Source organism: Streptomyces sp. NPDC038200 (assembly GCF_055600785.1).
This window is the reverse complement of the sequence record NZ_JBVJYH010000016.1, coordinates 172,278-228,308: the sequence shown is the minus strand read 5'-3', so window position 1 is coordinate 228,308 and position 56,031 is coordinate 172,278. Positions and strand designations below refer to the sequence as shown.

General features: G+C 73.7%; 50 protein-coding genes (2 of these 50 running past the window's edge). 31 read left to right on the top strand and 19 right to left on the bottom strand.

Features of this window, described 5'->3' with window-relative positions; genetic code table 11:
- The 3 genes from ACZ7KF_RS29125 to ACZ7KF_RS29115 form a co-directional block, all read left to right on the top strand.
- Positions 1-796 carry the 3' portion of an NAD(P)/FAD-dependent oxidoreductase gene (locus ACZ7KF_RS29125; RefSeq protein WP_471081261.1) on the top strand. The gene continues 578 nt to the left of window position 1, outside the view, so 796 of the gene's 1,374 nt are visible here — the last part of the coding sequence; its start codon lies beyond the left edge, outside the window; it ends in the stop codon at positions 794-796.
- 31 nt (positions 797-827) lie between these two features.
- Positions 828-2,027: a cytochrome P450 gene (locus ACZ7KF_RS29120; protein WP_471081259.1), complete on the top strand. Its 1,200-nt coding sequence runs from the start codon at positions 828-830 to the stop codon at positions 2,025-2,027.
- A 93-nt stretch (positions 2,028-2,120) separates the two neighbouring features.
- Positions 2,121-3,110, top strand: a complete 990-nt coding sequence (locus ACZ7KF_RS29115) for an NAD-dependent epimerase/dehydratase family protein (protein WP_471081256.1) — start codon at positions 2,121-2,123, stop codon at positions 3,108-3,110.
- A gap of 20 nt (positions 3,111-3,130) precedes the next feature.
- On the opposite strand, the gene ACZ7KF_RS29110 is transcribed toward ACZ7KF_RS29115, so the two are convergent.
- Both ACZ7KF_RS29110 and ACZ7KF_RS29105 read right to left on the bottom strand, forming a co-directional pair.
- Positions 3,131-4,240 (bottom strand): sensor histidine kinase, encoded by a 1,110-nt coding sequence (locus ACZ7KF_RS29110; protein WP_471081253.1) that lies wholly within the window; start codon positions 4,238-4,240, stop codon positions 3,131-3,133.
- 1 nt (position 4,241) lies between these two features.
- The gene (locus ACZ7KF_RS29105) at positions 4,242-5,024 is read right to left on the bottom strand and encodes a response regulator transcription factor (RefSeq protein ID WP_471081249.1); all 783 of its coding nucleotides are present in this window, start codon (positions 5,022-5,024) and stop codon (positions 4,242-4,244) included.
- Positions 5,025-5,139: 115 nt separating this feature from the next.
- On the opposite strand from ACZ7KF_RS29105, the gene ACZ7KF_RS29100 reads away from it, so the two are divergent.
- The 3 genes from ACZ7KF_RS29100 to ACZ7KF_RS29090 are packed head-to-tail and all read left to right on the top strand — an operon-like array spanning position 5,140 to position 7,291.
- Positions 5,140-5,853: a glycosyltransferase family 2 protein gene (locus tag ACZ7KF_RS29100; protein ID WP_471081246.1), complete on the top strand. Its 714-nt coding sequence runs from the start codon at positions 5,140-5,142 to the stop codon at positions 5,851-5,853.
- Positions 5,850-6,473 carry a TIGR04282 family arsenosugar biosynthesis glycosyltransferase gene (locus tag ACZ7KF_RS29095; protein WP_471081243.1) on the top strand — a complete coding sequence of 208 codons (624 nt, stop codon included), beginning with the start codon at positions 5,850-5,852 and terminating at the stop codon, positions 6,471-6,473. Before ACZ7KF_RS29100 ends, ACZ7KF_RS29095 begins: the two co-directional genes overlap by 4 nt.
- Positions 6,470-7,291 (top strand): class I SAM-dependent methyltransferase, encoded by an 822-nt coding sequence (locus ACZ7KF_RS29090; RefSeq protein WP_471081240.1) that lies wholly within the window; start codon positions 6,470-6,472, stop codon positions 7,289-7,291. Before ACZ7KF_RS29095 ends, ACZ7KF_RS29090 begins: the two co-directional genes overlap by 4 nt.
- A gap of 313 nt (positions 7,292-7,604) precedes the next feature.
- Here ACZ7KF_RS29090 and ACZ7KF_RS29085 read toward each other — a convergent pair whose 3' ends face one another.
- Positions 7,605-8,840, bottom strand: a complete 1,236-nt coding sequence (locus ACZ7KF_RS29085) for a molybdopterin-dependent oxidoreductase (protein WP_471081238.1) — start codon at positions 8,838-8,840, stop codon at positions 7,605-7,607.
- Positions 8,841-8,953: 113 nt separating this feature from the next.
- Between ACZ7KF_RS29085 and ACZ7KF_RS29080 the strand changes: the two genes are divergently transcribed.
- Positions 8,954-10,288 carry a hypothetical protein gene (locus ACZ7KF_RS29080; RefSeq protein ID WP_471081235.1) on the top strand — a complete coding sequence of 445 codons (1,335 nt, stop codon included), beginning with the start codon at positions 8,954-8,956 and terminating at the stop codon, positions 10,286-10,288.
- A gap of 109 nt (positions 10,289-10,397) precedes the next feature.
- Here the strand turns inward: ACZ7KF_RS29080 and ACZ7KF_RS29075 are convergent, their stop codons facing one another.
- Entirely contained in the window at positions 10,398-11,075 is a 678-nt protein-coding gene (locus ACZ7KF_RS29075; protein ID WP_471081231.1) for a chaplin, read from the bottom strand.
- Positions 11,076-11,565: 490 nt separating this feature from the next.
- Here ACZ7KF_RS29075 and ACZ7KF_RS29070 point away from each other — a divergent pair, with 490 nt between their 5' ends.
- Complete coding sequence (locus ACZ7KF_RS29070; RefSeq protein WP_471081314.1) at positions 11,566-11,913, top strand: tetratricopeptide repeat protein; 348 nt, start codon at positions 11,566-11,568, stop codon at positions 11,911-11,913.
- A 126-nt stretch (positions 11,914-12,039) separates the two neighbouring features.
- Here ACZ7KF_RS29070 and ACZ7KF_RS29065 read toward each other — a convergent pair whose 3' ends face one another.
- From ACZ7KF_RS29065 to ACZ7KF_RS29055, 3 genes are all read right to left on the bottom strand, one after another.
- On the bottom strand, positions 12,040-12,975 hold the full coding sequence (locus tag ACZ7KF_RS29065; RefSeq protein ID WP_471081228.1) for a M56 family metallopeptidase: 936 nt from the start codon (positions 12,973-12,975) through the stop codon (positions 12,040-12,042).
- A gap of 6 nt (positions 12,976-12,981) precedes the next feature.
- Complete coding sequence (locus tag ACZ7KF_RS29060) at positions 12,982-13,380, bottom strand: BlaI/MecI/CopY family transcriptional regulator (RefSeq protein WP_471081225.1); 399 nt, start codon at positions 13,378-13,380, stop codon at positions 12,982-12,984.
- Between the two features lie 132 nt (positions 13,381-13,512).
- Entirely contained in the window at positions 13,513-14,913 is a 1,401-nt protein-coding gene (locus ACZ7KF_RS29055; protein ID WP_471081221.1) for a PepSY-associated TM helix domain-containing protein, read from the bottom strand.
- A 160-nt stretch (positions 14,914-15,073) separates the two neighbouring features.
- Between ACZ7KF_RS29055 and ACZ7KF_RS29050 the strand changes: the two genes are divergently transcribed.
- Positions 15,074-15,718, top strand: a complete 645-nt coding sequence (locus ACZ7KF_RS29050) for a peptide deformylase (protein WP_471081218.1) — start codon at positions 15,074-15,076, stop codon at positions 15,716-15,718.
- Positions 15,719-15,896: 178 nt separating this feature from the next.
- On the opposite strand, the gene ACZ7KF_RS29045 is transcribed toward ACZ7KF_RS29050, so the two are convergent.
- Complete coding sequence (locus tag ACZ7KF_RS29045; RefSeq protein WP_471081215.1) at positions 15,897-17,327, bottom strand: dihydrolipoyl dehydrogenase family protein; 1,431 nt, start codon at positions 17,325-17,327, stop codon at positions 15,897-15,899.
- 151 nt (positions 17,328-17,478) lie between these two features.
- Here ACZ7KF_RS29045 and trxA point away from each other — a divergent pair, with 151 nt between their 5' ends.
- Positions 17,479-17,871 carry a thioredoxin gene (gene trxA, locus ACZ7KF_RS29040; protein ID WP_471081212.1) on the top strand — a complete coding sequence of 131 codons (393 nt, stop codon included), beginning with the start codon at positions 17,479-17,481 and terminating at the stop codon, positions 17,869-17,871.
- A 20-nt stretch (positions 17,872-17,891) separates the two neighbouring features.
- On the opposite strand, the gene ACZ7KF_RS29035 is transcribed toward trxA, so the two are convergent.
- Positions 17,892-18,893, bottom strand: coding sequence for a LacI family DNA-binding transcriptional regulator (locus ACZ7KF_RS29035; RefSeq protein WP_471081208.1), 1,002 nt, complete (start codon positions 18,891-18,893; stop codon positions 17,892-17,894).
- A 328-nt stretch (positions 18,894-19,221) separates the two neighbouring features.
- Between ACZ7KF_RS29035 and ACZ7KF_RS29030 the strand changes: the two genes are divergently transcribed.
- On the top strand, positions 19,222-19,902 hold the full coding sequence (locus tag ACZ7KF_RS29030) for a TetR/AcrR family transcriptional regulator (RefSeq protein ID WP_471081206.1): 681 nt from the start codon (positions 19,222-19,224) through the stop codon (positions 19,900-19,902).
- Entirely contained in the window at positions 19,899-21,047 is a 1,149-nt protein-coding gene (locus tag ACZ7KF_RS29025; protein ID WP_471081203.1) for an FAD-dependent oxidoreductase, read from the top strand. Before ACZ7KF_RS29030 ends, ACZ7KF_RS29025 begins: the two co-directional genes overlap by 4 nt.
- Before the next feature lie 44 nt (positions 21,048-21,091).
- Here ACZ7KF_RS29025 and ACZ7KF_RS29020 read toward each other — a convergent pair whose 3' ends face one another.
- Positions 21,092-21,772, bottom strand: a complete 681-nt coding sequence (locus ACZ7KF_RS29020) for a TetR/AcrR family transcriptional regulator (protein ID WP_471081200.1) — start codon at positions 21,770-21,772, stop codon at positions 21,092-21,094.
- A 99-nt stretch (positions 21,773-21,871) separates the two neighbouring features.
- Here ACZ7KF_RS29020 and ACZ7KF_RS29015 point away from each other — a divergent pair, with 99 nt between their 5' ends.
- The 3 genes from ACZ7KF_RS29015 to ACZ7KF_RS29005 all read left to right on the top strand — a co-directional run bounded on the left by ACZ7KF_RS29015 (position 21,872) and on the right by ACZ7KF_RS29005 (position 25,329).
- Positions 21,872-22,429: an NADPH-dependent FMN reductase gene (locus ACZ7KF_RS29015; RefSeq protein WP_471081197.1), complete on the top strand. Its 558-nt coding sequence runs from the start codon at positions 21,872-21,874 to the stop codon at positions 22,427-22,429.
- A 391-nt stretch (positions 22,430-22,820) separates the two neighbouring features.
- Positions 22,821-23,786, top strand: coding sequence for an alpha/beta hydrolase (locus tag ACZ7KF_RS29010; protein WP_471081195.1), 966 nt, complete (start codon positions 22,821-22,823; stop codon positions 23,784-23,786).
- A gap of 118 nt (positions 23,787-23,904) precedes the next feature.
- Positions 23,905-25,329: an amidase gene (locus ACZ7KF_RS29005; RefSeq protein ID WP_471081192.1), complete on the top strand. Its 1,425-nt coding sequence runs from the start codon at positions 23,905-23,907 to the stop codon at positions 25,327-25,329.
- 42 nt (positions 25,330-25,371) lie between these two features.
- Here the strand turns inward: ACZ7KF_RS29005 and ACZ7KF_RS29000 are convergent, their stop codons facing one another.
- The 4 genes from ACZ7KF_RS29000 to ACZ7KF_RS28985 all read right to left on the bottom strand — a co-directional run bounded on the left by ACZ7KF_RS29000 (position 25,372) and on the right by ACZ7KF_RS28985 (position 30,369).
- Positions 25,372-26,967: a glycoside hydrolase family 13 protein gene (locus ACZ7KF_RS29000; protein WP_471081189.1), complete on the bottom strand. Its 1,596-nt coding sequence runs from the start codon at positions 26,965-26,967 to the stop codon at positions 25,372-25,374.
- A 181-nt stretch (positions 26,968-27,148) separates the two neighbouring features.
- Positions 27,149-28,045, bottom strand: a complete 897-nt coding sequence (locus ACZ7KF_RS28995; RefSeq protein WP_471081186.1) for a carbohydrate ABC transporter permease — start codon at positions 28,043-28,045, stop codon at positions 27,149-27,151.
- A gap of 17 nt (positions 28,046-28,062) precedes the next feature.
- Positions 28,063-29,013: a carbohydrate ABC transporter permease gene (locus ACZ7KF_RS28990; RefSeq protein ID WP_471081183.1), complete on the bottom strand. Its 951-nt coding sequence runs from the start codon at positions 29,011-29,013 to the stop codon at positions 28,063-28,065.
- A 6-nt stretch (positions 29,014-29,019) separates the two neighbouring features.
- The gene (locus tag ACZ7KF_RS28985; protein ID WP_471081179.1) at positions 29,020-30,369 is read right to left on the bottom strand and encodes an ABC transporter substrate-binding protein; all 1,350 of its coding nucleotides are present in this window, start codon (positions 30,367-30,369) and stop codon (positions 29,020-29,022) included.
- Between the two features lie 666 nt (positions 30,370-31,035).
- Between ACZ7KF_RS28985 and ACZ7KF_RS28980 the strand changes: the two genes are divergently transcribed.
- The 3 genes from ACZ7KF_RS28980 to ACZ7KF_RS28970 all read left to right on the top strand — a co-directional run bounded on the left by ACZ7KF_RS28980 (position 31,036) and on the right by ACZ7KF_RS28970 (position 37,179).
- Positions 31,036-35,238 carry a discoidin domain-containing protein gene (locus ACZ7KF_RS28980; protein ID WP_471081177.1) on the top strand — a complete coding sequence of 1,401 codons (4,203 nt, stop codon included), beginning with the start codon at positions 31,036-31,038 and terminating at the stop codon, positions 35,236-35,238.
- Between the two features lie 101 nt (positions 35,239-35,339).
- Positions 35,340-35,558: a hypothetical protein gene (locus tag ACZ7KF_RS28975; protein WP_471081174.1), complete on the top strand. Its 219-nt coding sequence runs from the start codon at positions 35,340-35,342 to the stop codon at positions 35,556-35,558.
- Between the two features lie 133 nt (positions 35,559-35,691).
- Complete coding sequence (locus tag ACZ7KF_RS28970; protein ID WP_471081171.1) at positions 35,692-37,179, top strand: SPFH domain-containing protein; 1,488 nt, start codon at positions 35,692-35,694, stop codon at positions 37,177-37,179.
- A 30-nt stretch (positions 37,180-37,209) separates the two neighbouring features.
- Here ACZ7KF_RS28970 and ACZ7KF_RS28965 read toward each other — a convergent pair whose 3' ends face one another.
- The 3 genes from ACZ7KF_RS28965 to ACZ7KF_RS28955 all read right to left on the bottom strand — a co-directional run bounded on the left by ACZ7KF_RS28965 (position 37,210) and on the right by ACZ7KF_RS28955 (position 40,201).
- A complete protein-coding gene (locus tag ACZ7KF_RS28965; RefSeq protein ID WP_471081167.1) occupies positions 37,210-38,790 on the bottom strand; it encodes a hypothetical protein in 1,581 nt (526 codons plus the stop codon).
- 163 nt (positions 38,791-38,953) lie between these two features.
- The gene (locus ACZ7KF_RS28960) at positions 38,954-39,382 is read right to left on the bottom strand and encodes a hypothetical protein (protein ID WP_471081164.1); all 429 of its coding nucleotides are present in this window, start codon (positions 39,380-39,382) and stop codon (positions 38,954-38,956) included.
- 147 nt (positions 39,383-39,529) lie between these two features.
- Entirely contained in the window at positions 39,530-40,201 is a 672-nt protein-coding gene (locus tag ACZ7KF_RS28955) for a helix-turn-helix transcriptional regulator (protein ID WP_471081161.1), read from the bottom strand.
- 111 nt (positions 40,202-40,312) lie between these two features.
- On the opposite strand from ACZ7KF_RS28955, the gene ACZ7KF_RS28950 reads away from it, so the two are divergent.
- Positions 40,313-40,759: a cupin domain-containing protein gene (locus tag ACZ7KF_RS28950; RefSeq protein ID WP_471081158.1), complete on the top strand. Its 447-nt coding sequence runs from the start codon at positions 40,313-40,315 to the stop codon at positions 40,757-40,759.
- Positions 40,760-40,805: 46 nt separating this feature from the next.
- On the top strand, positions 40,806-41,252 hold the full coding sequence (locus ACZ7KF_RS28945; protein ID WP_471081155.1) for a type II toxin-antitoxin system PemK/MazF family toxin: 447 nt from the start codon (positions 40,806-40,808) through the stop codon (positions 41,250-41,252).
- A gap of 100 nt (positions 41,253-41,352) precedes the next feature.
- Here ACZ7KF_RS28945 and ACZ7KF_RS28940 read toward each other — a convergent pair whose 3' ends face one another.
- The gene (locus ACZ7KF_RS28940; RefSeq protein WP_471081152.1) at positions 41,353-42,234 is read right to left on the bottom strand and encodes a TIGR02452 family protein; all 882 of its coding nucleotides are present in this window, start codon (positions 42,232-42,234) and stop codon (positions 41,353-41,355) included.
- Between the two features lie 271 nt (positions 42,235-42,505).
- Here ACZ7KF_RS28940 and egtA point away from each other — a divergent pair, with 271 nt between their 5' ends.
- Genes egtA through egtD form a run of 4 tightly spaced genes read left to right on the top strand, consistent with a single transcriptional unit; the run spans position 42,506 to position 46,960 of the window.
- A complete protein-coding gene (gene egtA / locus ACZ7KF_RS28935; RefSeq protein WP_471081149.1) occupies positions 42,506-43,855 on the top strand; it encodes an ergothioneine biosynthesis glutamate--cysteine ligase EgtA in 1,350 nt (449 codons plus the stop codon).
- A complete protein-coding gene (gene egtB / locus ACZ7KF_RS28930) occupies positions 43,852-45,186 on the top strand; it encodes an ergothioneine biosynthesis protein EgtB (RefSeq protein ID WP_471081146.1) in 1,335 nt (444 codons plus the stop codon). The genes egtA and egtB overlap by 4 nt, the downstream gene beginning before the upstream one ends.
- Positions 45,186-46,001 (top strand): ergothioneine biosynthesis protein EgtC, encoded by an 816-nt coding sequence (egtC, locus tag ACZ7KF_RS28925; protein WP_471081143.1) that lies wholly within the window; start codon positions 45,186-45,188, stop codon positions 45,999-46,001. Before egtB ends, egtC begins: the two co-directional genes overlap by 1 nt.
- Positions 45,998-46,960: an L-histidine N(alpha)-methyltransferase gene (gene egtD / locus ACZ7KF_RS28920; RefSeq protein WP_471081140.1), complete on the top strand. Its 963-nt coding sequence runs from the start codon at positions 45,998-46,000 to the stop codon at positions 46,958-46,960. Before egtC ends, egtD begins: the two co-directional genes overlap by 4 nt.
- Before the next feature lie 15 nt (positions 46,961-46,975).
- On the opposite strand, the gene ACZ7KF_RS28915 is transcribed toward egtD, so the two are convergent.
- The gene (locus ACZ7KF_RS28915) at positions 46,976-48,232 is read right to left on the bottom strand and encodes an extracellular solute-binding protein (RefSeq protein WP_471081137.1); all 1,257 of its coding nucleotides are present in this window, start codon (positions 48,230-48,232) and stop codon (positions 46,976-46,978) included.
- A 210-nt stretch (positions 48,233-48,442) separates the two neighbouring features.
- Here ACZ7KF_RS28915 and ACZ7KF_RS28910 point away from each other — a divergent pair, with 210 nt between their 5' ends.
- The 7 genes from ACZ7KF_RS28910 to ACZ7KF_RS28880 all read left to right on the top strand — a co-directional run.
- Positions 48,443-48,658 (top strand): dodecin, encoded by a 216-nt coding sequence (locus ACZ7KF_RS28910; protein ID WP_471081134.1) that lies wholly within the window; start codon positions 48,443-48,445, stop codon positions 48,656-48,658.
- Between the two features lie 186 nt (positions 48,659-48,844).
- Positions 48,845-49,852 (top strand): LLM class flavin-dependent oxidoreductase, encoded by a 1,008-nt coding sequence (locus tag ACZ7KF_RS28905; protein ID WP_471081131.1) that lies wholly within the window; start codon positions 48,845-48,847, stop codon positions 49,850-49,852.
- Positions 49,853-49,926: 74 nt separating this feature from the next.
- Complete coding sequence (locus ACZ7KF_RS28900; protein ID WP_471081129.1) at positions 49,927-50,124, top strand: antitoxin; 198 nt, start codon at positions 49,927-49,929, stop codon at positions 50,122-50,124.
- Between the two features lie 29 nt (positions 50,125-50,153).
- Positions 50,154-52,487 carry an ATP-binding cassette domain-containing protein gene (locus ACZ7KF_RS28895; protein ID WP_471081126.1) on the top strand — a complete coding sequence of 778 codons (2,334 nt, stop codon included), beginning with the start codon at positions 50,154-50,156 and terminating at the stop codon, positions 52,485-52,487.
- A gap of 95 nt (positions 52,488-52,582) precedes the next feature.
- Complete coding sequence (locus ACZ7KF_RS28890; protein ID WP_471081123.1) at positions 52,583-52,978, top strand: CU044_2847 family protein; 396 nt, start codon at positions 52,583-52,585, stop codon at positions 52,976-52,978.
- Between the two features lie 3 nt (positions 52,979-52,981).
- Positions 52,982-55,132, top strand: coding sequence for a VMAP-C domain-containing protein (locus ACZ7KF_RS28885; protein ID WP_471081120.1), 2,151 nt, complete (start codon positions 52,982-52,984; stop codon positions 55,130-55,132).
- A protein-coding gene (locus ACZ7KF_RS28880; RefSeq protein WP_471081117.1) for an AAA family ATPase crosses the window boundary here: on the top strand, positions 55,129-56,031 show its 5' portion. 48 nt of this gene lie beyond the right edge of the window; the window shows 903 of its 951 coding nt (coding positions 1-903); it begins with the start codon at positions 55,129-55,131; the stop codon falls past the right edge of the window. Before ACZ7KF_RS28885 ends, ACZ7KF_RS28880 begins: the two co-directional genes overlap by 4 nt.

Sequence of the window (56,031 nt, the reverse complement as noted above, 5' to 3'; positions counted from 1 at the left end):
GCAGCTCGCGGCCGTCATGCACCGCGGGCACGGCGTGGACCTGCGCTGCGGGGTGACGGTCACCGCGCTGCTCGGTGACGGGAACGAGCGGTTCGTCGGTGCGGACCTGTCCGACGGCACCCGGGTCGAGGCGGACGTGTGCGTGGTGGCGCTGGGAGCGGTCCGCAACGTCGAGTGGCTGGCGGAGTCGGGGCTGGCGGCGGGGGCGCGCGGAATCGCCTGCGACGCGGGGTGCCGGGCCTTCAACATGTACGGCATCGTCACCGACGACGTGTTCGTGGCCGGTGACGTCTCCCGGTTCCCGCACCCGCTGTTCGGGTACCAGATGCTGTCGCTGGAGCACTGGGGCAACGCGGTCGCCCAGGCCGAGGTGGCGGCCCACAACATGATCAATCCCGGTCCGTTGCAGCGGCCGCACCTCGCCGTGCCGACGTTCTGGTCGACCCAGTTCGGACTCAACATCAAGTCGGTGGGCGTGCCCACCTACTCCGACCATGTCGTCATCGCCCAGGGCTCCCTGGAGGCACGCCGGCTGGCGGTGGTCTACGGCTACCGGGGGCGGGTCACCGCCGCGGTCACCGTCGACATGGCCAAGTCGCTCGACTACTACCGGCACCTGATCGAGACCGCGGCTCCGTTCCCGCCCCCGCCCGGCGCGGCGGACCGTGCGATCGCGGCCGACGTGCCGATTCCGTCCGACGTGCCGGACCCGAAGGGACTCTCCCACGAGCCCGTCGTCGCGCTCACCGGCCACCTGCCCGATCGCCGGCTGATGGTGGTGCAGCCGCCCCGCTGACCCGCGTCACCGTCCGACCCGAGGAGTCACCATGGCCTCCGACACCTTGCTGGCACGGATCACCGACTACGCGAACCGCCCCGACCCGTACCCGCTCTACGCGGAGCTGCGCGAGGCCGGGCCCGTGGTGTGGCAGGCGGACGGCAGTTGTCTGGTCGGGGGCTACCATCACATCGCCGCGCTGCTGCACGACCCCCGGCTGAGCGCCGACGAGCGCTCGCTGTGCACCTGGTCGGCGTCCGAGCACCACAAGGACCCGTCGTTCCTGCGGCTCGACGACCCCGAGCACCACCGGCTGCGCACCCTGGCCATGCGGCCGTTCGGCCCCCCGCACAGCCCCGACCGGGTCGACTCCATGCGCGGGGAGATCGCCCGGATCACCGGGGAGCTGCTGGACGCGCTTCCCACGGACCGGCCGGTCGACATCGTCGACGACTTCGCCTACCCGCTGCCGGTCACGGTGATCTGCCGGCTGCTCGGCGTGCCGCGCGAGGACGAGCCGCTGTTCCGGGGCTGGTCCGACGCCCTGGTCGCGGCGGCCGACGTACGGCCGGGCGAGGACACCGCCGAGGCGGACCGGGCGGGCCGGGAAGCCGGGAGCGAGATGCGGCAGTACCTGCTGGAGCTCGCCCGACAGCGTCGCGGCAACCCGGCCGACGACATGCTCTCCGCCTTCGTCGCCGAACCGGATCCGTCGCTGCGGCTCACCGACGACGAACTCGGGGTGACCGCGTCGCTGCTGCTCATCGCCGGCCACGAGACCACCGTCAACCTGATCACCAACGGGGTGCTGACCCTGCTGCGCGAGCCCGAGCACATCGAGCGGCTGAACCGCGAGCCCGATCTGCTGCCGCTCGCGGTGGAGGAACTGCTGCGCTACGAGCCCCCGGTGCACATGCGTGAGCGGGCGCCCCTGGTCGACGTGGAGATCGCCGGCACCACGATCCCCCAGGGCACCTCCGTCTTCCTGGTGCTGGCCTCGGGCAGCCGCGACCCCCGGGCGTTCCGGGACCCGGACCGGTTCGACCCCGCCCGCACCGACAACGAGCATTTCGGCTTCGGCGGCGGTATCCACCTGTGCTACGGCGCACCGCTCGCCCGGATCGAGGCCGAGACGGCGCTCCGCGCGCTGCTCCCCCGGCTGGGCACGGCCCGCCTGGCCGAGGAGTCTCCTCCGTACCGGCAGAACGCCATGCTGCGCGGGCCCCGCCATCTGTCCGTCCGGCTGTGAGGCCGCCCGGCCGGTGCCCCGTGCCCCTTACGGAGTCGTGACGTACGGGCGCGGCCCCCTGGCCCGCCGGCGTCGCGGGCCTAGCGTGGGTCCATGCGTGTACTGGTCACCGGCGGTGCCGGGTTCATCGGCTCTCATGTCGTCGAGGCGCTGACGGCGCGCGGGCACGAGGCGATCGTGTTCGACGTGCGCGCGGATCCCGCCGCCGACGTGCGCGATCCCGCGGCGGTCGGGCAGGCCCTGGCAGGCGTGGACGCCGTGTGCCACCAGGCCGCCATGGTCGGGCTCGGGAAGGGCTTCGAGGACGCGGCGGAGTACGTCTCCCGCAACGACCTGGGCACCGCCGTCCTGCTCTCCGGCATGGCCGAGGCGGGCGTACGGCGCCTCGTGCTGGCCGGTTCGATGGTGGTGTACGGGGAGGGACGCTACACCTGCCCGCGCGACGGAGTCGTCCGGCCGGGGCCGCGGGCCGTCGCCGATCTGGACGCGGGGCGGTTCGAGCCGAGGTGCCCGGTGTGCGGCGCGGAACTCGCTCCCGGGCTGGTCGGCGAGGACGCGCCGGCCGATCCGCGCAATGTGTACGCCACGACGAAGCTGGCGCAGGAGCACCTGGCCGCCGCCTGGGCCCGCTCGGTCGGCGGGTCGGCCGTGTCGCTGCGCTACCACAACGTGTACGGGCCCCGGATGCCCCGCGACACCCCCTACGCCGGCGTCGCCTCCTTCTTCCGCTCCGCGCTGGCCCGGGGGGAGGCGCCCCGCGTGTTCGAGGACGGGCGCCAGCGGCGGGACTTCGTGCAGGTGCGGGACGTGGCCGCGGCCAACGCCGTGGCGCTGGAGGCGGGGTCCGCTCCGGGCGTGCTCACCGTCTACAACACCGGCAGCGGCGAGCCGCACACCGTCGGCGAGATGGCCCGCGCGCTGGCCGACGCCCACGGCGGGCCCGCGCCCGTCGTCACCGCGGAGTACCGGCTCGGGGACGTACGGCACATCACGGCCGACTCCTCGCGGCTGCGGGCCGAGCTGGGCTGGAAGCCGGAGGTCGGCTTCGCCGAGGGCATGCGGGAGTTCGCGGCCGCCGGGTGAGCCCGGCGGCGCGGTCCGGGCTACGGGGCGGGGGGCAGCGTGACCTCGAAGCGGCAGCCGCCGGGGATGTTGCGTACGGTGGCGCGGCCCTGGTGGGCCTCGACGATCCCGCGCACGATGGCGAGGCCCAGGCCCGCCCCGGCCGGCGGGGTGCGGGCGTGGGTGCCGCGCCAGCCGGTGTCGAAGACGCGGGACAGGTCCTCCTCGGGGATGCCGCCGCAGCCGTCCGTCACGGAGAGCACGACCCCGTCGGGCGAGCGCTCGGCGGCGACGGCGACCGTGCCGTCGGCGGGGGTCCGGCGGATCGCGTTGACCAGCAGGTTGCCCAGGACGCGGCTCATCTCCTTGGCGTCGACCTCCACCGGCACCGGCTCCACCCGGTCGCCGACCAGCCGGACGCCGTGGGCGCGGGCGAGCGGATCGGCTCCGGCCAGGGCGTCGCCGACGAGGTCGTAGAGCGAGATCCGGGACGGGGTCAGCGGGAGGGTGCCGGCGTGGATGCGGGAGAGTTCGAAGAGATCGCCGACCATGTCGTTGAGCCGCTCCACCTCGGTGCGGATCTGCTTCAGATAGCGGTCGGGGTCGGCGGCGACGCCGTCCTCCAGGGCCTCCGCCATGGCGCGCAGACCGGCGAGCGGGGTGCGCAGGTCGTGGGAGATCCAGGCGACGAGTTCCCGGCGTGAGGTCTCCAGCAGGCGTTCCCGCTCCCGGGACGCGGTGAGCTTCGCGCTGGTCGCGGCCAACTCGCGGCTCACCTCGGCCAGTTCGGCGGTGGCCGGGGCCGCGGGGGCGGCGAAGTCGCCGGCCTCGCCGAAGGAGCGGGCCGCCAGGGCGAGTTCGCGGCTGCGGGCGACGACCCAGCGGCCCAGTATCGACGCGGTCGCCAGGGAGACCACGGCCGCCATCGCGACGACCGTCGTCACCACCGTCAGGTCGTGCGGGGACAGGAACATCGCCCACGCGACCGCGAGGGTGCCCGCGAGCACGCCGCCCACGCCGACCGCCGCGACCACGGCGAGGGACGCGGTCAGCGAGCGGCGCCGCAGCAGCCGCAGCGCGACGGCTCCCGCCAGGCCCGTGAAGGCGGCCCCGGCGAAGGCGTACAGGGCGATGAGCAGGGTGTCGCGCATGTCAGTCCGCCTCTTCCCCGCCGCTGGGGTCGAAGCGGTAGCCGACGCCCCACACGGTCTGGATCAGGCGCGGCCGGGCCGGGTCGTCCTCGACCTTGCCGCGCAGCCGGCGGACGTGGACCGTCACGGTGGACAGGTCTCCGAAGTCCCAGCCCCACACCTCGCGCATCAGATCCTCGCGGCCGTACGCCCGCCCCGGGTGCCGCAGGAAGAACGCGAGGAGGTCGAACTCGCGGACGGTGAGGGCGAGTTCGGTGCCGTTCCGGGTGGCGCGGCGGGCGGTGGGGTCGACGGCGAGGCCGGCCGCGGCCAGCGGGCGGGTGTCGGCCCCGGGACGCGTGCGGCGCAGCACCGACTGCACGCGCAGGACCAGTTCGCGGGGGCTGAACGGCTTGGTCACGTAGTCGTCGGCGCCGACCTCCAGGCCGAGGATGCGGTCGTCCTCGTCGCCCCGGGCGGTGAGCATGACGACGGGAACGGCGGCGCGGGCGCGCAGCCGCCGGCACACCTCCAGGCCGTCCATGCCGGGCAGCATCAGGTCGAGCACCACCAGGTCCGGCCAGTGGGCGGCGGCGCGGACGAGGGCGGTGGGGCCGTCGTCGGCCCGGTCGACGGCGTAACCGGCGCGGCCGAGGTATCCGGCGACGACCTCCGCGACGGTCGTGTCGTCGTCGACGACCAGGACCCGGGCGGTCCCGGGGGCGGCGGGCGGAGCGGGCACTGCGGGGCCGGCTGCGGTCCCGTCCGTGGCTGCGCCCCTCGTGGGCACGTGCGGCTGCTGCATGCCTCCAGCCTCGCACCGGGCCCTCGCGGGTGTCGCACCCGAGGCCGGGCCCCGCCGTCGACGTCCGCGTTTCGTAAGGAGCGGCGGTCCGAAATGTCCGCTTCCCGTTCGTAGGGTGAACGTCGTGACCCCCTCGACACCATCATCACCGGCGGGCGTGGACGTGGTGCTGCCCTGTCTGGACGAGGCCGAGGCCCTCCCCTGGGTGCTCGCCCGGATCCCGGCCGGCTGGCGCGCCCTCGTGGTCGACAACGGCTCCACCGACGGCTCGGCCGACATCGCCCGCGCCCTCGGCGCGACCGTGGTCCCCGAACCGCGCCGCGGCTTCGGCGCCGCCTGCCATGCCGGGCTGACCGCCGCCACCGCCGACATCGTCTGCTTCTGCGACTGCGACGCCTCCCTCGACCCCGCGCTGCTCGTGCCCTTCGTCCGGGAGGTCCGCGACGGCGAGGCCGACCTGGTCCTGGGACGGCGGCGGGCGCGGGGCCGGGGCGCCTGGCCGGCGCACGCCAGGGCCGGCAACCTCGCGCTGGCGCGGCTGCTGCGCCGCCGGACCGGACTGCGCCTGCACGACCTCGGCCCGCTGCGCGCCGCCCGCCGGGAGCCGCTGCTCGGGCTCGGTCTCAGCGACCGGCGCAGCGGCTATCCGCTGGAGATGGTGGTCCGCGCGGCCGACGCGGGCTGGCGGATCGCCGAGCACGACGTGCCGTACCGGCCGCGCACCGGCTCCTCCAAGGTGACCGGCACCTGGCGCGGCACCTGGCAGGCGGTCCGGGACATGAGCCGGGTGCTGGCCGAGCCCCCGGCCGACGGGAGGACCGTACGGTGACCACCCTGCTCGTCATCGCCAAGGAGCCGCTGCCGGGGCGGGTGAAGACCCGGCTCACCCCGCCGTTCACCCCCGCCGAGGCGGCCTCGCTGGCCGAGGCGGCGCTCGCCGACACCCTGCGGGCCGTGGCCGACACCCCCGCCACCCGGCGCGTGCTGGTGCTCGACGGGGCCCCCGGCCCCTGGCTGCCGCCGGGTTTCGACGTCGTACCGCAGTGCGCGGGCGGCCTGGACCTGCGGCTGGCCGACGCGTTCGCGCGGTGCCCCGGGCCCGCCCTGCTCATCGGCATGGACACCCCGCAGGTGACCCCGGAGCTGCTCGCCGTGGACTTCGCCGGGTACGACGCCTGCTTCGGCGCGGCGGAGGACGGCGGCTTCTGGGCGCTGGGGCTGGCCCGGCCCGACCCGGCCCTGCTGCGGGGCGTGCCCATGTCCGCACCCGAGACGGGCGCCGTGCAGCGGCGGCGGCTGGTGGCCGCGGGGCTGCGGGTGCACGACTTGCCACGGCTGCGGGACGTGGACACCGCGGCCGACGCGGCGGCGGTCGCCGCCCTGGCACCGCACGGCCGGTTCGCCGCCCGGCTGGCCCGGTGCACCGCGCACCCCGGGGCCGGGCGATGAGGGGCACACCGCCGGCCGTCGCCTGGGCCGGGGCCGATCCCTATGCCGCCGCCCTGCGCACCGGGCGCGGCCCGCTGTTCCTGCGCCGCACCGACGGCTGGCTGCTGCCGCTGGAGGTGGAGCGGTGGTGCGCGCGGGCCGACCCGGTCGACCAGGCGGTGCTGGACCGGTGCGAGGGCGCCGTGCTCGACGTCGGCTGCGGACCGGGGCGGCTGGTCGCCGAACTCGCCGTGCGGGGCCGTACCGTCCTCGGGATCGACGTCAGCGAGGCCGCCGTCGACCACACCGTGCGGCTGGGCGGACAGGCCCTGCGCCGGTCGGTGTTCGAGCCGCTGCCCGGCGAGGGACGCTGGGGCACCGTCCTGCTGATGGACGGCAACATCGGTATCGGCGGCGACCCGCGCGCCCTGCTGGACCGGGTGGCCCGGCTGCTGTGCCCCGGCGGCCTGCTGATCGCCGAGACCGCCGCGGTGGACGTCGACGAGCTGGCCGAGGTGCAGGTGGTCGGTGGCACCGGGGCCGGGGCGGGCGGCGGCGGCGCCGAGGGCGGGACGGGCGGCGGCGCCTTCCCGTGGGCGCGGCTCGGCACCCCGGCGCTGCTGCGGTACGCGCGCCGGGCGGGCTGGCGTACGGCAGGTCAGTGGACGGCCGGCGGGCGCCGCTTCGTCGCCCTGCGCGGCCTCCCCCGCCGTCGCATTCGCTCCAGCGGGGACACCCTCGTCGCCAGCAGCAGCGCCGAGCCGCCGAACAGCACCGCGGTGATCAGCAGCCAGCGGGCGAGGAAGCCGTCCGCCGACAGGCCGGTGGCCGACCGGTAACGGCGGTCCACCATCCCGCTGATCAGCGGGAACCACACCAGCAGGAGCAGCGCGGACAGGGCGGCCGGGACGCGGAGGTACATCGTCCACGCCCGCCGGCCGGCGGCGTCCAGGCCGCGTACGGCCGCCCGGTCCGCGAGCGCGTACAGCGGCAGCAGCACGAGATCGTGCAGCAGGGCCGCCCCCACCAGCCACAGCGCCACGCCGCGCCAGTCGCCCGCGAACAGCCGCACCCCGGCGTAGGCGGCGAGCGCGAACGAGCAGGCCAGCAGGAGGATCTGGAAAGGGCTGCCGAGCGGCGGGCGCGGACGCATCACAGGTCTCCGAAGGTCAGCCGGGCCACCCATTTGGTGTTGAGCACACCGGGTGCGGCGGGCACGATGACCCGCGCCGGGTAGCCGTGGTCGGGGGACAGGTCCTCGCCGTTGACGTACAGGGCGAGCAGGGAGCGCGGGTCGGCCACCTGGTTGGCGCGCAGGGCGGCGCGGCGGAAGGCGCCGTGCCGCTGGAGCGACTCCACGAACACGTCCGGCGGGTCGCCGTCGTGGCCGACGAGCGCGGCGAGGTCGCGCAGCCGGACCCCGCGCCACCACTGGTCCGTCGTGGACCAGCCCTCGACACAGGCGATGGGCAGCGCCGAGCTGTGCAGGGGCATGCGGAGGAGCTGCGCGCGGCTGAGGCGGACCGTTCCGGTGCGGCCGGTGACGACGAGCCGCCAGGCCTCCTCGCCGGTCTCCGCGGCGACGATCCCGGCGTACGCGGCCGTCTTGTTGATCTGGAAGCCGTTCGGTCCGCTGCCCGGGTCGGCTCCGCCGTGCGGCGCGAGCAGGGCGGTGCGCCGCAACGCTCCCCCGATGCTCTGCCCCACGGTCGTGGCGAGGAGCAGCAGCGAGGCGCCCCCGACGAACCACAGCGCCCCGCGCCGCGAGACGGTGGGCGGATCGGGGCGCGGCGGCACCAACTCCCCCTGGTCCCGTCCGCGTCGCCGCACCGCTCGGACGGCCGTCGGCGTCTTCAGCACCGCGTGCGCCGTGAACGCGGCGAAGAACACCCAGGCGCCGTAGAAGTGCAGCGGGTAGAAGGAGCCGGGGAAGACGTAGTCGAGCTGGACGTTGAGGACGCCGGTCGTGAACTCGAACAGCCCGCCGCCGACCAGCAGCAGCAAGGAGATCCGCTCCAGGGCGTGGGCGAGCGAGCGGGCCGGGGGCAGGGCGAACAGCCTCGGTACCACCGACCACAGCTTGGCCAGCAGGACCGGGATCAGGGTGATGCCGAGGGTGACGTGCAGGCCCTGGGTGAGGCGGTAGAGCCAGGACGGGTCGGTCGGCCAGGCGAAGAGATAGAAGCCGAGGATTCCCTTGTCCGGGGTCTGGTCGTTCACCGGTGACAGGCCCGGGTTGTAGGCGGCGTACGACACCAGGCCCGTCACGAACAGCACGGTGATGCCGACGAGCAGCACGAGGCCGAGCACCGAGGTGAACCGGGTGCCACGCAGGGGGCTGCGCCAGAAGCCGGGCGAGGAGGGAAGGCGTGGGTCGTCGTTCCGCATGGTCCGACGGTAGGCCGGGAGCACCCCCGGAACGGGCGCGCGACCCATGACGAAAGTCTGACGTCGGGCCGCCGGTCCCGTTTTTCCCCCGGACGCCGCCCTAGCGTTCCGGTGTGAGTCTCCGCAGTCGCCTCGCCGACCTCAGTGCCGCTTCGGCCGCCGTCCTGCTCGTGCTCGTCGCCGTGTTCGTCGGCCGGCACCTCCAGGACACCTACCGCACCCTCTTCGTCCACTGGCCGCCGCTGTTCGCCGACTGGGACCCGCACCTGGGGCCGGGCACGCCGGCCGCCGTGCTGGTGGCGGTCGCCGTGGTGGCGTACGGGCCGTCCGTCGCCGTCCGGCTGCCGTGGCGGGGACTGCTCCTCGCGGCCTGGGCGACGGCCCTGGCCTGGACCTGGTCGCTGGCGCTGGTCGACGGCTGGGAGCGGGGCGTGGCCGGCCGGCTCACCACCCGCAACGAGTACCTCACGGTCATCGGCCGCTTCCACGACATCCCGGCCGCCCTGCGGGACTTCACCCACCACATCGTGAGCGGTTCCCCCGACCCCTGGCCCGCCCACATCGCCGGTCATCCGCCGGCGGCCACCCTCACCTTCGTCCTCCTGGACCGGATCGGTCTGCGCGGCGGCGGCTGGGCCGGTGCCTGGTGCATCACCGTCGGCGTGACGGCCTGTGTGGCGGTGCTGGTGGCGGTGCGGGCGCTGGCCGACGAGCGCCTGGCCCGGCGGGCGGCGCCGTTCCTGGTGATGGCTCCGGCCGCCGTGTGGGTGGGCGCCTCGGCCGACGGGTATTTCGCGGCGGTCGCCGCCTGGTCGGTGGCCCTGCTGGCCCTCGCGGTCACCGGCCGGTCCGTGGCCTGGGCGGCGGGCAGCGGGCTGCTGTTCGGCCTGGCCTGCTGTCTCTCCTACGGCCTCACGCTCTTCGCGCTGATCGGCGCGGCGGTTCTGGTGGCGGGGCGGCGCCGGGTCCGGGCACGACCGGTCCTGCTGGTGCTGCTCCTGGCCGGGACGGCGGTCGTGCCGGTGGCGCTCGCGCTCGCCGGGTTCGACTGGTGGGAGGGGTACCGGCTGCTGGTCACGCGCTACTACCAGGGCGTCGGCGGCATCCGCCCGTACGGCTACTGGGTGTGGGCCAACCTGGCCTGCACGGTGCTGATCACCGGCCTGGCCACGGCGGCGGGGCTGCGGCGGGCGGCAACGGTGCTCGCCCGCCGCCGTACGGCTCCCCGGGCCGAGGCCCGGCTCGCCCTCGTCGTGGCGGCGGCGCTGCTCGCCCTGCTGGCCGCCGATCTGTCGGGGATGAGCAAGGCGGAGACGGAGCGCATCTGGCTGCCGTTCGCGATGTGGCTGCTCCCGGCCGGCGCGCTGCTGCCGCGACCGCGCGCCTGGCTCGCCGCGCAGGCGGTGCCCGCGCTCCTGCTGAACCATCTGCTGTTCACCGGGTGGTGACCCCGCGCGGCCCCGGCCCGCGGCGACGCGGCCGGTGCCCGCGCCGGGAGCGGGCATGCTCCCGGCCGAAGAGGGCCGCCCCCGTCGGCCGGGGCGGCCCGGATGCGTTCTACCGGACGGTGGTCCGCGGCCGGAAGCGCCGGTACAGCACCGCCCCGCCCATCAGTGACGCCAGGCTCACGGCGGCCACGGCCCAGGTGTCGTCCGCTCCGGTGTTCGCGAGGGTGCCGGACGGCTGCGACACGGTGACGGGGGCCGGCTTCGGGTGGGCCTTGGGAGGGTCGTGCGGCTGCGTCCGGACCGGCGGCTCGGAGTGCACCGGCGGAGTGACCCGCGGCGGTGCGGGCTCGTCGGGGGCGTCCGAGGTGTTCACCGACTGGTTGCCGAAGACGGGATTGCCGATGCCGACCACGTTCACGCTGTTGCCGCTGACGTTCACGGGCAGATCCACCGGGAGCTGGATGCCGTTGCCGGAGAGGACGCCCGGCGAGTCGTGCGTGCTGCTGTGGGCCGTGGCACCGCCCGACGTGCCTCCCTTCCCCTCCTTCCCTTCCTTCCCTGTGGCGTGGCCGCCGACGTTGGCGCAGCTGTTGCCCATCGCCGGGTTGAGCAGTCCGGCCACGTTCACGGTGTTCCCGCACACGTTCACCGGGAGGTGCACCGGCAACTGGATGCCGTTGCCGGAGATGAGTCCCGGCGAGGCGCTCGTGGAGCCGTTCGCCGCGGCATCGGCGTACGCCGTTCCCGTCACGGCCATCGCACCGGAGACGGCGGCGACGGCGATCACACTGTTTCGGGTAGCCCGTTTCATGGGTTCCCTGCCCTTCCAGACACGGTTGCGGGCGCTCACCCGCGCACGATGAAACGGCTGCGAAACCACACAAGTTATGGCGTATCAGCCGTTTACCCGGTACGAGTGACGCATTTCGGTTGTTTTCGACCAGACGTCCGATACCGAGACCGCATCCGAGGGCACAACCGGCGCTCTGCAGATTTGGCTATGTACGTTATTCACCGCGAGCACGGTTTCCGAAGGAGCCACGCCCGGTTCCCTGGTGTGGGCGACCGACGATGAAGTGGCGGGCCGCGGTGGGCCGGGGCCGCGAGACCACCCGCGGGGCGATCGACGTCGTCCAGGGGCTGCCGCGCCGGCTGCCCTGCGGGAGCGGAGGTCCCGCCCGCGCGATGCCCCGCGGCAACGCTGCCCCATGTAGTGGAATATTGAACTACCTCTCTCCGTTGTGACCCGTCGAAGGAGGTCACGAGTGGAGACGCAAGTGGGGACCACGTACTACGACCAGGGGACGGCGGCCGACCGCTGGGAGCGCGCGCAGCTGTTCTTCGACGCGCAGGACTACGCGAGTGCGGCGCGGGTGCTGGCCGGGCTGGTCGAGGAGGTGCCGGAGCAGACCGGTCCCCGGCTGCTGCTGGCCCGTGCCTACTACCACTCGGCCCAGCTGGGTCGTGCCGAAACCGAGCTGCGGGCCATCGTGGAGCGGGACCCGGTGGAGCACTACGCCCGGCTGATGCTGGGCCGCACGCTCCAGCGGCAGGCCCGGCACGAGGAGGCGGAGCCGCATCTGCGGATCGCCTCCGCGCTGGCGGGTGACTTCCCGCAGGAGTGAGGCGGACGTTTCCGGGCCCGGCCCCCCGTCGGGGGGCCGGGCCCTCGGCTTGTCCCGGATCACGGTCGGCACCGGGGCCGCGAACGTCGGGCGGCCTCCCGGTCACAGGGGTGCCGCCGTGCGCGGTCAGAAAGGAGTCGCCGTGTGCAGGACGAGGAACAGGGTGACGGCCGAGGTCGCCGAGGACATCAGGGACACCAGCGCCCCGGCCGCGGCGCCCCAGGCGGCCAGGCCGACCGAGGTGAACGCCGACGGCCAGGTACGGGCCACGGGCGCGGGGGCCAGCAGCGCGGCCACCCGGCGCGGCACCGGCCCGGTCGACGCCAGCGCGGCCAGGGTCGGCACCGGGGTGCCCGGGGAGAGCAGGGCCGCCTTGCCGATGGCGCGGGCGACCGTACGCCGGTCGCCCACCGAGCGGGCCGCCTCCTCGTCCGCCCACCGCTCGGCCGTGTAGACGACAGCGGTGCGCAGTGGGCGCAGGAACGGGTTGGCGCGGGCGGCCAGGTGCGCGGCGAGCAGATGGCGGTGGTGACGGGCGGTCAGGTGGGCGCGCTCATGGGCGAACAGGGCGCGCCGCTCGGCGGGGGCGAGCCCGGCCAGCAGCGCCGTGGTGACGACGATCCGGCCCCGGCTCCGGCCGCCGGGCAGGGCGTACGCGTACGGCGTGCTGTCGGGCAGGACCGCCACCGTGGGCCCTGGCACCCCGGCCAGGGCCCGGTGGGCGCTGCGGGTGACCCGGCGGTGCCGCCCCAGGGTGCGGGCGCAGGCGGCGGCGACGACGGCGAGCGCCGGAATCGCGGCCCGGCCGGCCACCTCGTCGTGCGGGACGGCGGCCCGCACCTCCGGGTCGGACCAGCCGTCCGGCAGGGGATTGCCGGGCAGTTGCGCGGTGCCGACCACCATGAGCAGGGCCAGGCACAGCGTGCTGCACACGGCCATGACGACGGCGACCGCGGTCAGCAGCCGGGTGGCGGTGCGCGGGTGCAGCCGGGTCTCGGCGAGCCGGGCGACCGGCCACGCGGACAGCGGCAGCACCAGCGGCAGAAAGACGAAGACCCCCATGAGCGGTCAGTCCTCCGTACCGCCGGCGTCCGCGCCCGGGATGTCGAGCAGCGCCCGCAGCACCTGTTCGTCGCCCGGTGGCAGGGCGGTGACGAAGCTGGCGAGGACGGCCTCGCGGTCCCGTTCGCCGTCCAGCAGACGGCGCATGCGCAGGGCGGCCAGCCGGGCCACGTCGGCCGTCGGCGTCCACAGGAAGGACCGGCCGTGGCGCTCGCGGGCGACGACGTCCTTGGCGAGCAGCCGGGTCAGGATGGTGACGACGGTGGTGTAGGCGAGGTCGCCGCCGAGGCGCTCCTGCACCCAGGCCGCGGTGACCGGGCCGTCCGCCTCGCGCAGCGCGCCGAGGACCTGGCCCTCCAGTTCGCCCTGGCCGCGCCGCCGGGCCCGGCCGTCTTCCCGCGCCATGTCCTCTCTCCCCCGTTCCTCCCGGGCCGGCCGCCTCGGGGGCGCCGGGCCGCGTCGGCGTGCGACGCCGCTGTCCGCGTGTCGGCGCCCCAGTCGGCGTGTCGTCGGCATTGTCGTCCGTGTCGTCCCACGCTACTTCACGCCGCTGACACTCCCGTAGGTGCGGCGTCCGCGCCGGTGCGCGATCTCGCCGAGGAGGATGTCGACGGCGAGGAAGGCGGCCAGCGGGATGCCGAGCAGCGGCACGAACCAGCCGAGCACCGCGACGGCCGCGAGGGCCGGGACCAGGAGGTACGGCGGCACCTCGGCCCAGGCGCCGCGCGGGACGGGCCGGCCGAAGGCGGCGCCCCGGCCGCGCTGCCACCACAGGCGGTAGCCCCATACGACGAGCAGGACCAGGGCGAGCGCCAGCAGCGCCAGGGCGATCTGGTTGACGAGACCGAAGAGGGAGCCGGTGTGCAGGTCGATGCCCCAGCGGGTGAGCTTGGCGAGCACCGGGTAGTCGGCGAACCGCAGTTCGTCGGTGACCCGGCCGGTGGCCGGGTCGACGGCGACGGAGTCCTGCTTGGTCGGCCAGCTGCGCTGGATCTGCTTGACGACGTAGGCGCTGTGCGCGTCCGCGGGCGGCACGATCTCCACGGGGTCGCTCAGCCCCTCGGCCCGGGCCGCCGCGAGCACCTTGTCCAGACCCGCTCCGTGCTCGGCGGTGCCGCCGGTGCCCGCCGCCGTGCCGTGGCCCGCGTGCTCGCCGCCGGCCGCGGCCGCCGAGACCGACGGGGTGGCCTGGCCGAGCGAGGTGCGCAGTTCGTCGATGTTGGCACCGGCGTACGTGGACCAGGTCAGGCCGGTCGCGGACAGGAACAGGAAGCCCGCGGCGGTCCAGACGCCGACCGTGCCGTGCAGGCCGAGCGTGCGGCGCCGGCCGCTGGTGCCGCGGACCCGGCGCAGGCCGCGGCGCCGGGCGAACCACAGCACCAGACCGCCGCCCGCGATGACCCACAGCCAGCTGGCGGCCAGTTCGCTGTAGAGCCGCCCGGTCTCCCCCAGGTGCAGGTCGCGGTGGAGTTCGTCGATCCAGGTGCGCAGGGGCAGCGCGCCCGTGGAGCCGTACTGTTCCAGCGCCCCGCGCACCCTGCCCGTGTACGGGTCGACGAAGACGGCGAGGGTGTGGTCGGGGTCGACGCCCTGGACACCGGAGAGCAGCACCCTGGTGGTGGCACCGGCCTCGGGTGAGGGGCGTACGGCCGAGACGGTGCCCTCCGGGTGGGCCTTGCGGGCGGCCGCCACCTGGGCGGAGACCGGCAGCGCGCGCTCCCCTGCCGGGACGGTCAGTTCATGGCCGTAGACGAGCTTCTCGGCCTGGAAGGAGCCCGCGTACAGCAGACCGGTGACGGCGGCGACCAGCAGGAACGGCGCGACGAGCACGCCGGCGTAGAAGTGCAGGCGCAGCACCAGGGGACGCAGGGGTGCCCAGCGGCTGCGGGGGGCGGGGCGGGACGCCTCGGCCGGGGCGGTCGAGGGAGCGGTGGTCATCGGCGGGCTTCTTTCGGGGGACTCGGTGCCGAGGGCGGACCGCCGGCACGGAAGCGATGGTGGTCCAGTAGTCGGCCCGCGAAAGGGCTGAGTTCCCCGAGGTGTTGGTGAGCTGCGCCACAGGGGGCGGCGGAGGGGCGTGGCGTGGCATGCTGACGCGATGGCACCTCCCCGTGATGACATGCCGCTCGCCGAGCGGGTCGAGGAACTCCTCGCCGCCGGCGGCCCCTTGCCCATCGTCGCGGCCGGCCGGCCCGTGCTGCGGCGCGGCACCGCGCCGTACGACGGTCAGCTCGGCCCCGCGCTGCTGGCCCGGTTCGTCGAGGCCCTGCGCCTCACCATGCACGCGGCTCCCGGTGTGGGGCTCGCCGCGCCGCAGGTGGGCATTCCGTTGCGGATCGCGGTCATCGAGGACCCGGCGCCGGTGCCGGAGGAGGTCGCGGTGGCCCGGGGCCGGGTCCCGCAGCCGTTCCGGGTGCTGGTCAACCCGGTGTACGAGCCGGTCGGTACCGCCCGGGCCGCGTTCTTCGAGGGCTGCCTGAGCGTGCCGGGCTGGCAGGCGGTGGTGGCCCGGCACGCCGAGGTGCGGCTGCGCGGCGAGGACGAGGACGGCCACGCGCTGGACGAGGTCTTCACCGGCTGGCCGGCCCGGATCGTCCAGCACGAGACGGACCACCTCGACGGCACGCTGTACCTGGACCGCGCGGAGCTGCGTTCCCTGTCGACCAACGAGGCGGTGGCGGCCCTGTGGGCCCGGCCGACCCCGGAGACGGCGGCCGAGGCCCTCGGCTTCGACCTGCCGTAGCCACCCGTTCAACCATCGGAGACGGCGGCCGGGACCCCCGGACTCGACCTGCCGCAGCCACCCGTTCAACCATCGGAGACGGCGGCCGGGACCCCCGGACTCGACCTGCCGCAGCCACCCGTTCAGCCATCGGGGACGGTCGGCCGGGGCCTCGGTCCGGCCCGCCCCGGTCGCCCGTTCAGTTGTCCCGGTACGCCTCCAGCAGCCGCAGCCACACCTCGCTCAGCGTCGGGTAGGACGGGACGGCGTGCCACAGGCGACCGACGGGGACACGGCCCGCGACCGCGACGGTGGCCGAGTGGATGAGTTCGCCGACCCCGGGGCCGACGAAGGTGACCCCGCGCAGGATCTCGTCGTCCAGGTCCACCACCATGCGGGCGCGGCCCTTGTAGCCGTCGCCGTACAGGCCCGCGCCCGCCACCGAGGAGAACTCGACGTCGACGGCGCGGACGCGGTGGCCGGCCTGTTCCGCCTCGGCGAGGGAGAGGCCGACCGCGGCGGCCTCCGGGTCGGTGAAGACGACCTGGGGGACGGCGTCGTGGTCGGCGGTGGCCGCGTGCGCGCCCCAGGGCTCGTCCAGGAGGGGGCTGCCGGCGGCGCGGGCGGCGATCGCGGCACCGGCGATGCGCGCCTGGTACTTGCCCTGGTGGGTGAGCAGGGCCCGGTGGTTGACGTCGCCGACGGCGTACAGCCAGTCCGTGCCGGTGACGCGGAGGGTGTCGTCGACGTCCAGCCAGGAGCCGGGTTCCAGACCGACGGTCTCCAGGCCGAGGTCGTCGGTGTGCGGGACGCGTCCGGTGGCGAAGAGGATCTCGTCGGCCTCGATCCGGTCGCCGGCGGCGGTGACGGCGACGACCGTGCCGTTCTCGCGGGTGACGGACTCCACGGAGGTGCCGGTCCGGATGTCGGCGCCGGCCTCGGCGAGGGCCTCGGCCACCAGTTCGCCCGCGAACGGCTCCATGCGGTTCAGCAGGCCCTTGCCGCGGACCAGCAGGGTGACCCGTGAGCCCAGGGCCTGCCACGCGGTGGCCATCTCGGTGGCGACGACACCGCCGCCGACGACGATCAGCCTGTCGGGAGCCGCCTTGGCGCTGGTCGCCTCGCGGCTGGTCCAGGGCTTCACCTCGGCCACTCCCGGCAGGTCGGGAAGCTGAGCGCGGGTACCGGTGGAGACGGCCACGGCGTGCCGGGCGGTGAGGGTGGTGACCGTGCCGTCGGGGGCGGTGACCGTGACCGTGCGGGGGCCTGCCAGCCGGCCCTGGCCGCGGTACAGGTCGGTGCCGGTGCCCTCCAGCCAGGCGACCTGGCCGTCGTCCTTCCAGTGGGAGGTGTAGTCGTCCCGGCGGGCCAGAACGGCCGGGGTGTCGAGCGGGCCCTGGACCGCCTGGGCGAGGCCGGGCAGGCGGCGGGCGTCCGCCTGCGCGATGACCGGCCTGAGCAGGGCCTTGCTGGGCATGCAGGCCCAGTACGAACACTCGCCGCCGAGCAGTTCGCTCTCCACGACCGCGGTGGTGAGGCCCGCCGCGCGGGTGCGGTCGGCGACGTTCTCCCCCACGGGCCCGCCCCCGATCACCACGACGTCGTACGCGATGGATTCCGTTTCCGTCATGGGGTCAGTCTGGTGGGTGGTGTGCGCCACGGCCACATGGGTACGCGCGCGGGACACAGGCGTGCACGGATGGGACAGGCGTGGAATAGGCGGCCCGGCGGCCGTGTTTCCGCCGTCGGCACACCCCACACCAGGAAGAGGGAATCACGCCATGAGCAGCACCGTGGAGCTGACCAAGGAGAACTTCGACCAGCTGGTCACCGAGAACGAGTTCGTTCTCATCGACTTCTGGGCGTCCTGGTGCGGGCCGTGCCGGCAGTTCGCGCCCGTCTACGAGAAGGCCGCGCAGGAGAACCCGGACCTGGTGTTCGGCAAGGTGGACACCGAGGCGCAGCCGGAGCTGGCCGCGGCCTTCGGTATCTCCTCGATCCCGACACTGATGATCGTCCGCGATCAGGTGGCGGTCTTCGCCCAGCCGGGCGCCCTGCCCGCGCCGGTCTTCGCCGACCTCATCGACCAGGCCCGCAAGCTGGACATGGACGAGGTGCGCAAGAGCATCGCCGCCCAGCAGCAGCCGCAGGAGCAGGAGCAGCCGCAGCAGTAGTGACGCGCCGGGGGCCGGGGTCAGCTGGACTCGCGCCGCACCACCGAGGCCCCCAGCACGGTGTGCACCTCGGGCTCGCCGCCGGGGTCGCGCACCGCGCGGTCGACCAGTTCGGCGAGGTCGCGTCCCGAGGGCAGGTCGATGTGGACCGTGCTGAGCCGGGGCCGCAGCAGGCGGCCGAGCATCAGGTCGTCGGCCCCGATGAGCGCGACGTCCTCCGGGACGCGCACCCCCTCGTCCTGGAGGGCGCGCATGAGCAGCATCGCGTACTCGTCGTTGTAGGCGAACACGGCGTCCAGGCCCGACTCCGGCCAGTTCGCCGCCAGTTCGGCGGCGGACTCCTCGGTGTAGGCGAGCGGCAGCACGGTGACGGAGGCGTCCGTGCCGCGCAGCGCCTCCCGTACACCGGCGAGCCGGGGGCGTGAGAAGGCCTCCAGCCCCGACTCCTCGGGCATGACGACACCGATCCGGCGACGGCCCCGGGCGTACAGATGCGCGCCCGCGCAGTGGCCGACGGCGTCATGGTCCATCAGCAGGGCGTGGGCTCCCTCGACGCGGCCCGGGCCGAGCGTGACGACGGCCCGGGCCCCGGAGCGTTTGAGGACGGCGACGCCCTGCGGGCCGAGGCCGGCGCCCGGCACCAGCACGGCGACCGGCCGCAACTCCGCCCAGGCGCGGACGGCTTCGTCGCCCTGGAGGCCGACGCTGCCGTACTGGACGACGGTGTAGTCGAGCCGGCCGAGCGCCCACTGGAGTTCGTTGAGGAACCTGCCGTAGAGCGGGCCGACCGGGATGGCCGGGGCGGGCATGAGGACCATGCGGCTCTGCCCGGCGCGCAGGCTGCGGGCGGCGGCGTGGGGCACGTACCCCAGCTCCCGGGCGGCCTCGTGCACGCGCCGGCGGGTCGCTTCGCTGATCCGTACGGCGCTGGTCTTGTTCAGGACGTAGGAGACGGTCGCGCGCGAGACGCCGGCCAGGCGGGCCACATCGGCACTCGTGGGCGTGTTCGGTATCTGCACCATGACAGACCGCATCTTGGCAGAGGACCCGGGGGCGGGGGCGGTCGGGGCGGGCTGGTTCATCGTTCGACGAAGCGGACGCAGGCACGCACCGCCGGACGAACATGCTCGTGCCACGGGGCGCGCCCGCGCCGCCCCGACCGACCCGTCCGCGCCTCGTCACCGCGCCCGCGCCGCCCGACCGACATGTGCGCGCCTCGTCACCGCGCCCGCGCCGCCCGACCGACATGTGCGTGGCGCGTGGCCACCCGCTCGGCATTGCGAACATGTTCGTGTCGAACTTGTTCGTGTCGAACTTGTTCGTGACGAACATGTTCGTTACGGTGAGGACATGACCGCTGCCCCCCGCTCCCGCCGGGACCGCCCCGCCAAGCCCGCCCTCACCCGGGAGGGCATCGTCGCCGCCGCCGTCGCGATCCTGCGCGCGGAGGGGCTCCGCAAGGTGACGATGCGCCGGCTCGCGCAGGAACTCGACACCGGCCCCGCCTCGCTCTACGTCTACGTCCGCAACACCGACGAACTGCACGCGGCCGTCCTGGACGAGCTGCTGGGCACGGTCGGTCCCGCACCGGCCGAGGGCAGCTGGCGGGAGCGGCTGGAGCGGGTGCTCACCGCTTACACGGCGATGCTCCTGGAGCATCCGTCCCTGGCCCGCTCGACGCTCACGGCCCGGCCGAGCGGCCCGCACTATCTGCGTCTGATCGAGACCCTGCTGGACCTGCTGCACGCGGGCGGGGTGCCGGGCGCCCAGGCGGCGTGGGGCGTGGACCTGCTGTTGCAACACGCCACCGCCACCGCCGCCGAGCACGCCGGCGAGGACTCACCGGGCGACTGGCAGGCGCTGGCCCGGGCCCTGCGCAAGACGCCCGCCGACACCCACCCCCGCATCGCCGCCGACGCCGGCGCGCTGCTGTCCGGCACCCCCGAGGCCCGCCTGTCCTGGGCCTTTCAGACCCTGATCACCGGCATCGAGCGGACCGCCGTACCGACCGAAGGCCAGGAGGCCCCATGACCCCCGCACCCCTGCCCCACCACCCCGTCGCCGTCGTCGGCGCGGGCCTCGGCGGGCTCGCCCTCGCCCGTGTGCTGCACGTGCACGGCATCGAGGCCGCACTGTTCGACCTGGACGCCGCACCGGACGCCCGGACGCAGGGCGGCATGCTCGACATCCACGACGACTCCGGCCAGGAGGCGCTGCGGGCCGCCGGGCTGCACGAGGAGTTCCTGGCCCGGGTCCACCCCGGCGGCCAGTCCGTGCGGGTCCTGGACCGGTACGGCACCGTCCGGCTGGCGGAGTCCGACGACGGCATCGGCGGGCGCCCGGAGATAGACCGGGGCGAGCTGCGCGCGCTGCTGCTGGGCTCGCTGCCGGCGGGCACGGTCCGCTGGGGCGCCAAAGTCACCGGCGCCCGCCCGCTGGACGGCGGCCGGCACCGGGTGACACTCGCGGACGGCACCGAGTTCACCACCGACGTACTGGTCGGCGCGGACGGCGCCTGGTCACGGGTGCGACCGCTGCTCTCGGCCGCCCGGCCCCTGTACACGGGCGTGTCGTTCGTGGAGGCGGACCTGACCGACGCGGACACCCGGCACCCGGCGAGCGCGGAGGTGGTCGGTGGCGGCATGCTCTTCGCGCTCGGCCCGGGCCGCGGCTTCCTCGCGCACCGCGCGACCGACGGCAGCCTGCATGTGTACGTCGCCGTGGAGGCGCCGGAGGACTGGCTGGACGGCATCGACTTCACCGACACCGAGGCGGCGAAGGCGTCCGTGCTGAAGGAGTTCGACGGCTGGGACGAGAGCCTGCGGGCGCTGGTCTCGGACGCGGACGGCGCGCTGGTGCCCCGCCGGATCCACGCCCTGCCGGCCGGCCACCGCTGGAACCGGGTACCGGGGGTCACCCTGCTCGGGGACGCCGCCCATCTGATGTCCCCCTTCGCGGGCGAGGGCGCCAACCTGGCCCTGCTCGACGGCGCCGAACTGGGCCTCGCGCTGGCCTCGCACCCCGGGGACACGGAGGCCGCGCTGGCCGCCTACGAGGCCCGGATGTTCCCGCGCGCGGAGGCGTCCGCGGCGGAGTCCGCGCGCGGCCAGGCCCTGCTGTTCCACGCGGACGCTCCGCGGGGGCTGGTGCGGATGTTCACCGGCCAGGACGGCTGACCGGCCGCGCCGGCCGACCGCGCCCCGGCAGGACGGCGACCGTCCTACCGGGGCGACTCCGTGCCGGTCAGTCGGGCGACCAGGTCCAGCCAGCCGGTCTCCAGGCGCTCCATGGGCATCCCGCACTGCCGGGTCAGGTGGTGGATCAGCGCGGGATCCAGCGAGGACAGCAGGGTGTGGGCCAGCAGCTCGCAGTCGGCGTCCGGCACGATCTGCCGGAGCAGCATCGTGACGTGGGTGCGCAGCGACCCGGCCGCGGGGTGGACGAAGCGGCGGGTCGGCTCCGGCTGGGCGGCCAGTTGCAGATCCAGTTGCTCGGCCGAGCGGTACAGCACGGCCACGCCGAACGCCCGCAGCCGCTCCAGGGGCGCCGCCCCCGGCCCCAGCGGCGGGGGCCCGCTCAGGAAGTCGGCCTGAAGCCGCCTCGCCGAGTGGTCGAGCAGTGCCGTCAGCAGCCCGGTGCGGTCGCCGAAGCGGCGGAAGACCGTGCCCTTGCCCACCTCGGCAGCGGCGGCCACCGCCTCCATCGTCACGCCGGCCACCCCGTGCTCCGCGATCAGCCGGGCGGCGGCCTCCAGCAGCCGCGCCCGGTTCCGGGCCGCGTCGGCCCGCAGGCACGGCTCGTCGGAAGCGGGGCCGACCTCCAGCAACTGGTGGGCATCGCGGGGCTCTTGATACTCGGGGAAGGGTGGCAGGGCGCTGGACATGAAGACAGCGTAAAGCATCGGGAAGAAAACTGGACCGCGGTCCGCTTATGGTGCTAGAAACTTAAACGGACCCCGGTCCGGATCGTGCCAGTGAGTTTCAGCCCCTTGGAGAACCCCATGTCTGTTCGCATCCTCGCGCTCGTCGGCAGCCTTCGCGCCGGTTCGCACAACCGCCAGCTCGCCGAGGCGGCCGTGAAGCTCGCGCCGGAGGGCGCCGAGGTGGTGCTGTTCGAGGGTCTGGCCGACGTGCCGTTCTACAACGAGGACATCGACGTGGAAGGCGACGTCCCGGCCGCCGCCGTGAAGCTGCGCGAGGCCGCCCGGTCCGCGGACGCCTTCCTGTTCTTCTCCCCCGAGTACAACGGCACCATCCCGGCCGTCCTGAAGAACGCCATCGACTGGCTGTCCCGCCCGTACGGCTCCGGCGCCTTCGGCGGCAAGCCCGTCGCCGTGATCGGCACCGCCTTCGGCCAGTACGGCGGCGTGTGGGCCCAGGACGACACCCGCAAGGCCGTGGGCATCGCCGGCGGCAAGGTGATCGAGGACATCAAGCTGTCCATCCCCGGCTCCGTGACCCGCTTCGCCGAGACCCACCCGGTCGACGACACCGAGGTCGCCGCCCAGCTGACCGAGGTCGTGGCCCGTCTGCACGGCAACGTGGGCGCGGCCGCCTGACCCGCGGGACCCGCGGAAGGGCCGGAGCCCGCACGGCTCCGGCCCTTCGCCATGCCGTCCGTCCTCCTCGGGTGCGGATCACCGGCCGGATCACCTCCGGTCCCCCCACGGATGCCCGGACACGGCGCACGTGCCTGCCCCGCGCCCACGCCGCCCGCCGTCCGCCGCCGTCCGTCACTCTCCGCCGCCGTCCGCCGGATCGCCGCATCTGGCAGGTCGTCCTCCGGGCATGACGGGGTAGACGGCTCGTACCGGTGTACGACGGCTCCGGCGGAACGGGGCCGGCGTTCACGGGCGGGCGCGGGCCGGACGCCACCGCGGGAGGGCGGCTGCCGCACGGCCGACCGCCGCACGGCCGGTCGCAGCCCGACGAGTCGAGGAAGGAGAAGCCATGCCCCTGGTCCCGCCGCCGTTCGATCCCGAACTCGCCGCCGTCCTGGAGTCGATGCAGGGCGTGATCGAGCCCGGATTCACCGTGGCCGATGTCCCCGCCGCCCGGCGGAGCACACTCGTCGAGCTGGTCGACGTCACCCTGGACGGCGCCTTCGAAGCGGAGGAACGGACCGCGCCCGGCCCCGAGGGCGCCCCCGGCGTCCCCCTCCTCGTCTGTCGCCCCACGGCCGCCGACACCCCGGCTCCGCTGCCGGTGATCTACCACGTGCACGGTGGCGGCCTGGTGGCCGGCACCAACCGGGTCGGCCTGACCGACCCCCTGGTCTGGGCGCGCGAACTGGGCGCGGTCGTGGTGTCGGTGGAATACCGGCTCGCGCCCGAACACCCGTACCCGGCCCCGGTCGAGGACGTGTACGCCGGTCTGCTGTGGACCGCGCGGCACGCGGAGGAGATCGGCGGCGACCCGCAGCGGATCGTCGTCGCGGGCGCCAGCGCGGGCGGCGGTCTCACCGCGGCGCTCGCTCTGCTCGCCCGGGACCGGCGCGGCCCGCGCCCGCTCGGCCAGCTGCTGATGTGCCCGATGCTGGACGACCGCAACGACACCGTCTCCAGCCATCAGATGGCCGGCCGGGGCGTATGGGACCGCACCGCCAACGACACGGGCTGGACGGCCCTGCTCGGCGACCGCCGCGGCGGCCCCGGAGTCCCCCCGTACGCCGCCCCCGCCCGCGCCACCGATCTGTCCGGCCTGCCCCCGGCCTTCCTGGACGTCGGCTCCGCGGAGACCTTCCGCGACGAGGTGGTCGGCTACGCGTCCCGTATCTGGCAGGCCGGCGGCGCGGCCGAACTCCACGTCTGGCCGGGCGGCTGCCACGGCTTCGACGCCCTGGCCCCGCAGGCCCCCCTCTCCCACGCGGCCCGCACCGCCCGGCTGGAGTGGCTGCGCCGACTGCTGGCGGAGTGATCCGAGCGGTTCCGCGCCGCCTCCTGCGAGACACCCGTGCGAAAACCGTACGCCGCTCCCGTCCGGACGTTACCGTGCGGTAGACATCGTGCCCGGAGTCTCCCGGAGGTGCTCCCCCATGACGCCCGACCGTGCCGCAGGCCTCGCGGAGACCCGAGACGCGCTCGCCCGCGGGGAGGTGACCTCGCGTGCGCTGGTGGAGCGGACCCTGGCGCGGATCGAGGTCGCGCAGCCGTCGCTGAACGCCTTCCGGATCGTGCGTGCCGAGGCAGCTCTCGCCGAGGCCGACGCCGCCGACCGGGAGCTGGCCGCCGGAGCGCGGCGCCCGCTGCTGGGGGTGCCGGTGGCGGTGAAGGACGACATGGACGTGGCGGGCGAGCCGACCGCGTTCGGCTGCCGGGGTGATTTTCCGCCGGCGGCCGCGGACGGGGAGGCGGTACGACGGCTGCGCGCGGCCGGCGCGGTGATCGTGGGCAAGACCAACACCTGTGAGCTGGGGCAGTGGCCGTTCACCGAGGGCCCGGCGTTCGGTGAGACCCGCAACCCCTGGGACCGCGAGCACACGCCGGGCGGGTCCTCCGGCGGGTCGGCCGCCGCCGTCGCCGCCGGGCTCGTCCCGGCCGCGCTCGGTTCCGACGGCGCCGGCTCGGTACGGATCCCGGCTTCCTGGACCCATCTGATCGGCATCAAGCCGCAGCGCGGGCGGATCTCGACCTGGCCGTGGGGCGAGTCCTTCCAGGGCATCACGGTCAACGGCACCCTGGCCCGTACGGTCGCCGACGCGGCCCTGCTGCTGGACGCGGCGAGCGGCAACCACGACCGGGACCCGTACCGGCCGCCCGCGCTGACGGTGGCGGACGCCGTCGGCCGCGACCCGGGCCGGCTGCGCATCGCCCTGTCCCTCAAGCCGCCGTTCACCGCCGTGTCCGCCCGGCTGCACCCGGAGATCCGCGCCCGGGTCGTCGAACTCGCCGAGACGCTGGCCGGGCTGGGGCATGCCGTGGAGGAGGCCGATCCGCCGTACGGGCAGATCGGGCTGACCTTCGTGCCGCGGGCCACCGCGGGCATCGCCGAACGGGCCCGCGAGGCCCCGGACCCCGCGCTGCTGGACCCGCGCACCCGGGGCGCGGCCCGGCTGGGCCGGCTGCTCGGCGGGGCCCCGCTCCGCGCGGCCCGGCGCGCGGAGGCGGTGCTGCACCGGCGGATCGGCGGGTTCTTCCGGTCGTACGACGTGATCCTCGCGCCGACGACGGCCGTGCCGCCGCCGCGGATCGGCGCCTTCACGAAGCTCGGCGGGCTGGCCACGGACCGCGCCATCATCGCGGCCTGCCCCTACGCCTGGCCGTGGAACGTGCTGGGCTGGCCGGGGGTGAACGTGCCCGCCGGGTTCGCCGGCCCCGGCCTGCCCGTGGGCGCGCAACTGCTCGGCCCGGCCCACAGCGAGCCGCTCCTGGTGTCGCTGGCCGCACAGCTGGAGGCGGAGCTGCGCTGGCACGAGCGGTGGCCGCCGCAGCGGCTGGCGGAGCCGACGGAGGCCGGCTGAGGCACCTCGGCCCCGGTCCGGGGGCCGGCCGCGTGGGGGCGGTCAGGCGCGCAGCCAGACCGCCGTGTCCCGCGGCAGCCTGCCCGTGTCGTCCAGGGGGCCACTGGTGAGCAGGACCGCCGTGTGGGCGGGGAGTTCGACGGGTGGGGCGGCCGTGTTGACCACGCAGACCAGACCGCCCGGCCGGCTGAAGGCGAGCACGCCCTCGGGTGAGGCGAGCCAGTGCAGTGGTCCGTCGCCGAAGCCGGGGCGGGTGCGGCGGATGCGCAGTGCCGTGCGGTAGAGGGTGAGGACCGATTCCGGCGCGGTGGCCTGTCTGTCGGCCGCGTAGGCCGCCCAGTCCGCCGGCTGCGGCAGCCACGGCTCCACCGTCGAGCCGAAGCCGCAGTACGGCTCGTCGGCGGCCCAGGGCAGGGGGACCCGGCAGCCGTCGCGGCCCGGATCGACGCCGCCGGAGCGAAAGTGCATGGGGTCCTGGATGCGGTCCGGTGTCAGTTCCGCCTCCGGGAGGCCGAGTTCCTCTCCCTGGTAGACGTAGACGGCGCCGGGCAGCGCGAGCGAGAGCAGCGCCGCGGCCCGTGCCCTGCGGGTGCCGAGCGCGAGGTCGGTCGGTGTGCCGAACCGCTTGGCGGCGAAGGCGAAGGCGGTGTCCTCGCGGCCGTACCGGGTGACCGTCCTGGTCACGTCGTGGTTGCAGAGCACCCAGGTCGCCGGTGCTCCGATACCGGCGTGCTCGGCGAGCGTGCGGTCGATGGACCGGCGCAACTCGGCGGCGTCCCAGGGACGGGTCATGAAGTCGAAGTTGAAGGCGGTGTGCAGTTCGTCGGGGCGCAGGTATCGGGTGAAGCGTTCGGTGTCGGGCAGCCACACCTCGCCGACGAAGACCGCGCCGTACTCGTCGGCGACGGCCCGCCAGGAGCGGTAGATGTCGTGCAGCTCGTCGCGGTCGACGAACGGATGCGGTGTGTCCCCCTGGACGAGGTCGGGCAGAGCCGGGTCCTTGGCCAGCAGTGCGGCGGAGTCGATCCGTACGCCCGCGACACCCCGCTCGAACCAGAACCGCAGGATGTCCTCGTGCTCCCGGAGCACCGCGGGGTGAGCCCAGTTGAGGTCGGGCTGCTGGGGCGTGAACAGGTGCAGGTACCAGTCGCCGTCCGGTACCCGGGTCCACGTCGGGGCACCGGGAAACTCGGAAGGCCAGTCGTTGGGCGGAAGCTCGCCGTTCTCACCGCGTCCGGGACGGAAGTGGAACAGTTCGCGCTCGGGGCTGCCCGGCCCGGCGGCGAGTGCGGCCCGGAACCAGGGATGCTGGTCGGAGACGTGGTTGGGGACGATGTCGACGAGGGTGCGCAGTCCCAGATCGCGTGCCTCGCTGATCAGCTTCTCCGCCTCGGCAAGGGTGCCGAACGCGGGGTCGATGGTGCGGTAGTCGGCGACGTCGTAGCCTCCGTCGGCCAGCGGCGAGAGGTACCAGGGCGTGAACCACAGGGCGTCCACGCCGAGTTCGGCGAGGTAGGGAAGTCTCGCCCGGACGCCCGCGAGGTCGCCGGTGCCGTCGCCGTTGCCGTCCGCGAAGCTGCGTACGTACACCTGGTAGATGGCGGCGCCACGCCACCAGTTCTGGTCGGCCGCGTCCATGACGGTTCCTTTCGGGCATGCGTGGTGTGGCTCACGGCCGGAGGCCATGAGCAGGGGGTGGGGGTCGGCGCAGCGTGGTGCCGCGCGCCGCCGCCTCCCGTAGCGGGGGAGGAAGGGATGGAGGCGGCGGCGCGCAGGTGGAGGGGCGCCCGAGCGGGTCCGGGCGCGCGGGGCGAGGGGGTCAGCCCTTGGTGCTGCCCGCGGTGATCCCGGCGATGATGTGCCGTTGGAAGACGAGGAAGAGTGCCACCATCGGGATGCTGGCGATGACCATCGCGGCGATGAGCACGGTGAGCTGGATGTTCTGCGACAGCTGGACCAGGGCCACGCTGATGGGTTGTCTGTCGGTGTCGGAGAAGACCATCAGCGGCCACAGGAAGTCCTGCCAGACGGCGACCAGTGCGAAGATCGACACCACGCCCAGGACGGGCCGGGACAGGGGCAGGACGACGGACCACAGGATCCGCAGCCGGCCGGCACCGTCGATCTCGGCGGCCTCCAGCACCTCACGCGGCAACTGGTCGAAGAACCGTTTGAGCAGGTAGAGGTTGAAGGCGTTGGCGACCGCCGGCAGCCAGATGGCGAGGGGGTCGTTGAGCAGACTGGTGTGGATCAGCGGCAGGTCCGCGACGGTCAGGTACTTCGGCACCACCAGCGCCTGGGCCGGGACCATGAGGGTGGCGAGGACACCGCCGAGGACCACCTTGCCGAAGGCCGGCTTCAGCCGGGACAGGGCATAGGCCGCGGCCGTGCAGAACACCAGCTGGAAAGCCCACGCACCGGCCGCCTGGACGAGCGTGTTCACCAGATGCCGCGGCAGCTCCATCAGGTCCCAGGCATCGGTGTAGGCGCGGGTGTGCCACCCGTGCGGGACCAGCGTGGGCGGGGTCCGCGTCACCTCGTCCGGGGACTTCAGCGCCCCCGTCACCATCCAGTACACGGGAAAGAGGAAAGCGAGCGCGAAAAGCACCACGGTCGCGCCGAACACCGTCCAGTACACGGCCTTTCCGCGTCTCTTGGACAGCGTGAGCGGCGACACGAGCGTGCGCACCGCGTGGCCGTCCGGTCTGGTGGACATGATCGCCGGCCCTCCTCTCAGTCGTCAGTACGGGTGAGCCGCAGGTAGAGGGCGGAGAACGCGCCGAGCAGCAGCAGGAGCATCACGCTCAGCGCGCAGGCACCGCCGAAGTCGTTGTAGAGGAACGCGTACTTGTAGATCAGATACAGGACGGTGACCGTCGAACTCTCCGGCCCGCCGCCGGTGATGACGAACGGTTCGGTGAACACCTGCATGGTGGCGATGATCTGCAGGAGCATCAGCATCAGCATGATGAACCGGGTCTGCGGGACCGTCACATACCGCACCCGCTGCCACAGACTCGCCCCGTCCAGCTCCGCCGCCTCGTACAACTCCCCCGGAATACCCTGCAGAGCCGCCAGATAGATCAGGACGGTACCGCCCATGTTGGCCCAGGTCGCCACGATCACCAGACAGACCAGCGCGGTGTCGGTGCCGTTGGTCCAGTTCGACGTGGGCAGGTGCAGCACCCGCAACGCCTCGTTCGCCAGCCCCGCACCGGGATCGTAGAACCACTTCCACAACAGCGCACTGACCACCGGCGGGATCATCACCGGAAGGTAGACCACCACCCGGAAGAACGCCCTGGCATGCCGCAACTCGTTCAACACCAGAGCCAGCAGGAACGGCACCGCGAAACCGATGAGCAGGGCCAGCAGCGTGAAGACCAGGGTGTTGCGCCAGGCGGCCGAGAACTCCGGATCATGCCAGACCCGGCTGAAATTGGCGGTACCCACCCACCGCGGTGACGCACCGGGCGTGTACCGCTGGAAAGCGATCACCACCGCACGGATCGCCGGATACCACGAGAACAGAGCGAAACACACCAGCCCGCCCAGAAGGAAAGCATAGGCGCGGACCTGGTCGGCCAGACGCCGCCGCACCCGCCCCGCCCCCGCCGGCGGCGGCCCGGCGACCGAAGAGGCGACGGCCTTCGCCACCGGCCGCCGCTCGGCCGTCTTCGTCATCACCGCTCAGCCCCGGGCCAGAATACTGTCGATCTTCTCGGACGCGTCCTTCAGCAACTGATCGACATCCGCGTCCTCCTTCGTCAGCACCGCCGAGACCACGGCGTCCAGCACCGAGTAGATCTGCTGGGCACGCGGCGGCTCGATCTTCATCCGCAACCGCCGATTGCCCTCCAGGAACGCCCGGTAGTTCTCCACCGGCACATTGGCGTTGGCCTTCTTCACCCGCTGGTCCTCCGCGTCCGCCGCCCCCGTGAACAACCGCGGCTCCGGCAGCCCGACCGGGGCGCCGTTCTTCCTGGCACGCGCGTAGTCACCGAGGAAACCCCTGCCCGGAGTGAGGAACATATGATCCAGCCACTTCAGGCCGGCACGGATCTGCGCGGGCGTGTCACGCTTGTTGAACATATAGCCGTCGCCGCCGATGAGCGTGCCCTCACCCCCCGGCATCGGCGCCAGGGCGAGATCCTTGTCCTGACCGCCCTTCTCCTTCACCAGGATCGGGATGTTGTCCGGAGCGGCCAGATACATCCCCAGCTTCCCCGCCCCCATCAACTGCTGCACATCATTGATGACCAGCAACTGCTTACTGCCCATCGAATCGTCGACCCACCGCATGTCATGCAGATTCCGCAGCACCGCACGACCCGCGGGCGAATCCACCGCGGCCTTCTCCCCCGCCGCGTCCACCACGTCCCCGCCCTGGGAATACACCTCGGCCGTGAAATGCCAGCCCCCCTGGTTCTGCGCACTGTAATCGGCATACCCCACCGTGCCCCCACCCAGAGCCGCGATCTTCCGCGCCGCCACCCGCACCTGCTCCCACGTCGCCGGCGGCTCGTCCGGATCCAGCCCCGCCCTCTCGAACAACGCCCGGTTGTACACCAACCCCATCGAGTACCCGGTACGCGGAATGCCGTAGACCTTGCCGTCGACCGTGTAGATGTCCCGCAACTGCTTCTGGATCGAGCCGTAACTCTTCAGCTCCTTCAGATACGGCGTCAGATCCGCCGCCTGACCGATATCCACCACATGCCGCGCATCCGTGAAGTACGTGTAAAACACATCCTCCATCTGGCCACCCGCGAGCTTCGCGTCGAAAGTCTTGGGATCCTGACACGGGAACGCATCATGCGCGACCACATCCACACCCGAGTTCCGCTTCTCGAACGACGCCACATCGGCCTCGAAGAAACCCCGATCCACCCGGGCACTCCGAGGCGGCTCACAATTCACCGTGATCCGCGTCCTGCCCTCCCCCGCACCACCCCCACCCGACCCGCAGGCGGTGGAGACGAGGGCGAGCGTGCCGGCTATCGCGGCGACGGCGGTGCGACGGAACCCGGAACTTCTCATCGAGGGACCCCTTTTGGCCGTGAGCGTGGGCTGCACACACGGCTGCTCGCTGTGTGGCGGCGGCCACTCAACCACCAACGTCGGGGCGCACGCAATACATAGAACAGATCACGCAAAAACTTGACAGCAGGACCCGTCGATCGTCCCACCGTCTGTCCGCGCCGCGAACGGACGTGCTTCATGCGCCACTTGGCACACCCGGCCGCCGAGCACGAGAGCGGCGTCCCGCCGGCGGGGCGGGCCTCCCCGCGTCGACATCCCCCTCACCAGCCCCTTCGCCTCCCGGGGTCGCCCGAACCCCGCGCAGGCCGCGCGAGGACGGACACGGCCGACGAAACTCGTGCCGTCGCACCCGTGGACGGGATCACGAGCGCTCTGCAATATTGCGATGAATCAACGAAAGAAAATGCGCACGGTCGCCCCTGCGTGACCTCGACGCATGCCCTGCCCGCCTCCCGCGATCCAGGAGAGGCCGGTGCGGCCGTGCCCCCGGACGGATCACCCTGCCGTCCCGCCCCACCGCACCACCGCTCAGCCCCGAAAAGAGCCGCCCCTCGCGTGCCGCTCGGGCACGCGAGCCTCCCCAGGAAGCGACACCGCATGACTCTCCGCCAACCCCGTACGTGGAGACGGCGCGCAGCCACCGCCGCGCTGGCCTCCACCGTCATGGTTCTAGGGCTGCCGGCCCTCGACGCGTACGCGGCCGGTGGCCCGAACGCCGCCGCCGGCACCGCGGCCAGGGCCGGCAGCACCCTCGGCACGCACTCCGCCGCCAACGTCAACGACGGCGACGGCAACACCTACTGGCAGGCCGGGAAGAAGTCGGCGCAGTGGGTCCAGACCGACCTCGGCAGGTCCCGGCGCGTCCGGCAGGTCGTGCTGCGCCTGCCCGCCCCGTGGCAGACCCGCAAGCAGACCTTCGCGCTCCAGGGCAGCGCCGACGGCAAGAGTTTCGCCACGCTCAAGTCTTCGGCGCAGTACGTCTTCGGTCCCGGCAACGGCAACACCGTGAAGGTCTCCTTCCCCGCGACCCTCGCCCGGTACGTGCGGGCGGACTTCCAGGGCAACTCGGTCGCCGGCACCGCGCAGCTCGCCGAGATGCAGGTGCTCACCACCGACGCCTCGACGCCCAATCTCGCCCAGGGCAAGCCGTTCAGCGAGAGCGGTCATGCCGACGTGTACGGCGCGGCCAACGCCGGTGACGGCAACCGCGCCACCTACTGGGAGAGCAGGAACAACGCCTTCCCGCAGTGGGTGCAGGTCGATCTCGGCTCCTCGGTCAAGGTGAACCAGGTGACGCTGCGGCTGCCCAGCGGATGGCCCAGCCGCACCCAGACCCTGAAGATCCAGGGCTCGGCCGACAACCAGAACTTCACCGACCTGACGCAGTCCAAGGCGTACACCTTCGACAGCGGCAACGACCAGTCCACGACCATCAGCCTCGACACCACCACGACGCGGTACGTGCGTGTGCTGTTCACCGCCAACACGGGCTGGCCGGCCGGTCAGCTGTCCGAGCTGGAGGTGTACGGGCCTGCGACCGGCGACACCCAGGCACCCACCGCGCCCGCCAACCTGAGCTACACCGAGCCCGGCACCGGCCAGATCAAGCTCACCTGGAGCGCGGCCGCCGACGACACGGGCGTCACCGGCTACGACGTCTACGCCGACGGCCGGCTCCGGGCGAGCGTGGCCGGGAACGTCCTGACGTACACCGACACCCAGCCCGCCGGCACCGACATCACCTACTTCGTCCGGGCGAGGGACGCCGCCGGCAACGTCTCCGGCGACAGCAACAGCGTCACCCGCAAGGGATCCGGCGGTGACACCCAGGCTCCCACCGCACCCGGCGGCCTCGCCTACACGCAGTCCGGCGGCGACGTGAAGCTCACCTGGCAGCCGTCGAGCGACAACGTCAAGGTCACCGGCTACGACGTCTACGCCGACGACCAACTGGTCACGTCCGTCGCGGGTGACGTCACGACGTACACCGACAGCCCGCCGACGACGTCGACCGTCACCTACTACGTGAAGGCGAAGGACGCGGCCGGCAACGTGTCGGCGGCGAGCAACAGCGTCACCCGGCCGGGGGCGTCCGGTGGCAACCTCGCCCAGGGCAAGCCCATCGAGGCCTCCTCCGACACCTTCACCTACCTCGCCGCCAACGCCAACGACGGCCTCACCAGCACCTACTGGGAAAGCGCGAGCGGTGCCTACCCGGCCACCCTCACCACCAAGCTGGGTGCCAACGCCGACCTCGGCCAGATCGTCGTCAAGCTCAGTCCGGACGCGGCCTGGTCCGCGCGCACCCAGAACATCGAGGTGCTGGGCCGCGACCAGGACGCGACGTCCTTCACGACCCTCGCGGCGGCGAAGGACTACACCTTCTCCCCCGGCAGCGGGAACACGGTGACCATCCCGGTCTCCGGCTCCGCGGCCGACATCCGGCTGAAGTTCACCAAGAACACCGGTGCGCCGGGGGCGCAGGTCGCCGAGTTCCAGGTGATCGGCACCCCGGCCGCCAACCCGGACCTCAAGGTCACCGGCATCACCAGCACGCCCTCCGCCCCGGTCGAGTCGGACACCGTCAGCCTCACGGCGACCGTCGCCAACAAGGGCAGCAAGGCGGCGAAGGCCACCGACCTGGACTTCACGCTGGGGGGCACGAAGGCCGCCACGGCCGACGTCCCCGCCCTCGCGGCCGGCGAGTCGAAGTCCGTCACGGCGAGCATCGGGACACGGGACGCGGGCAGCTACCCGGTCGGCGCCGTGGTGGACCCGTCCCACAAGGTCATCGAGCAGGACGAGGCGAACAACGTCTTCACCCGCCCCGACGCCCTCGTGGTCAAGCCGGTGTCCAGCTCCGACCTGCTGGCCTCGCCCGTGTCCTGGACCCCGTCCAGTGCCTCGGCCGGTGACGAGGTCAAGTTCACCGTCGCGATCAGGAACCAGGGGACGACCGACTCGGCTTCCGGCGCCCACACCGTGACGCTCACGGTCCAGGACGCCAAGGGCGCCACCGTGAAGACCCTCAGCGGGTCCTACAACGGCACCATCGCGGCAGGACAGACGACCGCTCCGGTCGGCCTCGGCTCCTGGACGGCCGGCAACGGCAAGTACACGGTCAGGACGGTCATCGCCGACGACGCCAACGAGCTGCCCGTGAAGCGGGCCAACAACACCACGACGCAGCCGTTGTTCGTCGGCCGCGGGGCGGACATGCCGTACGACATGTACGAGGCCGAGGACGGCACCCTCGGCGGCGGCGCGAAGCTCGTCGGCCCGAACCGGACCGTCGGCGACCTCGCCGGCGAGGCGAGCGGGCGCAAGGCGGTGACCCTCACGGGAACCGGCCAGTACGTCGAGTGGACCACGCGCGCGGCGACCAACACCCTCGTCACCCGCTTCTCGATCCCGGACGGCACCAGCACGACACTCGACGTCTACGTGGACGGGCAGTTCCTCAAGGCGATCGACCTCACCTCGAAGTACGCCTGGCTCTACGGCAACGAGACCTCCCCCGGAAACTCGCCCGGCTCCGGTGCGCCCCGGCACATCTACGACGAGGCGAACCTGCTGCTCGGCAAGACGGTCCCGGCCGGTTCGAAGATCCGGCTGCAGAAGGACTCGGCCAACACCTCCAGCTACGCCATCGACTTCGTCAACACCGAGCAGGCGACAGCGGCGCCGAACCCGGACCCGGCCGCCTACGCGGTCCCGGCCGGCTTCTCGCACCAGGACGTGCAGAACGCCCTGGACCTGGTCCGCATGGACACGACGGGCAAGCTCGTCGGCGTCTACCTGCCCGCCGGCGACTACGAGACCTCCAGCAAGTTCCAGGTCTACGGCAAGGCGGTGAAGGTCGTCGGGGCCGGGCCGTGGTTCACCCGCTTCCACGCGCCTTCCTCGCAGGAGAACACCGATGTCGGCTTCCGGGCCGAGGCGAGCGCCAAGGGCTCCACGTTCGCCGGGTTCGCCTACTTCGGCAACTACACCTCCCGGATCGACGGCCCCGGCAAGGTGTTCGACTTCTCGAACGTCTCCGGCATCACCATCGACAACATCTGGGCCGAGCACATGGTGTGCCTCTACTGGGGCGCCAACACCGACAGCATGACCCTCAGCAACTCCCGCATCCGGGACACGTTCGCCGACGGCATCAACATGACCAACGGCTCCACGGACAACCACGTGGTCAACAACGACGCCCGGGCGACGGGTGACGACAGCTTCGCGCTCTTCTCGGCCATCGACGCGGGTGGCGCCGACGAGAAGAACAACCTCTACGAGAACCTCACCTCGACACTGACCTGGCGAGCGGCGGGAGTGGCCGTCTACGGCGGCTACGACAACACCTTCCGCAACATCCGTATCGCCGACACCCTGGTGTACTCCGGGATCACGATCTCCTCGCTGGACTTCGGCTACCCGATGAACGGCTTCGGAACCGGTCCCACGACCATCGAGAACGTCTCCCTGGAACGCACCGGCGGTCATTTCTGGGGCTCCCAGGTCTTCCCGGCCATCTGGGCCTTCTCCGCCTCCAAGGTGTTCCAGGGGATCCGGGTCAACGACGTCGACATCGACGACTCCACCTACGGAGGCGTGATGTTCCAGACCAACTACGTCGGCGGCCAGCCCCAGTTCCCGGTGAAGGACACGATCTTCACCGACGTCTCCATCACCGGATCGAAGAAGAGCGGTGACGCCTTCGACGCCAAGTCCGGCTTCGGCATCTGGGCCAACGAACTGCCGGAACCCGGCCAGGGCCCGGCGGTCGGCGAAGCCACCTTCCGCAACCTCCGGATGAGCGGCAACGCCGAGGACATCCGCAACAGGACCAGCACCTTCAAGATCGACATCGAGTAGGTTCCGACCCGCGGGGTTCCGTCCGGGACGGAACCCCGCGGCGGGAGCCGCCTCGTCCCGGGACCGGTCCGCCCGGCCGGCCCGCCCCCTACCCTGGTGCCATGGGCGACGCGTCGATGGTCGGGCTGATGGGGCGGGTGACGGGGACGGTCGGGCCCGGTCTGGTCGGTGAGGTGATCGTGCGGGTACGCGGCGGCGCGGAGCACTTCCTCGCCCACCCGGCCGACGGCACCTCGCGGCTCGTGACCGGGACGGTGGTGATGGTGGTGGAGCACCTGCCGCCGAGAACGGTCTACGTCACGGCGGCATACGACAGGTGAGCCCGCTCCGCCCCAGGTGAGAGCGGCGTGCGTCAAGATTGCAACAAGGATGCGCCGGTGTCTTCACCCGGGGCGCCGACGGGCGCACACTCCCTTCGTTCGGTGCCGAACGGGCACCATGCAAAGGGGGCGTATGCCGATGATGGTCGGCGTCGTTGCGGGGGCGGTCGTCGTTGCCGTTCTCGTCCTGATCGGTGTGTTCAAGATGATGTGGCGGGTCGCCGAGCCGAACGAGGCGCTCATCATCTCCGGGTCCAAGCACCGTACCGAGGGACTCGAGGAGGGTATGGGATTCCGCATCGTCACCGGGCGCGGCACCCTGGTGCTGCCCGGGGTGCAGGCGGTGCGCAAGCTCTCGCTCGACCTGAACGAGACCGAGCTTCAGGTGGACTGCGTGACCCACCAGGGCATTCCGCTGAAGGTGCGGGGCGTGGTCATCTTCAAGGTGGGCGACGACTTCGTGTCGATCGCGAACGCGGCCCGCCGTTTCCTGGACCAGCAGCGGCTGATGGCGGAGCGGGTGCACAACGTCTTCGCCGGTCATCTGCGGTCCATCGTGGGCGGGCTGACGGTCGAGGACATGATTCGCGACCGGGAGAAGCTCACGGGTCAGACCCGGGCCGCCTGCGGTACGGAGATGGAGAAGCTCGGCCTGATCGTGGACTCGCTGCAGATCCACGAGATCGAGGACCCGACCGGGTACATCCAGAACCTGGCGATGCCGCACGCCGCTGCCGTGCAGCGGGACGCGCGCATCGCGCAGGCGGAGGCGAACCGCCTCGCCACCGAGGCCGAGCAGCAGTCGATGGCGCGGATGGCGGAGGCCACCCGGGACAGCGAGATCCTCCAGGCCGGCTACCAGGCCGAGCGGGACAAGGCGGCGGCGAAGGCGCAGCAGGCCGGCCCGCTCGCCGCGGCCGGGGCCCGGCAGGAGGTCGTCGTCCAGGAGACCCGGGTCGCCGAACTGGAGGCCCACCGGCGTGAGCAGCAGCTCCAGGCGGACGTGCGCAAGCCGGCGGACGCCCGGGCGTACGAGACGCGGACACTGGCCGAGGCCGAGCGCGACGCGCGGATCTCGGCGGCCGAGGCCCGGGCGAAGGAGACGGAACTGGCGGCGGCGGCCGAGGCGACCCGGGTGAAGGCCGCCGCGGGGGCCGAGGCCGAGGCGACCAAGACCCGCGGTACGGCGACCGCCGCCGCCACCCGGGCCACCGGTGAGGCGGAGGCCGCCGCCGCGCAGGCGAAGGGTCTGGCCGAGGCCGAGGCGACCCGGGCCCAGGGTCTGGCGGAGGCGGAGGCCATCAAGGCCCGGGCCGCGGCCCTCGCGGAGAACCAGGAGGCGGTCGTCGCCCAGCAACTCGCCGAGAAGTGGCCGGAGATCGTCCAGGCGGGCGCGTCCGCGTTCGGCAACGTCGACAACATGGTGCTCCTCAACGGTGCCGACGGGATGGGCGAGTTGTTCGCCAAGGCACTCACCATGGGCGGTACGGGCCTGGGTCTCGCCCGTAAGCTGCTCGCCACGGTGGGCGACAACGGGCCGGTGCCGAACGGCGCTTCGCCCACGCTCAACGGGGTGACGGCTCCCCCGCCGCAGAAGGTGACGGTGGATCAGGAGCGCTGAGGAATCGGTTCACCGCACGGTCGGGGTCCCTCACCAGGGGCCCCGGCCGTGCGTCCGCACGAGACGGTCGATCGTCTCCGGGGCCAGGGCCGGGTTCGCGGCGGCGGCATGGGCGAGTTCCGGGTCCCCGAGGAGTTCCGACAGCCGGTGGGCCGGCAGGCCGGGGTGGCGGGTCAGGGCCGCCCGGACCTCAGGGTCGGGGTCGTGGGTGAGCCGCTCGACGACGGACGGCTCGGTCGCCGGGTCCCGGGCGACCAGGGCGCGGACCAGCGGATCGGCGTGGCCGGCGAGGCCGGACAGTCCGGTGCGCGGGAAGTTCGGCCGGGTGGGCAGTCGGTCGCGCTCCGGGCCGGTGTACTCCAGGAAGCTGCGCAGCAGGAGCTCCGCGGGGGCGTCGGGGTGGTTCTGGGCGAGCAGGACCCGGACGCCCGGGTCGTCGTCCTCCGCCAGGCGGGCCACCAGGTCGGCCGGCAGGGTGTGCTCGCGCGCGGCCCTCCGGCGCAGCAGCGGGTGTCCGGAGAGCGCGTCCCGGCGGACGTCGGGGGGGTCGCGGGGCTCCGCGGGCGCCGGGTGGTAGCCGAACGGGCGGTCCAGCGGCACCTCGTAGTCGATGCCCGCGCGTTCCTCCTCGCCGAACGCCGGGTGGACGGACACGGCCAGCCGCACCTTCGCGTCGGGGTCCGTCGCGAGCGCACGGCGCTCGTCCGGGCCGAGGCCCGGGTGGCGGGCCACCGCCTCGCGCACGTCCGGGTCGGGGTCGGCGACGAGTGCGTGCCGTTCGGCCGGGCGCAGGTCGGCGCGGCCCGCGATGCGCCGCCGCACCGCGGGGTCCGGGTCGGCGGCGAGGAGGACCACCGCGTCGGCCGGGAGGGTGGGGTTGAGGGCGATCGTCGCCCGCTCGCCCTCGCGGGCCGGCGCGGTGAGGACGCCCGTCACGACGGCACGGCTGAGGGCGCGGTTGAGCAGGATGTCGGAGCGGGCGTGGCAGGGCCGTTCGGGCAGCATGCTCTCCACCCACGCCGGGTCCTCCCAGCGCGCCATGCTCCGAGCCCGCTCGCGCACGCCGTCGTCCGGGTCCGCCAGCAGCGCGGCCATCCGCTCGGCGGAGAGCGAGCCCCATTGACCGGCGCCCCAGCGGCGGACCTCGGCGACCGGGTGCGTGGGCAGGGAGCGGATCAGTTCCCGGGACATCTGCTGCCAGAAACCGATCGAGCCCAGCGGCTCCTCACCGTCGTAGGTGGTGATCATGCGTACGACGGTGTCGTCGGGCAGGGGCCTCGGCCGGTGCGGCAGAGGCGTCCGGGGGCCCTCGGTGAGGTGGCACCGGACGATCCAGTCGGGGTCGTCCACCAGCCGGGCCCGCCGGGCCGGGTCGACATGGGGATTGACGGCGAAGAAGCCGCGGGTGCGCGGGTCGGGGTGCGCGATCACGGCGTCCACCACGGCGGCCGGCAGATCGCGGTCCCGGCACAGCACCATCCGGACGGCGAGCGGGGCCTCGGCGAGCAGACGCAGCAGGACGTCCTGCGGCACGGCCGGGTTGAGCGCGAGTCCGGCCAGCCGACGGGCCGGCGGATCGGCTTGCTCCCAGATCTCTCCAGGTGTCCGCATGTTCCGTGCCCCCTTGAGCGAGACCCGTCCCCCGCGGCTCTCCGGCGGCCGACTCTACAGTCGTCTCGACGCGTCGCCCGAGCGGAATGGCGCCGGACCGACGGCACGAGCCGGCCCCACCGGCCGGCCGGGGTCTCGCGACGGGTGGTGACCTGGTGCGGGATCAGACCGTGAGCAGGGCGATTCCCAGGACGGTCAGGGTGGCGGCCTTGAGGACCTCCAGCGCCACGTACCACAGGTGGCCGCGCGAGCGGGGCAGTTCCTCGCCCGCGAGGACCCGGTCCGACCTTCGGTTGAGGCGGGGCCGGACGACGGCCAGCTGGGCGACGAGGAGCGCGGCCACCGCCGCGGCCGGGGCGACGACCCCGGCCGGAGCGTCGCCGAGGGCGACGGCGGTCACCACGACGACGGCGAGCACCGCCTCGACGGTGTTCAGCGCGCGGAACACCAGCCGTCCGATGCCCAGGCCGACGGGGAGGGTCACCCCGGGGGCACGGAACTTCAGCGGCGCCTCCAGGAAGGAGATCGCCAGCACCATCCCGAGCCAGACGAAGGTGACCGCCGTGGCGGTGGCGGCGGAGGTGGCGTTCATCGACGCGGGCCTTTCTCCGCCGGAGGTGGCGGCGGGTTGTGAGGGATGGGCGGCGCGGGGTGCGCGGGCCGGGGAGTTCGCCGCGGGCGGCGGGACGCGGCCGGACTCCCGGCGGCCCGGGGATCCGGGGATCCGGGGATCCGGGGGTCAGGCGGCCGGTGTCGCTGCCAAGTGGGCGACGCAGGAGTCGGGTTCGGCGAACGGCTCCAGGTCGGTGGCCGTCAGGGGTGCGCTCAGCTCCGCCAACGCGCCCTGCATCAGGCCCAGATGGAGCGAGCACACCACACCGCCCTGCTCCTCGGCGAGTTCGAGGAACGGGCAGTGCCGCAGCCGGATCCGCTGCGGCGGCCCCCCGGACGCGCCGCCCCCTTCCGGGCTCGGCGCGAATCCCAGGCCGTCCAGCAGCGTGAGAAGCCTGGCCACCGACCGCTCGGGGGTCGTCGGCTCGTACGGCGGGAACGGGTCCGTCAGGAAGCGGCCCCAGGCCCGGCCCGTCTCCCGGGCCTCCGCCCGCGCCTCGGCCGGGTCGGCGGCGGCCCATCGGCTGAGCAGCATGCGGGCGAGCAGTCGGTAGTCGCGGGCGCCGCCGCGGTCCATGCCGGGGCGCACGGCGTAGACGGTACGGGGCCGGCCGGGTCCGGAGGGCGCCTCGGCCCGGCGCTCCACCAGGCCGTCGGCCACCAGGGCGTCCAGGTGGAACCGCACGCTGTTGGGATGGAGCCCCATCCGCTCGGCGGCCTCCGCGACCCCGAGCGGCGAGCGCGCCGTCCGCAGCACCTCCAGCACCTCTCGGCGGCGCGGGCTCTCCCGCGTGCTCACGTCCGGATTCCCCTCTCCCCGCTGCTCCTTTTTCACGAATTCTACATGTGTTAATTGTAAAGTGGCCGGGCCCCCCGGGGCAGGGAACGCAGCATCCGAGAGGAACACCAGATGACGTCGCCGTCCGCGTCCGGCACCGGACCGGCCCACCCGCCGGCGGCCGTCCCGCGCGTCCTGTGCGACACCCGCGCACTCGCCGAGGCGCCGCGGGTACCGGGCGGGGTGCTGTGGAAGCTCACGGAGAGCGGACGGCAGCTCGACGCCAACGTGGTCCGGCTGGCCCCGGGCGGGCGGATCTCCGTCCACACCGAGGCCCAACTGGACGTGCTGGTGCTGGTCGTCGCCGGGGACGGCACGCTCGGCAAGGGCCCCTCGGGCGCGGCGGAGCCGCTCACGGAGGGCGCCCTGGTCTGGCTGCCGCACGGCGCCGCGCGCAGCGTCACCGCCGGCGCGGCCGGGCTGACGTACCTGACCGTGCACCGCCGTCGCCCCGGCATGCGGATCGGTGCGCGCCCGGACACCGCGCCCGTTGCGCACCCCGGCGCGGCACCGGAGTAACGCACCGGCCCCGGAGACGCGTTGCGCGGACCACTAGGGTGCCTGCGTGAGCACGTCTACCGAAGAGAACGTCCCGGGCCGCCTGGGCCCCCACGCCACCACCGAGGCCGACCCGCGTGAGGTCGGCCGGGTGCGCACCGAGTACTCCCCGGCGCACGACGGCGACCCCGACCCCGGGGAAATAGTGTGGACCTGGGTGCCGTTCGAGGAGAACGACGGCCGGGGCAAGGACCGTCCGGTGCTGGTCGTGGCCAGGGAGGCGGCGGGCACACTCCTCGCCGTCCAGCTGTCCAGCAAGCGGCACGACGGCGACCGGGAGTGGGTGGCGATCGGCAGCGGGCCGTGGGACCGGTCGGGCCGGGACTCCTGGGTGGACGTGGACCGTGTGCTGCGCCTGCACGAACAGGGCATGCGCCGGGAGGCGAGCGCGCTGGACCGGATGCGGTTCGATCGGGTCCGGCAGCGCTTGCACGAGCGCTACGGCTGGACCTGACCGGCACGGCACCTGCCGGATCCGAGCGCCACCACCGAGGCTCGACCCGGGCGCCGCCACCGAGGCCGGCACCGACCGCCACCGCCGAGGCCGGGCCCCGCTACGGCTGCGCCGGTCCCTGTCGCTGCCCTCGCGCGCCCGGGACGCGCGCCGGCTCCCGGGACTCCGGGAACGCCCGTGCGAACGCTTCCCGCACGATCCCTCCCGGTGTCCGGTCCAGCACCCCGAACACCACCTGCGCGAACGTCTCCGAGAACCGGCCGCCGGGTCCCAGCAGCGCCCGGAAGGCGCCCGCGACCTGCGCCGGATCGTTCTGGAAGACGCCGCAGCCCCAGGCGCCGAGCACCAGCCGCCGGTAACCGTGGGCGGCGGCCGTCTCCAGCACCCGCTCGGCCCGGACCGCCAGGGCGCCGGGCACCTCGGCGGCCCGCTCCGGCGCCGTACGCCGGATCACGCCCGCGTTGGGGGCGGCGGCCGTCAGGAACCCCGCCGGGTACGGCTCGTCGAGCAGCCGGCCGCGGTCGTCGCGGAAGACCGGGACGGCCGGGGAGTGGATCACCCGGTCCGTGTAGAACGGGTCGCGGTGGGCGCGGTGGTGGTCGTAGAAGGCGCGAGCCGTCAGCAGGCAGGTGTACAGCGCGGAGCCGCGGCACAGAGCCTCTTCCTGGGCCTGCGCGCCGTTCAGGTAGCCGCCGCCCGGGTTCCGGGCCGAGGCGAAGTTCAGCACGGCGACGGGGTGGGTGCCGGCCAGCCGGCGGGCCGCCTCCAGGCTGCTCTCGCCGGTGACCTCGAAGGCCGTACCGCCCTCGGCCGCCGACACCGGGGGCACCGGCACCGGCGCGGGACCGAACATGCGGGTACCCGCCCGTGCGGCCTCGATCGCGTCCGCGACCGGCACCTCCCGGCCGTCCGGTGCCCGGTACCGGCCCGCGGCCACGATCTGTTCCGTCTCCGCGGCGATCCCGCGCAGGCGCGCGCTCACGGCGCCACCCCCGTGGGCGCCACGACCGCGCACCGCGCGGTCTCCCCCGTCGTGCTCATGTACGCATCCTGGGTGATGCTGGTGATGCGGTGCAACGGAGTTTCCCGCCCCCGGAACGGTCCGCGAACCCCCAGGGAAACGGAGGTGACGAATCCCGAACGTCCGGATGGGCACCCTTGTGCGAATCGGCCGAAGGGTCTTGGGTAGACGAATGCTTGCCCGGCCCGCACACCGGGTCGGTGGCATGGTGGAACCTCAGGAGGATCCCGACATGTCCGATACGCAGAGCGACGGCGGTGACTGTACGGAGCACCGCACAGCCGTCACCGAAGCCGAGGTGGAGGCGCTGGTCCGGGGCATCTGCTTCAAGACCGGACCGCCCCGCACACTCGGTGTCGAGCTGGAGTGGCTCGTCCACTCGCTGGAGCTGCCGCAGCTCCCTGTCACACCCGAACGACTCGAAGCGGCCTACGCCACGTTGCGGGCCGTGCCCCTGGGATCGGCGCTCACCGTCGAACCCGGCGGCCAGCTGGAGCTGAGTTCGCCCCCCGCCGCCTCCCTGACGGAGTGCGTCGACACCGTCTCCGCCGATCTGGACACCGTCCGGGCCGTGCTGGCCGAGGACGGTCTGGGGCTCGCCGGCATCGGCCACGATCCCTGGCACGCCCCGCGCAGGTTCCTGCACGAGCCGCGCTACGACGCCATGGAAGCCTGCCTGGACCGTACCGGTCCGGCCGGCCGGCACATGATGTGCACCTCGGCGTCCGTCCAGGTCTGCGTGGACGCCGGCCACGAGGAGCCCGGCCCGCTGGGGCACACCCGGCGCTGGTGGCTGGCGCACCATCTGGGCGCGGTCCTGGTGGCCGCGTTCGCCAACTCCCCGCTGCTCGGCCGACGGCCCACGGGCTGGCAGTCCACCCGCCAGCTGATGTGGATGGAGATCGGTGCCGGCCGGGCCGGCGCTCCCCCGCTGAACGGCGAACCCCGCGCCGCCTGGGCCCGGCATGTGCTGGACTCGCCGGTGATGTGCGTCCGCCGGGACAGCGGCCCGTGGGAGGTGCCCGAGGGGCTCACCTTCCGGGAGTGGACGCGCTCCGGGCGGCCCCGGCCGCCCACCCGGGCGGACCTCGACTATCACCTGACGACCCTGTTCCCGCCGATCCGGCCGCGCGGTCATCTGGAGTTGCGGATGATCGACGCGCAGCCCGGCGAGGACGGCTGGCTCGTGCCGCTCGCGGTGACGGCGGCGCTGTTCGACGACCCGGAGGCGGCCGAGACCGCCTACCGGACCGTGCGGCCGCTGGCCGAGCGGGCCCTGGACCTGCCCGCTCCGCACAACCCGCTGTGGGTGGCCGCGGCCCGGTACGGGCTCGCCGACCCGGAGCTGCGCGCCGCCGCCGAGGACTGCTTCGCGGCGGCCCTGCGGGCGCTGCCCCGGCTCGGCGCCGGCACCCGGATCACCGACGCCGTGGCGGCGTACCGGGACCGCTACGTCGCCCGGGGCCGCTGCCCGGCCGACGATCTGTCGGCCGGGCTGTCCGCCACGGATCCGCCCCGGTCCCGTCCCGGCCCGGCCGGGGGCACCCGCACCGCCCACGGGAGGAAGGACATCCGCACATGACCGCCCCCGAGACCGAGACCGACATCGAGACCGACATCGAGGCGCTGCGGAAGCGTGCGCTGGCCTCCCTGATCACCGCCCGTGACCGCACCACGCTGCTGACCGGCTGCGTCGAGGAACCCGACCTCACCGCGCAGCACTCCCCGCTGATGTCGCCCCTGGTGTGGGACCTCGCGCACATCGGCAACCAGGAGGAGCTGTGGCTGCTGCGGACGGTCGGCGGCCGGGAGGCGATGCGGCCCGAGATCGACAGCCTGTACGACGCCTTCGAGCATCCGCGGTCCGAGCGCCCCTCGCTGCCGCTGCTGGCGCCCGCCGAGGCGCGCCGGTACGCGGCCGAGGTACGCGGGCGGGCGCTGGACCTGCTGGAGTCGGCGGACTTCCACGGCACCCGGCTGACCGAGGCCGGCTTCGCCTTCGGGATGGTCGCCCAGCACGAACAGCAGCACGACGAGACGATGCTGATCACCCACCAGCTGCGCAAGGGCCCCCGGGTCCTGACCGCCCCGGACCCGGAGCCGGCCCCGCCGTTCACCGGTCCCGCCGAAGTCCTCGTGCCCGGCGGCCCGTTCACGATGGGCACCTCCGGTGAGCCCTGGGCACTGGACAACGAACGCCCGGCGCACCCGCGGGAGGTGGAGCCGTTCTGGATCGACACCGTCCCGGTGACCAACGCGGCGTACCAGGCGTTCATCGAGGACGGCGGATACGGCACCGAGCGCTGGTGGGCGCCGGAGGGCTGGGCGCACATCAGGCAGCACGGCACGGTGGCCCCGCTGTTCTGGCGGCGGGACGGCGGCCAGTGGCTGCGGCGCCGGTTCGGGATCACGGAGCCGGTGCCGCCGGACGAGCCGGTGCTGCACGTGTCCTGGTACGAGGCGGACGCCTACGCCCGCTGGGCCGGGCGGCGGCTGCCCACCGAGACGGAGTGGGAGAAGGCGGCCCGCTTCGACCCGGCCACCGGCCGCTCGCGCCGCTACCCGTGGGGCGACGCCGACCCGGCGCCCGAGCACGCCAACCTCGGCCAGCGGCACCTCGGGCCCGCCCCGGCCGGCAGCTACCCGGCCGGTGAGTCGCCGCTCGGCGTACGGCAGCTGATCGGTGACGTGTGGGAGTGGACGGCGAGCGACTTCCTGCCGTACCCGGGCTTCCGGGCGTTCCCGTACAAGGAGTACTCGGAGGTGTTCTTCGGCCCCGAGTACAAGGTGCTGCGCGGCGGTTCGTTCGCGGTGGACCCGGTGGCCTGCCGGGGCACGTTCCGCAACTGGGACTACCCGATCCGCCGGCAGATCTTCTCCGGGTTCCGTACCGCCCGCTCGGAGGCGGTCTGATGTGCCGCCACCTCGCCTATCTGGGCCCCGAGGAGCCCCTCGGCCGATTCCTCGTGGAGCCCCCGCACAGTCTGTTCCGTCAGTCGTGGGCGCCCCGGCGGCAGCGGCACGGGACGGTGAACGCCGACGGCTTCGGGGTGGGGTGGTACGCGGGGGAGGATCCGGTGCCGGCCCGCTACCGGCGGGCCGGCCCGATCTGGGCGGACCTGTCCTTCGCCGATCTGACCCGGGTGGTGCGCTCGGGCGCCGTGCTCGCCGCCGTCCGGGACGCGACCCTCGCGGGAGCGGACGCCGAGGCCGCGGCGGCGCCGTTCGCGGCCGGGCGGTGGCTGTTCAGCCACAACGGGGCGGTCGCGGGCTGGCCGGACTCGGCGGCCCCCCTGGTGCCCGTGCTGCCGCCGGTCGATCTGCTGTCGCTCCAGGCCCGTAACGACTCGGCGTTCGTCTGGGCGCTGGTACTGCACCGGCTGCGGTCCGGCGACGAACCCGACCGGGCCCTGGGCGAGACGGTCCGCCGGTTCGCCCGGGCGGCCCCCGCCTCCCGTCTCAACCTGCTGCTGACCGACGGCGACACGATCGCCGCCACCGCCTGGGGCGACTCGCTGTGGTACCGCGCCGAGCCCGGCCGCAGCACCGTCGTCGCCTCCGAGCCGTACGACGACGACCCGCTCTGGCGGGAGGTCCCCGACCGCACCGTGCTCACCGCGAGCCGCGCCGGCGTGCTGCTCGCCCCGCTGGAGGATCCGGCGGCGTCCCCCACCCTCGGCTCCGCTCGAGCGGAAGCGCCCCCACCACCGAAGGAGCCCTGCCGTTGAGCCCCCTGCACGTCACCCGCACCCTCCCCGAGGACGCCACGGACGCCGCACTGCGCGCCGACGTCCTGCACGGCCTCACCACCACCCCCAAGTGGCTGCCGCCCAAGTGGTTCTACGACGCCCACGGCAGCGAGCTGTTCGAGCGGATCACCGAGCTGCCCGAGTACTACCCCACGCGCGCCGAGCGGGAGATCCTCGCCACCCGCTCCGGTGAGATCGCCGCCGCCAGCGGCGCCCGCACCCTGGTCGAACTGGGCTCGGGGTCCTCGGAGAAGACCCGCTATCTGATCGAGGCGTTCCCCTCGCTCGCCGCCTACGTCCCGGTCGACGTCAGCGAGAGCGCCCTCACCCAGGCCGGCCAGGCCCTCGTCGCCGAGCATCCGCACCTCGACGTCCATGCGCTGATCGCCGACTTCACCGCTCCGCTGGCCCTCCCCGAGACGCCCGGCCCCCGGCTGGTGGCGTTCCTCGGCGGCACGATCGGCAATCTGCTGCCCGCCGAACGCGCCGCGTTCCTGGCCTCGGTGCGCGCGCTGCTCGCCCCGGGCGACGGGCTGCTGCTCGGCACGGACCTGGTCAAGGACGAGGAGGTGCTCGTCCGGGCGTACGACGACGCGGCCGGGGTGACGGCCGCGTTCAACAAGAACGTGCTGGCCGTGGTCGACCGCGAACTGGGCGCCGACTTCGATCCGGACGCGTTCGACCATGTGGCGCTGTGGGACGCCGAGCGCGAGTGGATCGAGATGCGGCTGCGCTCCCGTACCGCCCAGACCGTCAAGGTGCCCGCGCTGGACCTCGCCGTGGACTTCGCGGCCGGTGAGGAGCTGCGCACCGAGGTGTCGGCCAAGTTCCGGAAAGAGGGTGTGACCGGCGAACTGGCCGCCGCCGGCCTTGAGCTGACCCACTGGTGGACGGACGCGCGGGACCGCTTCGCGCTGTCGCTGAGCGTGGCGCGGTGAGCCGGCCGCGGTGGCTCAGCCGACGTTCGGGGCGAGCGCCTCGGTGATCTTCCGCGAGGCCCGGCGGGCCTCGGTGGCCGCGTCCGCGCCCTTGAGCACCCGGGTCATGTACTCCTTGATCGGGTTGTCGGCCTCGACGTCGGCCCACTGAGGGGTGTGGGGGGTCGCCCGGCCGTGAGCCGCGCCCGCGGCCATGGCGGCGACCCCCTCCTCGCTCGCGACCGCGTCGGCCAGCGTGGTCTTGTTGGGCACGTAGTTCATGGTGCGGGCGAGTTCGGTGTCCCACTTGGCTCCGGTGAGGGCCGCGACGACGGTGGTCGCGGCGAACTGGTCGTCGGTGTTCTGCGGGATGACCAGGTCCGAGCCGCCGGTGAAGACGGTGCCGGGCCGCCCCTCCGTGCGGCCGGGCACGGGGAAGAAGCCGATCTTGTCCTTCAGGTCCGGCTTCTGCCGGACGATCGACTGGACGAGTCCGGGTACGGCGACGATCTGTGCGACCTTGCCGCCGGCGAACACCCCGGCCTGCGGCGGGTGTTCCTCGTCCGCGTCGGCGGGTCCCTCGCCGAGCGCCTGGAGCCGCCGGTAGAAGTCCATGCCGCGCAGCGCGGCCGGGCTGTCCAGGGTGCCCCGCCACTCGAAGTCCTTCTCCTGGGCGAGGTCTCCGCCCTCGTCCCAGATGAATCCGGAGAGCGTGTACCAGTCCTGCCCGGCGAGGTAGATGCCCTGGTCGCCGCCGGAGTTGAGCTTCTGGGTGTCGGCGAGCCAGGCGTCGCGGGTCTTCGGCGGCTCGGTGATGCCGGCCTGCTCGAACAGGTCCTTGCGGTAGATGACGACACGGTTGGCCGCGTACCAGGGGATGCCGTACTGCTTGTTGCCGTCCTTGCCGGGCTGGGCGAGGCCGGGCAGCCACTTCTCCTTGCCCCAGTCCCGCATCGACTCCAGGGTGAGGTCGACGAGCCGGCCGCCGTCGGCGTACAGCGGCACCTGGGTGTTGCCGACCTCGATGACGTCCGGGCCGTCGCCGGAGTGGCCCTTGAGCGCGGCGCGGACCTTCTCGACGATGCCGGTCCATTCCTGGATGCGGATGTCGAGGCGCAGGTCCTTGTGGCTGCTCTCGAAGTCCTCGGTGAACCGCCGCAGGAAGTCCTTCGAGGCGCTGTCCTTCATCAGCCACACGGTGACGGTCTTCCGCTCGTGGTCGCCGGGCAGCATCCCGCAGCCGCTGACGAGGGAGCCGGTGACACAGATGAGGGCGAGCAGACGACGTCTCACGAGGGGTCCTGTTCTGTCTGGCAAGGATGCTGGCACAGGGGTGGAGGCCCGACGTGGGGGGACGAGCGCACGGGCTCGTACGGGTGTGCTGGATTTTGGTATGGACCAATGCGGAGGTCAAGCGCTACCGGCCGGTTCCCCGTGACGCCGTGCGGACGGGGCGGGGATGCGGCACGGTGGAGTACGGCGTGACACGAGAGGAGCACCCGCATGTCGAACCACACGTACCGGGTCACCGAGATCGTCGGCACCTCGCACGAAGGCGTCGACCAGGCCATTCGCAACGGCATCGCCCGCGCCGACCAGACCCTGCGCAACCTGGACTGGTTCGAGGTGACCCAGGTCCGCGGCCAGATCGAGAACGGCCGCATCGAGCACTACCAGGTGGGCCTGAAGGTCGGCTTCCGGATCGAGGACGAGGGCTGACCGGCCCCGTCCCGGGAATCCGGCAGGGCGCCGGGCAGGCTTCCCTCCCGCTCCCGCGCCTCCCGCGGCGGCGTTGCTCCGCAGGCACACCCGCCCCCCGCCGCTGACGACCGCGAACGGCAGGCGCTCGGGGCACGGACGTCGGCCCCACGGGAATCCCCCGGCCGCGAGGGCGTTGAACCCTGTGTGAGCAGCACAGTGATCGCCCGGACCCGGTTCTCCGTCCTCGACCGCTCCCGCACCCGCGAGGGGCGCCCGCCCGGGGAGGCCCTGCGGGACACGGTCGCGCTGGCCCGGGAGGCGGAGACGCTCGGCTACCACCGGTTCTGGGTGTCGGAGCACCACGGCGTGCCCGGGGTCGCCGGCTCCGCGCCGACCGTGCTCGCCGCCGCGGTCGCCTCGGCCACCCGCACCATCCGGGTCGGCACCGGCGGAGTCATGCTGCCCAACCATCAGCCCCTGGTCGTCGCCGAGCAGTTCGGGGTGCTGGAGTCGCTGTTCCCGGGGCGCATCGACATGGGGCTGGGGCGCTCCGTGGGCTTCACCGACGGCGTGCGCAGGGCGCTCGGCCGGGACAAGGGCGACGCCGACGACTTCGCGGCCCAGCTCGGCGAACTGCTGGACTGGTTCACCGGCGGCTCGCCGGCCGGCGTGCACGCCCGCCCGGCGGAGGGCCTGAGGGTGCCGCCGTTCGTGCTGGCCATGGGCGAAGGCGCGCGGATCGCGGCCCGCGCCGGCCTGCCCATGGTCATCGGCGACCTGCGCGGCCGGGAGAAGCTGCTCCGCGGCATCGACCAGTACCGCTCCCTGTTCCGCCCGTCTCCCTGGGCGGCCGAGCCGTACGTCGTGGTCTCCGGGACGGTCGCGGTCGCCGGCACCGAGGCCGAGGCCCGGCGGCTGCTGGTTCCCGAGGCCTGGTCGATGGCGTACTCCCGCACACACGGCAGCTTCCCGCCGCTCGCCTCCGCCGAGTCGGTCGAGGCCCGCACGATGACCGCGAAGGAACGCGGCTTCTACGAGTCCGGCCTCGCCGGGCACGTCGCCGGCACCGCGGAACAGGTCGCGCACGAGCTGGAGACGGTGCTGAAGGAGACCGGCGCCCAAGAGGTGCTCGTCACCACCAGCACCCACGACCGTGCGGCCCTGCGGGACTCCTACCGGCGGCTCGCCGCGCTCTTCGCGCCGGCCCGGTGACCCCTTCGAGATGCGGACCAGGCCCGGGCCGGTGACCCTGAGAGGGCAAGCCTCAAGCGACGAGGAGGGCTGCCATGTCCTTCATGGACAAGATCAAGGGCATGCTCAAGGGCCACGAGAGCACGGCCGACAAGGGCATCGACAAGGGCGGGGACTACATCGACCAGCGCACCGGGAACAAGTACCGGTCGCAGGTGGACACGGGGCAGGACAAGCTGAGGGACGAATTCGGCACCCGGCCGCAGGACCGGGGCAACCCTCCGCAGCCGTGACGCACGGGGGTGACTAGAGTTTCCCCCTGATGCACAGCCCCCATGACCCCTACGTCCGCGTCCGCGGCGCCCGCGAGCACAACCTCAAGGGCGTCGACGTGGACATCCCCCGGGACGTACTGGCCGTTTTCACGGGTGTCTCCGGCTCGGGCAAGTCGTCCCTGGCGTTCGGCACCGTCTACGCCGAGGCCCAGCGGCGGTACTTCGAGTCGGTCGCGCCGTACGCGCGCCGGCTGATCCACCAGGTCGGAGCGCCGAAGGTCGGCGAGATCACCGGCCTGCCGCCCGCGGTCTCGCTGGAGCAGCGCCGCTCGTCCCCCACCTCGCGTTCCTCGGTGGGCACGGTCACCAATCTCTCCAACTCGCTGCGCATGCTGTTCTCGCGCGCCGGCACCTACCCGGCGGGCGCCGCGCGGCTCGATTCGGACGCGTTCTCGCCGAACACGGCGGCCGGTGCCTGTCCCGAGTGCCACGGCCTCGGACAGGTGCACGACACCACCGAGGAACTGCTCGTCCCGGACCCGTCGCTGTCCGTCCGCGAGGGCGCCGTCGCCGCCTGGCCGGGCGCCTGGCAGGGCAAGAACCTGCGCGACATCCTGGACACGCTCGGCTACGACGTGGACCGGCCCTGGCGCGAGCTGCCCGCCGGACAGCGCGAGTGGATCCTGTTCACGGACGAGCAGCCGGTCGTCACCGTCCATCCGGTCCGGGACGCGGAACGGATCCAGCGGCCGTACCAGGGCACGTACACGAGCGCCCGCCGGTATGTCCTGAAGACGTTCTCCGACACCAAGTCGGCCACCCTGCGGGCGAAGGCGGAGCGGTTTCTCACCAGCACGCCCTGCCCGGCCTGCGGCGGCGGCCGACTGCGGCCCGAGGCGCTCGCGGTGACCTTCGGCGGCCGGACGATCGCCGAGCTGGCCGCCCGTCCGCTGACCGATCTCGTGGGGCTGCTCGACGGCGGCGGCGGCGAGACGGCCGGGGTGCTGACGGCCGATCTGAAGTCCCGGATCGCGCCGGTGGTGGAGCTGGGGCTCGGCTACCTCAGCCTGGACCGGGCCACCCCCACCCTGTCGGCGGGCGAGCTGCAACGGCTGCGGCTCGCCACCCAGTTGCGCTCCGGGCTGTTCGGCGTGGTGTACGTGCTGGACGAGCCGTCCGCCGGACTGCACCCGGCGGACACCGAGGCGCTGCTGACCGTGCTGGACCGGCTCAAGGCGGCCGGGAACTCGGTGTTCGTGGTCGAGCACCACCTGGAGGTGGTGCGCGGGGCGGACTGGCTGGTGGACGTGGGGCCCGGCGCGGGCGAGCACGGCGGGCGGGTGCTGTACAGCGGGCCGGTGGCCGAGCTGGCCTCGGTCGAGGAGTCGGCGACGGCCGTGTACCTCTTCGACGAGTCGCCCGGACCGGCGCGTGCCGTCCGGGAGCCGCGCGGCTGGCTGACGGTGGGCCCGGTGACCCGGCACAACCTGCGCGGGGTGACGGCCGAGTTCCCGCTCGGCGTGTTCAGTGCCGTCACCGGCGTCTCCGGCTCCGGGAAGTCCACGCTCATCGGTGAGCTGACGGAGGACGTGCGGGGCGTCGGGCGGCTGGTCCGGGTCGACCAGAAGCCCATCGGGCGCACCCCGCGGTCCAATCTGGCCACCTACACGGGCCTGTTCGACGTCGTACGGAAGGTGTTCGCCGGCACGGAGGAGGCCCGGGCGCGCGGGTACGGCGTCGGGCGGTTCTCCTTCAACGTGGCGGGAGGGCGCTGCGAGACCTGCCAGGGCGAGGGGTTCGTCAGTGTGGAGCTGCTGTTCCTGCCGAGCACGTACGCGCCCTGCCCGGACTGCGGGGGCGCCCGCTACAACCCCGAGACGCTGCGGGTGGCGTACCGGGGGCGGAGCATCGCCGACGTGCTGGACCTGACCGTGGAGTCCGCCGCGGAGTTCTTCGCGGACGTCCCGGCCGCCGCCCGGAGCCTGGGCACCCTGCTCGACGTGGGCCTCGGCTATCTGCGGCTCGGTCAGCCCGCGACCGAGCTGTCCGGCGGGGAGGCGCAGCGGATCAAGCTGGCGAGCGAACTCCAGCGCGGGCGCCGGGGCCACACCCTGTACCTGCTGGACGAACCGACGAGCGGACTGCACCCGGCCGATGTGGAGGTGCTGATGGACCGGCTGCACGGGCTGGTCGACGCCGGGCACACGGTCGTCGTGGTCGAGCACGACATGACGGTGGTCGCGGGCGCCGACTGGGTGATCGACCTGGGGCCGGGCGGCGGTGACCGGGGCGGCCGGATCGTGGCGGCCGGGCCGCCGGAACGGGTGGCCCGGGCGGAGGGCAGCGTCACGGCGCCGTATCTGGCGCGGGTCATGCCCTGAGCGAGGGAGGGCCCACCGGTTCCCAAGGCATCGATGTGATAACCGAGTTGGACAACTCCAGCGGTCCGCGGGGGGATGCCGCCGATAATGTGACCGTGGCCACTTCACCCGATCTCGCGCTGTCCGACGGCACTCCGGTGCGGTTCCTGCTCGCGCCCGGCCCGGGCGCGGCACCCGCCCCACCGGACGACGACCTGCCGGAGGGCATGGGCCGGGCCGTGCCGGTCGGCGCGGGCGGCCGGGCCGTCGCGAACTTCGCCGCCGAGGCGCTGCGCGGCGCGCTGCGGCCGATCGGCCCGCTGCTGCAGGAGGTCCACGACGCCGCCACGGCCGTGCCCGAACCGCCGACCGAACTGACCGTCACCTTCGGGGTGCAGGTCGGCCAGGACCTCAAGTTCGGGATCGTCGGCGCGACCGGGCAGGCGCATCTCACCGTCACCGCCAGCTGGAAGCCCGCCCCGGACACCGGCTTGACACCCCCCGCGGAGTGACGCGTGGGGTGGTTCCGGAACCGGTGGGACAGCTCCGGGAACCCGGCCCGGCATGTCGTGTGCATCCGGCGCACCGACGACGGCAAGGCCGCCGGAGCGGGCTTCGTGCTCGGCTCCGACACGGTGCTGACCTGCGCGCACGTCGTCAACGCGGCGCTGGGCAGGGACATGCTCGACGCCCGGGCGCCGGGCGTGGAGGAGGTGCCCGTCGAGGTGCCCGACGGGGAGACGCACGGCGGCAGCCGGCAGTACCTCGCCCGGGTGGCCCACTGGATCCCGCCCCGCGCCCAGGGCGGCGGAGCGGTCGGCGCGGGCAGCGCCGAATGGCTCGGCGACCTCGCCGTGCTGCGCGTGGACGCCCCGGCCGGTGGGCTTCCGCCGGGCCCGCACCACGCCGCCATGACGGTCGGCCACAAGGCGGACGCCTGGCACGGCGGCGGCCGTGCCTCCACCGTCGCCCGGCTCACCGTCGCCGCGCTGCACGGCCCGCTGGCCTACCTGGACGGCGAGCCCACCGGCATGGCGGTCGGCCCCGGCTACAGCGGCAGCCCGCTGTGGTGCCGCGAGGAGCAGGCCGTCGTCGGGCTGGTCGTCGGCCACTTCCTGCCCGAGGGCGGCGCGGGAGCACCGCTCGCGCTCGGCTTCCAGAGCGTCATCCGGCGTAGCTGGGCGATCCCCTGGCAGGCCGTCGAGGAAGAGCTGCGGCCCCTCGGCGTGCTGGACGGGGTCCGGCCCGCGCCGGTGGAACCCGACGACCCCGCCTTCGAGCTGCTGGTGGAGGCGATCGAGGAGGCGCTGCCCTCGGGCAGCGGGCGCGGCGACTGCGCTCGCCGGCTCGCCCGGCTGTGCGGTGTCGGCCCGGGCAGCGACGTCGTCCCGCCCTCCCCCGAGGAGTTCGCCGCGTTCGTGCTGACGCATCCGCGGGCGCTGGCGGCGCTGACCGGGATCCTGCGCCGGGACTCCCCGCGGGCGGCCGACCGGATCCTGGCCGCGGGCGCCCTGTCCCGCACGCCCCGGCTGCTGTCCGCGGCCGAGTACACGGAGCTGCGCAAACTGCTGCGCGCCATCCCCCCGGCCGTGCTGGGCCGGTTCCCCGAGGCGGTCCGGGCCGCGTTGCCGCACCTCGCGGCCCGGCCGGGCGGTGACACCGTGGACGCGCTGCTCGACCATCTGGAGGGCCTGCCCGGAGACGGCCGTGCGAGCGGCGGCGAACGCCGGGTGCCGGCGCTGCTGCGGGTGATCGAGTACGTGGGCGCCCTCTCCCCCGACACCCAGCGGGCGCGGCTGCGGATCTGGGCGGACGGGGTGGCCCGGCGCCTGGGCATCGACCGTTCGGCGCTGGGCGAACGCCGCTACGACGCGCAGGAATGGGCGCGGTCGGCCCGCGGGCGCGCCGTACGGATCCGGGTCCTGGTGCAGGTGACCGAGGCCGGGCGGAACCGGCACCGGCTGCGGATCTGGTGCGACGAGGGGACCGGGCCCCGGCAGGTCTCCGCCGAGAGCGTGAAGTCGTACACCGCCTCGGAGGCGGCGCGCGAGGTGCTGCGCGTCCTGGACTCGCTGACGCCGTCGGCCGAGGACGAGCGCCCGCCGCTGGTGGAGGTGCTCGTGGACCGCGGCGGCCTCAATCTGCCCGTCGACGAGTGGGCGGCCCGCGACCCGGCCGAGCTGGTGCCCGGTGTGCTCGGGGTGGAGTTCCCGCTGGTGGTGCACTGCCCCGAACTGCTGCGCCGCAACGGGCGGTTCGTCTCCCGGTGGCGCACCCGGTGGAACCGGCTGGACTCGGGCAAGGCTCTGGTGGTGTCCGAACCCACGGACCGGGACGCGCTCTACTCCCGGCTCGTCAACCAACTCGACACCGTGCGCGTCTCCGTGGACGTACCGCCCGGTCCTCCCCGGGACCGCATCGTGCAGACCTGCCTGGCGCTGGGCATACCTGTGGTGATGTGGGACCGGCGCGAGGACGGGCCCGCGCACAGCGTCCGGCACATGGCGGAGGTCGCCACCCGGGAGCTGCCCGACGGTGTCCACAGCTACCGGGCCAACGCCCAGGCCAATCCGCCCGAGTTCCCCGGCCGGCCGGTCCTCGCGTGGGCCGACGCCGACCGTGCCGTCCCTCGTCTGCATCTGTCCGAACCCCAGGAGGGCCCATGACATCCGCCGCCGACGCCGACTGGCGCCTGTTCCGAGGCGACGGCGTGCCCCGGGCCGTCAGCCTCCCCTCCGCGCCGCCCTGGCGGCGCTTCACCCCGGCCCGGGCGACGCGCCCCGAGCTGCCGTACGTGATCGACCCGCGGCACGCCGACATCGTCAACGCGGCCCTGCACCTGCGGCGCCCGCTGCTGGTGACCGGGCCCGCGGGCACCGGCAAGTCGTCCCTCGCCCGGGCGATCACCCACGAACTGTGCCTGGGCGAGCTGCTGCGCTGGTCGGTCACCAGCCGCTCCACCGTGCCGGACGCGCTGTACGTGTACGACGCGATCGGCCGGCTGCGGGAGACCACGCTCAGCCGGGACCGCGGCGAGGGCGAGCCGTCCATCGGCCAGTTCATCCGGCTCGGGCCGCTCGGCACGGCGCTGGTGGCGTCGGCCGCCCCGCGCTGCCTGCTCGTCGACGAGATGGACAAGGGCGATGTGGATCTGCCCAACGACCTGCTCACCGTGTTCGAGGAGGGCTACTTCGAGATCAAGGAGCTGGTCCGGCTGCCGGAGGGCACGGCCGACGTGGAGGTGCAGACCTCCGACCACCGGGGCGCCGTCCGGGTGCACCAGGGGCTCGTGCAGTGCGCCGAGTTCCCCGTCGTGATCATCACCAGCAACGGGGAGCGGGACTTCCCGCCCGCGTTCCTGCGCCGCTGTCTCCGGCTCGAACTTCCGGTGCCGGACGAGGAGCGGCTGCGCACCATCGTCGCCGCGCACCTGGGCGAGGAGGCGCTGCGGGAGGCGGACGACCTGATCGACGCCTTCCTGCGCCGCCGCGCCCTGGGCGAGCTGGCCACCGACCAGCTGCTGAACGCCGTGTTCCTGCGCACCGGGGGCGTCGACCTGGACGCG

What these genes read in the sequence shown, in the direction of transcription:
- ACZ7KF_RS29025 (WP_471081203.1), top strand. Translation starts at nt 19,899, where the DNA reads ATGACCCCCGCACCCCTGCCCCACCACCCCGTCGCCGTCGTCGGCGCG.
- egtB (WP_471081146.1), top strand. Translation starts at nt 43,852, where the DNA reads ATGACCGCCCCCGAGACCGAGACCGACATCGAGACCGACATCGAGGCG.
- trxA (WP_471081212.1), top strand. Translation starts at nt 17,479, where the DNA reads ATGAGCAGCACCGTGGAGCTGACCAAGGAGAACTTCGACCAGCTGGTC.
- ACZ7KF_RS29020 (WP_471081200.1), bottom strand. Translation starts at nt 21,772, where the DNA reads ATGCTTTACGCTGTCTTCATGTCCAGCGCCCTGCCACCCTTCCCCGAG.
- ACZ7KF_RS28995 (WP_471081186.1), bottom strand. Translation starts at nt 28,045, where the DNA reads ATGTCCACCAGACCGGACGGCCACGCGGTGCGCACGCTCGTGTCGCCG.
- ACZ7KF_RS29030 (WP_471081206.1), top strand. Translation starts at nt 19,222, where the DNA reads ATGACCGCTGCCCCCCGCTCCCGCCGGGACCGCCCCGCCAAGCCCGCC.
- ACZ7KF_RS28975 (WP_471081174.1), top strand. Translation starts at nt 35,340, where the DNA reads ATGGGCGACGCGTCGATGGTCGGGCTGATGGGGCGGGTGACGGGGACG.
- ACZ7KF_RS29010 (WP_471081195.1), top strand. Translation starts at nt 22,821, where the DNA reads ATGCCCCTGGTCCCGCCGCCGTTCGATCCCGAACTCGCCGCCGTCCTG.
- ACZ7KF_RS28985 (WP_471081179.1), bottom strand. Translation starts at nt 30,369, where the DNA reads ATGAGAAGTTCCGGGTTCCGTCGCACCGCCGTCGCCGCGATAGCCGGC.
- egtA (WP_471081149.1), top strand. Translation starts at nt 42,506, where the DNA reads ATGTCCGATACGCAGAGCGACGGCGGTGACTGTACGGAGCACCGCACA.
- ACZ7KF_RS28910 (WP_471081134.1), top strand. Translation starts at nt 48,443, where the DNA reads ATGTCGAACCACACGTACCGGGTCACCGAGATCGTCGGCACCTCGCAC.
- ACZ7KF_RS29110 (WP_471081253.1), bottom strand. Translation starts at nt 4,240, where the DNA reads ATGCGCGACACCCTGCTCATCGCCCTGTACGCCTTCGCCGGGGCCGCC.
- ACZ7KF_RS29005 (WP_471081192.1), top strand. Translation starts at nt 23,905, where the DNA reads ATGACGCCCGACCGTGCCGCAGGCCTCGCGGAGACCCGAGACGCGCTC.
- ACZ7KF_RS29055 (WP_471081221.1), bottom strand. Translation starts at nt 14,913, where the DNA reads ATGACCACCGCTCCCTCGACCGCCCCGGCCGAGGCGTCCCGCCCCGCC.
- ACZ7KF_RS28970 (WP_471081171.1), top strand. Translation starts at nt 35,692, where the DNA reads ATGCCGATGATGGTCGGCGTCGTTGCGGGGGCGGTCGTCGTTGCCGTT.
- ACZ7KF_RS28900 (WP_471081129.1), top strand. Translation starts at nt 49,927, where the DNA reads ATGTCCTTCATGGACAAGATCAAGGGCATGCTCAAGGGCCACGAGAGC.
- ACZ7KF_RS28950 (WP_471081158.1), top strand. Translation starts at nt 40,313, where the DNA reads ATGACGTCGCCGTCCGCGTCCGGCACCGGACCGGCCCACCCGCCGGCG.
- ACZ7KF_RS28960 (WP_471081164.1), bottom strand. Translation starts at nt 39,382, where the DNA reads ATGAACGCCACCTCCGCCGCCACCGCCACGGCGGTCACCTTCGTCTGG.
- ACZ7KF_RS29060 (WP_471081225.1), bottom strand. Translation starts at nt 13,380, where the DNA reads ATGGCGCGGGAAGACGGCCGGGCCCGGCGGCGCGGCCAGGGCGAACTG.
- egtC (WP_471081143.1), top strand. Translation starts at nt 45,186, where the DNA reads ATGTGCCGCCACCTCGCCTATCTGGGCCCCGAGGAGCCCCTCGGCCGA.
- ACZ7KF_RS29120 (WP_471081259.1), top strand. Translation starts at nt 828, where the DNA reads ATGGCCTCCGACACCTTGCTGGCACGGATCACCGACTACGCGAACCGC.
- ACZ7KF_RS28965 (WP_471081167.1), bottom strand. Translation starts at nt 38,790, where the DNA reads ATGCGGACACCTGGAGAGATCTGGGAGCAAGCCGATCCGCCGGCCCGT.
- ACZ7KF_RS29000 (WP_471081189.1), bottom strand. Translation starts at nt 26,967, where the DNA reads ATGGACGCGGCCGACCAGAACTGGTGGCGTGGCGCCGCCATCTACCAG.
- ACZ7KF_RS29105 (WP_471081249.1), bottom strand. Translation starts at nt 5,024, where the DNA reads ATGCAGCAGCCGCACGTGCCCACGAGGGGCGCAGCCACGGACGGGACC.
- ACZ7KF_RS29015 (WP_471081197.1), top strand. Translation starts at nt 21,872, where the DNA reads ATGTCTGTTCGCATCCTCGCGCTCGTCGGCAGCCTTCGCGCCGGTTCG.
- ACZ7KF_RS29035 (WP_471081208.1), bottom strand. Translation starts at nt 18,893, where the DNA reads ATGGTGCAGATACCGAACACGCCCACGAGTGCCGATGTGGCCCGCCTG.
- ACZ7KF_RS29085 (WP_471081238.1), bottom strand. Translation starts at nt 8,840, where the DNA reads ATGCGGAACGACGACCCACGCCTTCCCTCCTCGCCCGGCTTCTGGCGC.
- ACZ7KF_RS29050 (WP_471081218.1), top strand. Translation starts at nt 15,074, where the DNA reads ATGGCACCTCCCCGTGATGACATGCCGCTCGCCGAGCGGGTCGAGGAA.
- ACZ7KF_RS29115 (WP_471081256.1), top strand. Translation starts at nt 2,121, where the DNA reads ATGCGTGTACTGGTCACCGGCGGTGCCGGGTTCATCGGCTCTCATGTC.
- ACZ7KF_RS28990 (WP_471081183.1), bottom strand. Translation starts at nt 29,013, where the DNA reads ATGACGAAGACGGCCGAGCGGCGGCCGGTGGCGAAGGCCGTCGCCTCT.
- ACZ7KF_RS29045 (WP_471081215.1), bottom strand. Translation starts at nt 17,327, where the DNA reads ATGACGGAAACGGAATCCATCGCGTACGACGTCGTGGTGATCGGGGGC.
- ACZ7KF_RS29090 (WP_471081240.1), top strand. Translation starts at nt 6,470, where the DNA reads ATGAGGGGCACACCGCCGGCCGTCGCCTGGGCCGGGGCCGATCCCTAT.
- ACZ7KF_RS28895 (WP_471081126.1), top strand. Translation starts at nt 50,154, where the DNA reads ATGCACAGCCCCCATGACCCCTACGTCCGCGTCCGCGGCGCCCGCGAG.
- ACZ7KF_RS28980 (WP_471081177.1), top strand. Translation starts at nt 31,036, where the DNA reads ATGGTTCTAGGGCTGCCGGCCCTCGACGCGTACGCGGCCGGTGGCCCG.
- ACZ7KF_RS29065 (WP_471081228.1), bottom strand. Translation starts at nt 12,975, where the DNA reads ATGGGGGTCTTCGTCTTTCTGCCGCTGGTGCTGCCGCTGTCCGCGTGG.